Annotated in this window: 52 protein-coding genes, 1 tRNA gene and 4 pseudogenes; 28 read left to right on the top strand and 29 right to left on the bottom strand. The window is 67.0% G+C overall.

Annotated elements, in window-relative coordinates:
- Window positions 1-45 precede the first annotated feature (45 nt).
- From C5E41_RS26825 to C5E41_RS26810, 3 genes are all read right to left on the bottom strand, one after another.
- The gene (locus C5E41_RS26825) at window positions 46-1,443 is read right to left on the bottom strand and encodes an MFS transporter (RefSeq protein ID WP_181063446.1); all 1,398 of its coding nucleotides are present in this window, start codon (window positions 1,441-1,443) and stop codon (window positions 46-48) included.
- Between the two features lie 1,032 nt (window positions 1,444-2,475).
- Window positions 2,476-3,264 carry a transposase gene (locus tag C5E41_RS34150; protein WP_146099136.1) on the bottom strand — a complete coding sequence of 263 codons (789 nt, stop codon included), beginning with the start codon at window positions 3,262-3,264 and terminating at the stop codon, window positions 2,476-2,478.
- 402 nt (window positions 3,265-3,666) lie between these two features.
- On the bottom strand, window positions 3,667-4,236 hold the full coding sequence (locus C5E41_RS26810; RefSeq protein WP_258081276.1) for a TetR/AcrR family transcriptional regulator: 570 nt from the start codon (window positions 4,234-4,236) through the stop codon (window positions 3,667-3,669).
- 119 nt (window positions 4,237-4,355) lie between these two features.
- Between C5E41_RS26810 and C5E41_RS26805 the strand changes: the two genes are divergently transcribed.
- Window positions 4,356-5,516, top strand: coding sequence for an epoxide hydrolase family protein (locus C5E41_RS26805; protein ID WP_104378514.1), 1,161 nt, complete (start codon window positions 4,356-4,358; stop codon window positions 5,514-5,516).
- 241 nt (window positions 5,517-5,757) lie between these two features.
- On the opposite strand, the gene C5E41_RS26800 is transcribed toward C5E41_RS26805, so the two are convergent.
- Window positions 5,758-6,663, bottom strand: coding sequence for an alpha/beta hydrolase family protein (locus C5E41_RS26800; RefSeq protein ID WP_104378513.1), 906 nt, complete (start codon window positions 6,661-6,663; stop codon window positions 5,758-5,760).
- Window positions 6,664-6,803: 140 nt separating this feature from the next.
- On the opposite strand from C5E41_RS26800, the gene C5E41_RS26795 reads away from it, so the two are divergent.
- From C5E41_RS26795 to C5E41_RS26775, 5 genes are all read left to right on the top strand, one after another.
- Window positions 6,804-7,373 carry a TetR/AcrR family transcriptional regulator gene (locus tag C5E41_RS26795; protein ID WP_104378512.1) on the top strand — a complete coding sequence of 190 codons (570 nt, stop codon included), beginning with the start codon at window positions 6,804-6,806 and terminating at the stop codon, window positions 7,371-7,373.
- Window positions 7,374-7,640: 267 nt separating this feature from the next.
- Window positions 7,641-7,802 (top strand): TetR/AcrR family transcriptional regulator, encoded by a 162-nt coding sequence (locus C5E41_RS35380; protein ID WP_258081275.1) that lies wholly within the window; start codon window positions 7,641-7,643, stop codon window positions 7,800-7,802.
- 163 nt (window positions 7,803-7,965) lie between these two features.
- Complete coding sequence (locus tag C5E41_RS26785; protein WP_104378511.1) at window positions 7,966-8,823, top strand: SDR family oxidoreductase; 858 nt, start codon at window positions 7,966-7,968, stop codon at window positions 8,821-8,823.
- Window positions 8,824-9,074: 251 nt separating this feature from the next.
- Window positions 9,075-9,731, top strand: a complete 657-nt coding sequence (locus tag C5E41_RS26780; RefSeq protein WP_181063445.1) for a TetR/AcrR family transcriptional regulator — start codon at window positions 9,075-9,077, stop codon at window positions 9,729-9,731.
- Window positions 9,732-9,949: 218 nt separating this feature from the next.
- Complete coding sequence (locus C5E41_RS26775) at window positions 9,950-10,885, top strand: oxygenase MpaB family protein (RefSeq protein WP_181063444.1); 936 nt, start codon at window positions 9,950-9,952, stop codon at window positions 10,883-10,885.
- Between the two features lie 20 nt (window positions 10,886-10,905).
- On the opposite strand, the pseudogene C5E41_RS26770 reads toward C5E41_RS26775, so the two are convergent.
- Window positions 10,906-11,230 (bottom strand): annotated as a pseudogene (locus C5E41_RS26770) (IS481 family transposase); the annotation flags it as partial.
- 209 nt (window positions 11,231-11,439) lie between these two features.
- On the opposite strand from C5E41_RS26770, the gene C5E41_RS26765 reads away from it, so the two are divergent.
- Window positions 11,440-14,721, top strand: coding sequence for a protein kinase domain-containing protein (locus C5E41_RS26765; RefSeq protein WP_104378508.1), 3,282 nt, complete (start codon window positions 11,440-11,442; stop codon window positions 14,719-14,721).
- A gap of 125 nt (window positions 14,722-14,846) precedes the next feature.
- Window positions 14,847-15,086: a hypothetical protein gene (locus tag C5E41_RS26760; RefSeq protein WP_104378507.1), complete on the top strand. Its 240-nt coding sequence runs from the start codon at window positions 14,847-14,849 to the stop codon at window positions 15,084-15,086.
- 40 nt (window positions 15,087-15,126) lie between these two features.
- Here the strand turns inward: C5E41_RS26760 and C5E41_RS34145 are convergent, their stop codons facing one another.
- Window positions 15,127-15,393 (bottom strand): hypothetical protein, encoded by a 267-nt coding sequence (locus C5E41_RS34145; RefSeq protein WP_181063448.1) that lies wholly within the window; start codon window positions 15,391-15,393, stop codon window positions 15,127-15,129.
- Between C5E41_RS34145 and C5E41_RS36055 the strand changes: the two are divergent.
- A pseudogene (locus tag C5E41_RS36055) lies at window positions 15,277-15,516 on the top strand (MFS transporter); the annotation flags it as partial. The gene C5E41_RS34145 and the pseudogene C5E41_RS36055 sit on opposite strands and share 117 nt — an antisense overlap.
- Here the strand turns inward: C5E41_RS36055 and C5E41_RS34140 are convergent.
- Window positions 15,450-15,746 carry a hypothetical protein gene (locus tag C5E41_RS34140; RefSeq protein WP_104378506.1) on the bottom strand — a complete coding sequence of 99 codons (297 nt, stop codon included), beginning with the start codon at window positions 15,744-15,746 and terminating at the stop codon, window positions 15,450-15,452. The pseudogene C5E41_RS36055 and the gene C5E41_RS34140 overlap by 67 nt on opposite strands.
- A gap of 23 nt (window positions 15,747-15,769) precedes the next feature.
- Window positions 15,770-17,938: a putative bifunctional diguanylate cyclase/phosphodiesterase gene (locus C5E41_RS26750; RefSeq protein WP_104378505.1), complete on the bottom strand. Its 2,169-nt coding sequence runs from the start codon at window positions 17,936-17,938 to the stop codon at window positions 15,770-15,772.
- Between the two features lie 116 nt (window positions 17,939-18,054).
- On the opposite strand from C5E41_RS26750, the gene C5E41_RS26745 reads away from it, so the two are divergent.
- Both C5E41_RS26745 and C5E41_RS26740 read left to right on the top strand, forming a co-directional pair.
- Entirely contained in the window at window positions 18,055-18,861 is an 807-nt protein-coding gene (locus C5E41_RS26745) for an SAM-dependent methyltransferase (protein WP_104378504.1), read from the top strand.
- A gap of 47 nt (window positions 18,862-18,908) precedes the next feature.
- Window positions 18,909-19,343 (top strand): protease inhibitor I42 family protein, encoded by a 435-nt coding sequence (locus C5E41_RS26740; RefSeq protein WP_143860433.1) that lies wholly within the window; start codon window positions 18,909-18,911, stop codon window positions 19,341-19,343.
- A 24-nt stretch (window positions 19,344-19,367) separates the two neighbouring features.
- Here the strand turns inward: C5E41_RS26740 and abc-f are convergent, their stop codons facing one another.
- The 5 genes from abc-f to C5E41_RS26715 form a co-directional block, all read right to left on the bottom strand.
- Window positions 19,368-21,035: a ribosomal protection-like ABC-F family protein gene (gene abc-f / locus C5E41_RS26735; RefSeq protein WP_104378547.1), complete on the bottom strand. Its 1,668-nt coding sequence runs from the start codon at window positions 21,033-21,035 to the stop codon at window positions 19,368-19,370.
- 775 nt (window positions 21,036-21,810) lie between these two features.
- Window positions 21,811-23,013 (bottom strand): RNA polymerase sigma factor, encoded by a 1,203-nt coding sequence (locus C5E41_RS26730; protein WP_104378503.1) that lies wholly within the window; start codon window positions 23,011-23,013, stop codon window positions 21,811-21,813.
- 4 nt (window positions 23,014-23,017) lie between these two features.
- On the bottom strand, window positions 23,018-23,362 hold the full coding sequence (locus tag C5E41_RS26725; RefSeq protein WP_104378502.1) for a YciI family protein: 345 nt from the start codon (window positions 23,360-23,362) through the stop codon (window positions 23,018-23,020).
- A 10-nt stretch (window positions 23,363-23,372) separates the two neighbouring features.
- A complete protein-coding gene (locus C5E41_RS26720) occupies window positions 23,373-23,954 on the bottom strand; it encodes a dihydrofolate reductase family protein (RefSeq protein WP_104378501.1) in 582 nt (193 codons plus the stop codon).
- A gap of 133 nt (window positions 23,955-24,087) precedes the next feature.
- Window positions 24,088-25,455: a DUF2254 domain-containing protein gene (locus C5E41_RS26715; RefSeq protein ID WP_104378500.1), complete on the bottom strand. Its 1,368-nt coding sequence runs from the start codon at window positions 25,453-25,455 to the stop codon at window positions 24,088-24,090.
- 192 nt (window positions 25,456-25,647) lie between these two features.
- Between C5E41_RS26715 and C5E41_RS26710 the strand changes: the two genes are divergently transcribed.
- The 4 genes from C5E41_RS26710 to C5E41_RS26695 all read left to right on the top strand — a co-directional run bounded on the left by C5E41_RS26710 (window position 25,648) and on the right by C5E41_RS26695 (window position 29,535).
- Entirely contained in the window at window positions 25,648-26,892 is a 1,245-nt protein-coding gene (locus tag C5E41_RS26710) for an MFS transporter (RefSeq protein WP_104378499.1), read from the top strand.
- Between the two features lie 8 nt (window positions 26,893-26,900).
- Entirely contained in the window at window positions 26,901-27,272 is a 372-nt protein-coding gene (locus C5E41_RS26705; protein ID WP_104378498.1) for an ArsR/SmtB family transcription factor, read from the top strand.
- Between the two features lie 183 nt (window positions 27,273-27,455).
- The gene (locus C5E41_RS26700) at window positions 27,456-28,829 is read left to right on the top strand and encodes a hypothetical protein (RefSeq protein ID WP_104378497.1); all 1,374 of its coding nucleotides are present in this window, start codon (window positions 27,456-27,458) and stop codon (window positions 28,827-28,829) included.
- A gap of 283 nt (window positions 28,830-29,112) precedes the next feature.
- Complete coding sequence (locus C5E41_RS26695) at window positions 29,113-29,535, top strand: DUF7144 family membrane protein (protein WP_104378496.1); 423 nt, start codon at window positions 29,113-29,115, stop codon at window positions 29,533-29,535.
- Window positions 29,536-29,825: 290 nt separating this feature from the next.
- Here C5E41_RS26695 and C5E41_RS26690 read toward each other — a convergent pair whose 3' ends face one another.
- The 4 genes from C5E41_RS26690 to C5E41_RS26675 form a co-directional block, all read right to left on the bottom strand.
- A complete protein-coding gene (locus tag C5E41_RS26690) occupies window positions 29,826-31,445 on the bottom strand; it encodes a SulP family inorganic anion transporter (protein WP_258081274.1) in 1,620 nt (539 codons plus the stop codon).
- Window positions 31,442-33,277 carry a phosphoenolpyruvate carboxykinase (GTP) gene (locus C5E41_RS26685; RefSeq protein WP_104378495.1) on the bottom strand — a complete coding sequence of 612 codons (1,836 nt, stop codon included), beginning with the start codon at window positions 33,275-33,277 and terminating at the stop codon, window positions 31,442-31,444. Before C5E41_RS26685 ends, C5E41_RS26690 begins: the two co-directional genes overlap by 4 nt.
- A 110-nt stretch (window positions 33,278-33,387) precedes the next feature.
- Window positions 33,388-33,687 (bottom strand): ArsR/SmtB family transcription factor, encoded by a 300-nt coding sequence (locus tag C5E41_RS26680; protein ID WP_104378494.1) that lies wholly within the window; start codon window positions 33,685-33,687, stop codon window positions 33,388-33,390.
- A 129-nt stretch (window positions 33,688-33,816) separates the two neighbouring features.
- Window positions 33,817-34,194 (bottom strand): VOC family protein, encoded by a 378-nt coding sequence (locus tag C5E41_RS26675; RefSeq protein ID WP_104378545.1) that lies wholly within the window; start codon window positions 34,192-34,194, stop codon window positions 33,817-33,819.
- Between the two features lie 758 nt (window positions 34,195-34,952).
- Between C5E41_RS26675 and C5E41_RS26670 the strand changes: the two genes are divergently transcribed.
- Window positions 34,953-35,026 (top strand) — tRNA-Pro (locus C5E41_RS26670).
- A gap of 86 nt (window positions 35,027-35,112) precedes the next feature.
- Here C5E41_RS26670 and C5E41_RS26665 read toward each other — a convergent pair.
- The 3 genes from C5E41_RS26665 to C5E41_RS26655 form a co-directional block, all read right to left on the bottom strand.
- Window positions 35,113-36,282, bottom strand: a complete 1,170-nt coding sequence (locus tag C5E41_RS26665; protein ID WP_181063442.1) for a site-specific integrase — start codon at window positions 36,280-36,282, stop codon at window positions 35,113-35,115.
- A gap of 353 nt (window positions 36,283-36,635) precedes the next feature.
- The gene (locus C5E41_RS34560) at window positions 36,636-37,328 is read right to left on the bottom strand and encodes a transposase (protein WP_258081273.1); all 693 of its coding nucleotides are present in this window, start codon (window positions 37,326-37,328) and stop codon (window positions 36,636-36,638) included.
- Between the two features lie 484 nt (window positions 37,329-37,812).
- Window positions 37,813-38,535: a TetR/AcrR family transcriptional regulator gene (locus tag C5E41_RS26655; protein WP_258081272.1), complete on the bottom strand. Its 723-nt coding sequence runs from the start codon at window positions 38,533-38,535 to the stop codon at window positions 37,813-37,815.
- A gap of 151 nt (window positions 38,536-38,686) precedes the next feature.
- Here C5E41_RS26655 and C5E41_RS26650 point away from each other — a divergent pair, with 151 nt between their 5' ends.
- The 3 genes from C5E41_RS26650 to C5E41_RS26640 all read left to right on the top strand — a co-directional run bounded on the left by C5E41_RS26650 (window position 38,687) and on the right by C5E41_RS26640 (window position 41,254).
- On the top strand, window positions 38,687-39,262 hold the full coding sequence (locus C5E41_RS26650) for an NAD(P)-dependent oxidoreductase (protein WP_258081271.1): 576 nt from the start codon (window positions 38,687-38,689) through the stop codon (window positions 39,260-39,262).
- A 34-nt stretch (window positions 39,263-39,296) separates the two neighbouring features.
- Window positions 39,297-40,151 (top strand): SDR family oxidoreductase, encoded by an 855-nt coding sequence (locus C5E41_RS26645; RefSeq protein ID WP_104378490.1) that lies wholly within the window; start codon window positions 39,297-39,299, stop codon window positions 40,149-40,151.
- A 68-nt stretch (window positions 40,152-40,219) separates the two neighbouring features.
- Window positions 40,220-41,254 (top strand): LLM class flavin-dependent oxidoreductase, encoded by a 1,035-nt coding sequence (locus tag C5E41_RS26640; protein WP_104378489.1) that lies wholly within the window; start codon window positions 40,220-40,222, stop codon window positions 41,252-41,254.
- A gap of 91 nt (window positions 41,255-41,345) precedes the next feature.
- On the opposite strand, the pseudogene C5E41_RS26635 reads toward C5E41_RS26640, so the two are convergent.
- A pseudogene (locus tag C5E41_RS26635) lies at window positions 41,346-41,623 on the bottom strand (transposase); the annotation flags it as partial.
- Window positions 41,624-42,003: 380 nt separating this feature from the next.
- On the opposite strand from C5E41_RS26635, the gene C5E41_RS26630 reads away from it, so the two are divergent.
- The 7 genes and pseudogenes from C5E41_RS26630 to C5E41_RS26600 all read left to right on the top strand — a co-directional run bounded on the left by C5E41_RS26630 (window position 42,004) and on the right by C5E41_RS26600 (window position 47,344).
- On the top strand, window positions 42,004-42,477 hold the full coding sequence (locus C5E41_RS26630; protein WP_104378544.1) for a Zn-ribbon domain-containing OB-fold protein: 474 nt from the start codon (window positions 42,004-42,006) through the stop codon (window positions 42,475-42,477).
- Entirely contained in the window at window positions 42,470-43,663 is a 1,194-nt protein-coding gene (locus tag C5E41_RS26625) for a thiolase family protein (protein WP_104378488.1), read from the top strand. The genes C5E41_RS26630 and C5E41_RS26625 overlap by 8 nt, the downstream gene beginning before the upstream one ends.
- 125 nt (window positions 43,664-43,788) lie before the next feature.
- A pseudogene (locus C5E41_RS36050) lies at window positions 43,789-44,103 on the top strand (aldehyde dehydrogenase family protein); the annotation flags it as partial.
- Between the two features lie 295 nt (window positions 44,104-44,398).
- The gene (locus tag C5E41_RS26615; protein WP_104378487.1) at window positions 44,399-45,238 is read left to right on the top strand and encodes a mycofactocin-coupled SDR family oxidoreductase; all 840 of its coding nucleotides are present in this window, start codon (window positions 44,399-44,401) and stop codon (window positions 45,236-45,238) included.
- A gap of 66 nt (window positions 45,239-45,304) precedes the next feature.
- Window positions 45,305-46,168 (top strand): 3-carboxyethylcatechol 2,3-dioxygenase, encoded by an 864-nt coding sequence (locus C5E41_RS26610; protein WP_181063441.1) that lies wholly within the window; start codon window positions 45,305-45,307, stop codon window positions 46,166-46,168.
- A gap of 33 nt (window positions 46,169-46,201) precedes the next feature.
- Window positions 46,202-46,789, top strand: a complete 588-nt coding sequence (locus C5E41_RS26605) for a nuclear transport factor 2 family protein (RefSeq protein WP_104378486.1) — start codon at window positions 46,202-46,204, stop codon at window positions 46,787-46,789.
- Window positions 46,790-46,846: 57 nt separating this feature from the next.
- Window positions 46,847-47,344 (top strand): nuclear transport factor 2 family protein, encoded by a 498-nt coding sequence (locus C5E41_RS26600; RefSeq protein ID WP_104378485.1) that lies wholly within the window; start codon window positions 46,847-46,849, stop codon window positions 47,342-47,344.
- Between the two features lie 101 nt (window positions 47,345-47,445).
- Here C5E41_RS26600 and C5E41_RS26595 read toward each other — a convergent pair whose 3' ends face one another.
- Genes C5E41_RS26595 through C5E41_RS26580 form a run of 4 tightly spaced genes read right to left on the bottom strand, consistent with a single transcriptional unit; the run spans window position 47,446 to window position 51,224 of the window.
- Entirely contained in the window at window positions 47,446-48,258 is an 813-nt protein-coding gene (locus C5E41_RS26595) for a crotonase/enoyl-CoA hydratase family protein (RefSeq protein ID WP_104378484.1), read from the bottom strand.
- A 37-nt stretch (window positions 48,259-48,295) separates the two neighbouring features.
- Window positions 48,296-49,393, bottom strand: coding sequence for a CaiB/BaiF CoA transferase family protein (locus C5E41_RS26590; RefSeq protein ID WP_258081270.1), 1,098 nt, complete (start codon window positions 49,391-49,393; stop codon window positions 48,296-48,298).
- Complete coding sequence (locus C5E41_RS26585) at window positions 49,386-49,691, bottom strand: hypothetical protein (protein ID WP_104378483.1); 306 nt, start codon at window positions 49,689-49,691, stop codon at window positions 49,386-49,388. Before C5E41_RS26585 ends, C5E41_RS26590 begins: the two co-directional genes overlap by 8 nt.
- Window positions 49,692-49,715: 24 nt before the next feature.
- Window positions 49,716-51,224: a class I adenylate-forming enzyme family protein gene (locus C5E41_RS26580; protein ID WP_104378482.1), complete on the bottom strand. Its 1,509-nt coding sequence runs from the start codon at window positions 51,222-51,224 to the stop codon at window positions 49,716-49,718.
- A 306-nt stretch (window positions 51,225-51,530) separates the two neighbouring features.
- Between C5E41_RS26580 and C5E41_RS26575 the strand changes: the two genes are divergently transcribed.
- Window positions 51,531-52,715 (top strand): CaiB/BaiF CoA transferase family protein, encoded by a 1,185-nt coding sequence (locus tag C5E41_RS26575; RefSeq protein WP_104378541.1) that lies wholly within the window; start codon window positions 51,531-51,533, stop codon window positions 52,713-52,715.
- Between the two features lie 56 nt (window positions 52,716-52,771).
- On the opposite strand, the gene C5E41_RS26570 is transcribed toward C5E41_RS26575, so the two are convergent.
- The 4 genes from C5E41_RS26570 to C5E41_RS26555 are packed head-to-tail and all read right to left on the bottom strand — an operon-like array spanning window position 52,772 to window position 56,169.
- Window positions 52,772-54,157 (bottom strand): TetR/AcrR family transcriptional regulator, encoded by a 1,386-nt coding sequence (locus C5E41_RS26570; RefSeq protein WP_104378481.1) that lies wholly within the window; start codon window positions 54,155-54,157, stop codon window positions 52,772-52,774.
- A gap of 34 nt (window positions 54,158-54,191) precedes the next feature.
- On the bottom strand, window positions 54,192-54,638 hold the full coding sequence (locus tag C5E41_RS26565; RefSeq protein WP_104378480.1) for a MaoC/PaaZ C-terminal domain-containing protein: 447 nt from the start codon (window positions 54,636-54,638) through the stop codon (window positions 54,192-54,194).
- Window positions 54,635-55,072 (bottom strand): FAS1-like dehydratase domain-containing protein, encoded by a 438-nt coding sequence (locus tag C5E41_RS26560; RefSeq protein ID WP_104378479.1) that lies wholly within the window; start codon window positions 55,070-55,072, stop codon window positions 54,635-54,637. Before C5E41_RS26560 ends, C5E41_RS26565 begins: the two co-directional genes overlap by 4 nt.
- Entirely contained in the window at window positions 55,069-56,169 is a 1,101-nt protein-coding gene (locus C5E41_RS26555; RefSeq protein WP_104378478.1) for a phosphotransferase family protein, read from the bottom strand. The genes C5E41_RS26560 and C5E41_RS26555 overlap by 4 nt, the downstream gene beginning before the upstream one ends.
- 86 nt (window positions 56,170-56,255) lie before the next feature.
- Between C5E41_RS26555 and C5E41_RS26550 the strand changes: the two genes are divergently transcribed.
- Window positions 56,256-57,102: TIGR03857 family LLM class F420-dependent oxidoreductase (locus C5E41_RS26550; protein ID WP_104378540.1), on the top strand; the 847-nt coding region annotated here is incomplete at its 3' end.

Genomic DNA, 57,102 nt, shown 5'->3' with positions numbered 1-57,102 from the left:
GTTTCGTGGTTGCAGGTCAGGGTGAGACGGTTCCGGTCGATGACCTCAGGCGGGGTCCTGCTTCGTGGCGGAGGGCAAGGCGAGGCAGAGGATGGCGCTGAGGACGAGCGCTGCGACGATGGTCAGTCCGCTGGCGGTCAAGGCTTGCTGGTAGTCGCCGTTGGTGACGGCGGCGAAAAAGATGGCGCTGAGGGCGGCAACGCCGATCGCACCGCCGAATTGTTGTCCGGTGGTCCAGATTCCGGAGGCGGTTCCGGCGTATCGCGGCGGGACTGTGGCCAGGAACAGAGTGGTCAATGGTGGCTGAACGAGATTGATGCCGATTCCGATGATGAACAGGCCGGGAACCAGCAGCCACGCGTTGATGCCTGTGGTCGCAGAGGAGGCGGCCGCGAGAATCGCCAGGGTGCCGATCGCGCCGAGCAGGGCGCCGGTGAGCACGGTGATGCGTCCGAACCGAAGGGTGAGCCAGCCGATCGAGGGGCCGACCGCGAGACCGCCGAAGGAGAACGCGATGGTCACCATCCCGGTGCGCAGGGCGCTGTAGTGCTGGCCGTCCTGGAGCCAGAGCACGAAGATGAGCAGGAAACCGCTGAAGGCGGCGAAAGCGAGGAGCTGGATGAGCAGCGCGACACTGCTGGTGCGGCTGCGCAGTAGCTCGAGCGGGAGCAGTGCTCCGCTGCGTGCGGCGGCATTTCGGTGCTCGCCGACCGCGACTGAGGCGCCCGCGGCGATGCCGGCCAGTAGCAGTATCCACGTCCACGGGGCCCAGTGGTACGAGCGCCCTTCCAGCAGCGGGAACACGACGGCGACGAGTCCGGCGGTGAGGCCGATCGCGGCGAGCCAGCGTGGCCGCAAAGCTTGCTCGGACCGGTTTTCCGGGATCAGCCGCAGGCCGAAGCCGAGCAGAATCAGCGCGGCCGGGACGGTGACCCAGAAGATCGAACGCCAGCCGAGGCCGCCGATGTCGGCGGTGACGAGGACGCCGCCCACAAGCAGGCCCGCTGCTTGAGCGAGTCCTGCCGCCATGCCGAAAAAGCCGAGCACAGTGGCACGTTCGGGCCCGCGGAACAACACGAACAGGCTGGACAGGACCTGGGGTGCAAGGATCGCGGCGGCCGCGCCCTGAGCCGCACGCGCGGCGATCAATTCGCCGGCACCATCTGCCAGTGCCGCCCAGGTACTGGCGACGGCGAACGCGGCGAGACCGACGAGGAACATGCGCTTGCGTCCCCACAGATCACCTAATCGTGCTGCGGTGATCAGCGTGGCCGCGAATGCCAGAAGGTAGGCCGTGGCGATCCATCCGACTTGTGACGGCGTTGCACCGAGGTCGACCTGGATGGTGGGAAGTCCGACGTTGGCAATCGTGACGGCCAGCAGGTCGAGGGTGAACCCGAGCACCAGCACGACCATCGCCGCCCAGCGCCGCGGATGCAACACCTCAGCCGTGTCGGTGGTGGCGGCCGGTGGTGACGCAGCCGCCGCGTGGCTTTGCTCGGGGTGTGCGTGATGAGCGTTGATGACGGTCTCCTTCGCAGAAATCGGTGAAAACCTCAGGCGGATCGGGGAGTCCGACCAGCTGCAGAAACCACCGGTGGTGACGCTGTCCGGTGGCGTTCGTTGCGTGCGAGCCACGGAGCGGCCTGCTGAGATCGGCAGCTCACCGGAGAGCTCGTTTTGTACCCCGTGGTTCAATCTAATATCCCGATCGGGAAGTTTCAACAGGTCCCGGTGATGCTGGACGAGGCGGGCGCGGTGACCGACACGTTGCGGGCCGGGGTGTCCGGTGGATCGGGATAGACTGCGGCATCGAGGCTTCCGTGGTGTCCGTGCGACCATGACGATCACTGCCGCCGTCGGTGACCGGAGACGCCCTGCCTGTGAATGAACCGGCACCGGGTCGTTCCGGCGCGCCGAGGGCTCTGTTCGCAGGTGTGCGGCGCGGACCCTGGGTTTGTCGTCCAGCGCTGCACGTCACCGCCGGTGCCGGCGCATAGCACCGGGGCTGTCCATCGTCGCTGGAACATGTTTTGCATCGGCGCGGTGACCGCTCGGAACGTTGTCGCAGCTATGTTCGATTTTATTGCAGGGCAATAGGTTTTCGAGCCGCCAAACCAGACTCGGGCGATTGACCCCGATCGACTACGAGACAATCATGACCCCAGCGATCATTCAGGCCGCATAACCACTGACCTGCCCCACCTTTCGGGTTCCAGTCGCGGCGGCTAACTGGCAGCGGGTTCGAGTGTCTTGTCGGAGAGTAGTTCGTATTGGCTACCGAACCCCGCAGAGTGTGTTGCCTTGACCCCCTGAATCTAAGGAGGCTTCTTTTCAAGAACTGTATGTCCTTGTCCTGCTCGGCAACTCGCCTTCGTAATGCCTGCACCTCGGCTCGCTCCGCCGATAATGCTTCCTCACCGTGGGCAGCTGCCTGAGGTTCACCCCGAATGGTGGACAGGGGGCTTAAAGATTTCAGGCGGCAGCGGTTCGAAGTGAACGCTCGTAGTCGTCGGGGCTTTGGTTCCCGATCGCGGAATGCCGCCGGGTAGTGTTGTAGAAGTTCATCCACTTGTCAACCGAGGCAACGAGTTCGGTCTTCGTGGCGTAGGCGTGCTGGAAACCGGCACCAGCGGCACGCTCGATGACACGCTCGGCCCCGCGGTACGCACCGTTATTGCCACCGGCGATTACGACGGCCATGTCGGATTCATGCGGACCCACTGGCACACCGCCGACGAACTGCGCAGCGAAATGGAAGCTGCCGGTCTCGGCGATGTCCAGGTCTACGGCATCGAGGGGCCGGCGTGGCCAGCCCTCGATCGCATGGGCGATCGCAGTGGACAGCACCGGCATCCACAACACGATGCCTTCGAGGAGGCGGTGACGGGGGTCTACTCGGTATGGCAATAGTTCTGGAAGCCTTCGCCGAACAAGACCGTGGGCCCGCGGGCGGCGGGCCAGACCTGGACGCCGCGGGTGGCCTCCGGGTCGGCACATCTGGGTATGGCGGCGACAGAGCCGCACGCCGGTCACAACATATTCGCCGTTGAGACCGAAATCCGTTGCTAAGGAGGCAAGTTCATTGTCAATGGCCTGAAGCGAATCACCTCCGGCCTGGACGTCGTCGATCGCGTGTTGGTATTCGGTCGCGCCGACCGTCGCGATCCCGGCGCCGGCTACACGACGGTACTGCTCGACCCGAGAGCGCCCGGTGTGATGATGACCGAGATACCGATGCGGTTCCGAGAAGGTGTACGCCACTTCCAGCTCGAATTCGACACCACTGTCGAGTCAGGCCCGCGGCCCGGTGTCGAGTCGGAGCGCAAACCCCCGGTGAGCCAATCCCGAATGGGCGGCAGGAACCTCACGAGCCAGCCCGACCCAACGCCTCCGGCAGACTACGGCCGGTGATCACCCAGCCCGCCAACCGGTGACATTCATATAAGCCGGAACCTCAGGTCGACCTCGACGAGCAAGTCAGGCTCGCCTGCCCCACCGTTTCGCAGTTGGCCGGTGTCGATCAGCTCCTGCTTACGCAAACTCGGATGGTCTGGTCGCTGACGCCCAGATCGGCAACCACCTGCGCGACCGGACCCTCGCAGCAATCAGATCCAGCGCCTTGCGGCGGAACTTTTCGGGACCACACCGCTCGAGTGCCGCGGGTCAGGGTTGGTCGCCTACGAGAGCGATTGCGCGTGTTTCGGGGACTCCCAGCATTAGTAGGCTCGTGATCGTCGCTGCTCGGGGGCCGCGGGTTCCGTTCGACAGGTCGCTGTCCGCGATGGTGAACACGGCGCCGTAGGCAAGCTGGCTCAAAATGCCTGCGGGTAGGTGCTGTGCGAACACGTCGCTGTCCTGGCCCCGCTGCACGAGGTCGGCGAGGAGCTCATCGACAGGTCCGAGCAGGCCGTGGATCGCCTCGCTGTACTCGCCCCGGCGCAGCGTCAACAGCACTCGGTACCGGTGCGCCACCGGCCAGACGCGGGCGATGAATTCTACCCACGCCGCGTCCGCTGCCGAGTCGGCGGCGTCGACTTCGGTGAGGACGGCTGTCATCTCAGTGACGGCTCGTTCCGTGAGTGTCCGAATCAGGTCGAGGCGCGAGGGGAAATGGCCGTAGACGGTGCGGCGGACGACGCCGGCAGCGGAGGCGATGTCGCCCATTCCCGCGTCGGGGTTCTCTCCCAGCACGTCGAGGGCGACATCGAGGATGCGATCGCGGGTCTCGTTCATCGAACGAACACGGGAGGACTCGGTGGGCACGACACCAGTGTTGCACACTGGTGTGCAATGCCCTAGATTTCACACCAGTGTGCAATGAAAAGTTGCGCTTGGAAGCTCTGGAGAAGGCAATGACCGCATCGACGGCACCGGCCTCGGCTCTCGTCCGCCCGTTCACCGTCTCGATCTCGGATTCGGAGATCGACGAGCTGAAGCAACGGCTGGCGAGAACTCGGTGGCCGGATCCGGAAACGGTGGGCGACTGGTCGCAAGGGGTTCGCGTGGAGAACGCCAAATCGCTCGTCGCCTACTGGCAGCGAGAGTACGACTGGCGCCGATTCGAATCGGAGCTCAATCGATTCCCTCAGTTTCTGACCACGATCGACGGCCTGGATATCCACTTCATCCATGTGAGGTCCAAGAACCCGGACGCGATGCCCCTGATCTTGACCCACGGATGGCCGGGTTCGATCGCGGAGTTCCTGAAACTGATCGGCCCACTCACGGACCCGGTCGCGTTCGGGGGTGGGGTCGAAGATTCCTTCGACGTCGTCGTCCCGTCCCTGCCCGGGTTCGGGTTCTCTGAAAAGCCGACCGAGGCGGGCTGGACGGTTTCGCGTATCGCCGCCGCATGGGTGGAGCTGATGGACCGTCTCGGCTACGACAACTGGGCGGCTCAGGGTGGCGATTGGGGTTCGGTGGTGACCACCACTCTCGGGGCCATGCGACCCGAGGGGCTGCTTGGGATTCACTTGAATACGCCATACGCTTTCCCCGCCCGAATACCCGACACGCTGTCTCCCCAAGAGCGCTACGCCGTGGACGGCCTCGCCCGCTACACCGGCGACCTCGGTGGATCGAACCACCTTCAGGGCACCAAGCCGGAGACCGTAGGATTCGCTCTGGCGGACTCTCCGGCCGGTCAGGCAGCCTGGATCTACGAGAAGTTCCAGTCCAAGACCGACAACCACGGGCTCGCCGAGGACGCACTCAGCAGAGACGACATGCTCGATGTCATATCCCTCTACTGGTTCACCAACAGTGCAGCGTCGTCCGGCCGCATCTACTGGGAGAACCGATCGGCCAGCATGGCCGGCCCCAAGCTGACGCTGCCGGTCGCGGTCACCGTCTTCCCGAAAGACATCCCACGCCTGCCACGAAGCTGGATCGTAGACACCTACATCAACCTGATCCACTACGGCGAGGCCGCCAAGGGCGGACACTTCGCGGCTCTCGAGCAGCCCGAGGTCCTGATCAGTGAAATCCGCACCGGCCTGCGTAGCCTTCGTTGATCACGGTCGGCGCCGGGCAGGAACCGGCACCGCGATCACATGCCAACCGGGGTTTCGCCGACGCCTCGGTTGGGGCCGCGTTCGAAGTCTGGCTGAGTCGCACTGGCGCTGAACCCTCCCTGACCATCGTGAATGAATGAGGCAGCCTTTATTCCGCGACGCACGAACTCGGCGTGAATCCGCAGCCGTCGGGTAGTCGGTTTCCGTATTTGTGGCAGTGTTTGCACCGACCGCCTGGTCGTCACTTCGAAACGATGCTGGCCAGCGGATCGCTGGCGGCTTTCAGGGCCGCTCGGAATACGGGCCAGGCGTCATCGTCGAGGCCGAGCGCGGTCTGCAGATAGGCCAGTGTGGCCTGTTGGACGAGGGCGACACGCTCGGGACTCTCATCGGTCGTCCGAGTGTCGTAGGAGCCTTGGATGCCGCCGAGGCTGTGTTCGGCGCGGTGCAGGGTGACAAGGTCGGTGGCCCCTGGGCTGATCTGGAAGCCGTCGGTGAACCACTCGGGGCCGCGCAGCGTCAGGGGGGACTGGTCCTGGTCACCGGCGACGATCAGGCTCGGGGTCTTCATCGTTGTGAAATCGGGGTTCATGAATGGGAAGTGCTCGACGGCTATGGGGGACAGGTCGGGGCCGCCGGTGCCGGGGAGGCAGAGCAGGACCGCCGCTGCGCCCCTCGGGTCGGCCATGCTCTCGCCGGGCGCGCCGTTGGTACCGAGGACGCCGGCGCCGGCGAGGGTGCTCGCCGTCTGCGCGCCCCAGGAGTGTCCCGCGACTGCGATGCGATCGCGGGCGAGGCGACCGGTCAAGCCGGGCACCGCGGCCTCGATGTCGTCGAGCCGGTCGAGGGTCAGCGACAGGTCGTCGGTGCGAATGCGCCAGATGTGTGGGACCCGCGGGTCGCTCGGGGCGAGGCCGAGTGAGTCGAGGTGGGTGGGCTGGATGACGGTGAAGCCGTGGGCGGCCCAGTAGTCGACCAGCGGTCTGTAGTCGTCCATGCCCAGCGTCATGCCATGGGAGAACACGATGATCGGCAGCTCCCGCCCGGCTGTCGGTGCGGTCACTCGTACCTGCAGATCCTGGCCGCGCTCAGGGGCAGCCAGAGTGAGTGGTCGAACCGACACTATAGGGGTCGTGGTGGCGTTCATGTGCTGGAGACCTTCCTGATCGAGGCATGTCGAAGCCTCGGGGTAAACGTGCATCTGAGAGTATGTTTATCCGGATCAACGTTCCTTATGAGCTTATCGGAACATTGATCCGGATAGCAAGCGTGAAGGGAGACACTCGAATGACGGCCGACACCAAGCCGTCCGGCCGGCGCAAGCGTTCCGATGCGCGCCGCAATCAGCAGGCGCTGCTGGACGCCGCCGCTGGCGTGTTCGTCCGCGCGGGGATTGACGCTCCGGTGCGGGAGATCGCCGCCGAAGCGGGCGTCGGTATCGCTACCATCTACCGGCACTTCCCCACGCGCGCGGATCTTGTCATCGCGGTCTTCCGGCACCAGGTCGACGAACTCGCGGCCGACACCGCCGACACCGCCGCGACGCCTTACGAGCAGCTGCGGGACTGGGTGAACCGATTCGTAAGCTTCCTGGTGACCAAACACGGCTTGGCCGAGGCGATGTCCTCAGACCGAGCCGGGTTCGAGAGCCTCCATGCCGGCTTCGTGCAGCGTCTGGTGCCGGTGCTCGATCGGCTGCTGCGGGCAGCGGCCGCCGCTGGTCAGATCCGCGGGGATGTCGAGGCTCTCGATCTGATGATCGCGATCGGCAACTTGTGCGTCGGAGCCGAGACCTTTCCCGGCTATCGCGCCCGCCACATGATCGACGTGCTCCTCGCGGGTCTCGCGCGCGGATGACGATTTCCGGCGGCCCTTGCTGAGGCTCGCGCATTGACCGCGAGGTGCGCGGCCCCTTCAAGGCAGACCGCGTCGAACCCCATTCTGCGACAGCATTATCGGGATATCGACCACTCCGCACTCTGCCCAGACGCGATCTCGGTGCGATGGGGACTGTCTGAAACAGCACTCCCCGGACGGGACCGGCCAGCTGGCGTCGACTCCTGGTGTGATCGTCGCACGGCTCAATCATCCGCGCCGGGCCGGCCTCGTGACAGCAGCCGCGACGTGGCAATTCTCGACGCGACTCTGTCCCTGCTGACCGAGGTGGACTATGAGCACCTGTCCATGGAGTCGGTTGCGAATCGTTCCGGGGCGGCGAAGACCACGATCTACCGCCGCTATCCTGACAAGGCCGCGCTCGTTGCGGCCGCGGTCGAGCGCGGCTGAGATCCGGGGCCTCGGCACTGTTCGCCGAGGTCGCGCCGGCCGTGACGTCCATCGCGTCGTGATCGCGGGCGAGCCGTGCGATGACGCGTTCGTCCGGCACGTCGTCGACGACATTCTCCTGCCACTCCTGCGCGGCCACTGACACCCACCGGAAGGAACCCACATGATCGTCGTCACCGGAGCGACCGGGGCGCTCAACGGAGCCACCGTCGGGCATCTCCTCGAGCGCGTACCCGCCGAGCAGATCGGCGTCAGCGTCCGCGACATCACCAAGGCGCAGCACTTCGCCGAGCGGGGGATTCGGGTACGTCAGGGCTCCTATGCGGACTCGGCTGCTTTGCGGCATTCGTTCGAGGGCGCCGAGCAGGTGCTGCTCGTGTCCTCCAACGACCCCCACGCCGACGCCGTGAGCCTGCATCGCGCCGGCATCGCTGCCGCCGTCGACGCCGGAGCCCGGCGCATCCTCTACACCAGCCACCAGGGCGCCGGATCGGACAGTCCCTTCCCCCCGGCCCGCGTCCACGCCGCCACCGAACGACTCCTCGCCGAGTCGGGCGTCGCGTGGACCTCCCTGCGCAACGGCTTCTACGCCCACAGCCTCGCCTGGCTGCTGGGCCCGTGGCGCCAGACCTCCCTCATCACCGCCCCGGCCGACGGACCGGTCTCCTGGACAGACCGCGCCGACGTCGCCGAAGCCGCGGCGGTCATCCTCGCCGGCGACCACACCCTCGACGGGCCGGTCACGCTCACCGCTCGCGCGGCCGTCAGCTTCGACGACATCGCGGCCCTGGCATCGAAACTCAGCGGCCGCGAGATCGAGCGTGTCACGGTGGACGACGAGGCATGGATCGCGGACAAGATCGCAGCCGGCACCCCCGAGGCTATGGCGCGGATGACGCTCACCACCTTCCTGGCAGCCCGAGAAGGCCGCTTCGCCCAGGTCGACCCTCTCCTCACTCAACTACTCGGCCGGGAACCGCGCAGTGTCGCCGACCAGCTCGCGAACATGAACACCGCCTGAACACACGACCCGCCGGACATCTTCATCGCCCAGCACGAGGCCCGGGAGGAGAGTGTCTGTGGCGCTGGTATCCGACGCCGCTGGGGCGCTGAACGCACATTCGCCTGGATCAGCAATCACCGCCGCTGCGTCCGCGACTACGAAACCTGACCCGAGAACCACGTCGACGCTTCGAGTATCGAGACCAGACCTGCCCAAGTTCTCGGACGCTCACTGACGGTATGTCATGGCGTCGGTCTACCGTCGAACACATGACGGACAGCGCAACCCCGGACAAGGTGGAGGCGGCAAGACTGCGGGGTGAGCGGCGCCGGCAGCGGACCCGGGTCGCACTGCTCGACGCCGCAGAGCAGTTGCTGTCGGACAGGTCCGCCGATGCGGTCCGAATGGAGGACGTCGCAGCACTCGCAGGTATCTCACCTGCCTCGGTATATGTGCATTTCGGCACCAAGGACGCGCTGGTCGCCGCGGTCATAGAGCGGCTGCTGGACACATCGCTGGCGTCGCTGACGGCCGCCTACACGAGCGAGGGCAGCGCCTTCGAGCAGGTCCAGCGGGCGGGCGTTGCGTTCATGCAGCTGCTGCTGGATCATCCGGCGCTGATCCGGCATCTGTCGGCGACCGTCCCGAGTGAGTCGCACACCCTGATCGATGCCGCCGTGGTCGAGCGGATCGAACTGCTGCGCCACGCTTTCGAGAAGCGCATCCAGACCGCTGTCGACGCCGGCGAGATCGCACCATTGGACAGCCGGTTGCTCTCCTTCTTCCTGTTCGGTGCCTGGCAGGGTGTCGCGGCGCTCGCGTTGCGCCGCGACGCCCTTCGGTTGACGCCGGAGGAAGTCGAACGGTGCATCACGCAGGCCAGCCAGGTCCTGGTGTCCGGCGCGACCCTGCGCGCGAGGGACTGATCGGTCAACCGGTCCGTTCGACATCTTGCCTTCAGAGTGATCTAGAGTCATACTCTTAATTAGAGCCTGACTCTAGATGTAAATGTCTTTCGCAGCCGCCCCTCAGGAGATGCAGGTCGATGACGACTACCAAAGCCGCGAGCACAGTGCCGCCGACTCAGCAGTTCCGGCGGCCGCGTGCAGAATTTTGGGCAGACCGACGACTGACGGTCACCGCGGTGCGGAAGCTGATCGAGCAGCTCGACCCGGTCGAGGACGATGCCGAGATCACCCATCTGTCGCTCGAGGTGATCGTGCCGCCGATGTTCGGGCATGCGGCCTACGCGGCGGGAACCGCCCGGGGGATGACGCACCCCGCGGAGGCGGTCGTCGGCTACCGCGGTGGTCGCGGCGACCAAATAGTCCGGCCTGAGCATCGCGACCGCGATACGTTGACGTTCTTCGGCATGTTCATGCGGGAAGGTCACCGCAGCGCCCGCGCGCAGGAGATCTTCGACCGGGTACAACAGATCCACCACGATGTGCGCGGAGTCGGCAACGACCTCCAGCTTCATGTCCTCGGCTTGCTGATCTTCGAGCCGCAGCGCTGGGTCAGCGACCTCGGCATGCCCGGCTGGTTCTCGGAGAAGGAGAACCTCGCCCGCTTCCACTTCTGGCAAGGTGTGGGCCGCGGGATGGGGCTGCAGCAGATTCCTCAGGACTACGACGAGTTCCGGCAGTGGGTCGACGAGTTCGAGCAGGAACATTTCGCGCCAACCCCGGAGGCACGTGCGGTGTACCGCAAACAGGTCGAGGGTTTCGCTCGATGGTTCCCGGGGCCGACGAAGGTGCTGGCCCACCAGACGCTGTCGGCCGGCCTGAGCCGGATGACCCGCCGCGTGGTCGACTCCGGCCCGGTCAACCCGGCTTTCACACTGGCCTTGGCGGCGGGCCTGCGCGCTTACCGTGCGACCGAACCCGTCCGGCGGGTGAACCTCAGCCGCACCTGGGTCGGCGAATTCAGCCGCCTCGGCGCCGATCCCGACCTTGCCGACCTGGGCTATCAGCACGACGTCACCTCGGACCCGCGGTATCAGCGCGCGGGCGACCCCGCCAAGGGATACCGGTACTCGGTGGCCCGCGGGCTCGAATCGGGCGGTCGACCCGCGCGCTAGCTGTAGGAGGGCTGGACGTTGCGCGTAAGGAACGCGGCTGCGGTGGTTCCCTTCTCGTCTGACAGGGGTTCGGTGTAGGCGAGCCGGGAGACGCCGTCGACTATCGAGTGCGGGTAGACGTGGCCGTGTTCGGCGCCGGTCGATTTTGCTCGGCTTGCTGCCTTGGCTCGTTCGCTGTCGCGGCCGTGGATGCGCCATCCGCCACCGTTGGGGATGCGGCCGACCTTCTTGACGGCCAGGTGGGCCGTGGGGCCGGGCCAGCGGGCGATGATCTTGCCCGGTGTGCGGTTGTTCTCGCCGTTGGGGTCGATGACGGCGTTGCCCAAGTCCGAGCCTGGTGAGGTGTCCATGGCACGCATGAGCTGCCGGGCGTTATGGAAGGACAACAGACGAACCGAAACAGTGAGAAAGCCGCCGCCGAGCACCGCCCTGCGTCGCGCACCTTGGCCACAGGCCCGCAACCGGCGACCGCGAAAGCCCGCAGTCCATAGTCCGAACGGTCAGGCGGCGATATTCTGGCTGGTGTGCCGGTACAGGTGTATCGCAAGTAGCCGATGGCCGCGAGCGATCCTTTGAAAACTCAACGTGATGTTGGCGTCGGTGTCGTCACGGAGTTGAGCGCGGTCGGATTCGGGGACGCCGAAGAGATCGGGCGGGGTGGTTTCGGAGTCGTGTACCGCTGCACCCAACGGGCCCTGGATCGCACGGTGGCGGTGAAGATCCTGGCCAGCGAACTGGAGGAGAACCGCGAGCGGTTCATACGCGAGCAACGAGCGATGGGCCGGCTGACCGGGCACCCGAACATCGTCGGCGTGCTCGAGGTCGGCGAAACGAGCACCCGTCGACCGTACCTGGTGATGCCGTACTACGAGCGGGGGTCGCTCGACGCACGGATTCGCAGCAACGGTCCACTCTCGGTGGAGGACGTACTACGCCTCGGGGTTAAGCTGTCGGGCGCGCTGGAAGCAGCGCATTGCGCGGGAATTCTGCACCGGGACGTAAAACCCGCGAACATTCTGTTCACCGACTATGGCGAGCCCGCGCTGACCGACTTCGGCATTGCGCACCTCGCCGAAGGGTTCAAGACCGCGACCGGCATCGTCACCGGTTCACCGGCGTTTACCGCGCCCGAGGTGCTCGGTGGCGATACCCCCAGCCGCGTCTCGGATGTGTACGGGCTGGGAGCCACACTGTTTTCCGCACTGACCGGGCACGCGGCGTTCGAGCGCCGCAGCGGCGAGAAACTGGTGGCGCAATTCCTGCGAATCACAACCCAGCCTCTACCCGACCTGGGCAACAGGAGCGTACCCGACGACCTGAGTGCTGCGATCGAGACGGCAATGTCTCGCGACCCACGGCACAGGCCTACCGCGGCGGCATTCGGCCGGCAGTTGCAGGCGGTGCAGCGCGCGCACGGTTTCGCTGTCGACGAGATGGCGCTGCGTGCGGAACCCGGCGCCAAGCACGCATCGCCCGCGCCGGCGGCCGCCGTCAACCAGAGCAACGTTCCCGACCTATCCATCGCCAGGTCGCCGGGCCGCATGGGGACCCTGCCGCTGGAGTTGACCAGCTTTGTCGGTCGGCGCACTCAGATCGCCGAGGTGAAAACCCTGCTGACGGCATCGCGTCTGGTGACTTTGACCGGAATCGGAGGTGTCGGTAAATCCCGCCTCGCACTGCAGGTTGCAGCAAGACTACGTCGGGATTTCCCGGGCGGTACCTGGCTGGTCGAGTTGGGTGAGTTGCGCGATGCGGCGTCGTTGGTCGATGTCGTCGGCGCCAGTCTCGGTCTGCGCAACCGGGCCGGCAAGTCGATGGTCGAGGTACTCGTCGAATTCTCGTCCGCACGCGAGATGCTGCTGGTGCTCGACAACTGTGAACAGGTAGTCGAGGCGTCCGCAGAGCTGGCCGAGTCGCTGCTACGGGCGTGCCCGCAGCTACGGATTCTGGCGACCAGTCGGGAGGCTCTCGGTGTCGGTGGAGAGTTCGTGTTCGCGGTGACGCCGTTGAGTTTCCCCGATCCGGGAACCGCTCCCTCGATGCGCGACATGGCCCGCTACGATGCCGTGACGTTGTTCGCCGAGCGGGCCGCCGCCGCCGTACCAGGTTTCGGACTGACCGAGGACAACAGACTCACCGTGGCCCGGATCTGCGCCCGGCTGGACGGGTTGCCGTTGGCGATCGAGTTGGCGGCGGCTCGGCTGCGCACGATGTCAGCTCAGCAGATCCTGGCCCGGCTGGACGATCGGTACGCGCTTTTGACCCGCGGAAGTCGCGGTGCGCCCGCACGGCAGCAGACGCTGCGATGGTGCATCGGCTGGAGCTATGACCTGTGCACCCCAGCCGAACAACGGTTGTGGGAGCGGCTGACGGTATTCGCCGGGAGCTTCGAACTCGACGCCGCCGAATACGTGTGCGGCAGCCGAATTACCGAACAGGAATTGCTTGACGCGTTGTCGGCGCTTGTGGACAAGTCGATCCTGATCCGCGAGGAAGCCGACGGCGCTGTCCGCTTCCGGATGTTCGAGACCGTGCAGGAGTACGGCAGACGTAGGCTCGAGCAGGCCGGCGAGTATTCGGAACTGAGTCGGCTTCATCTGGATTGGTACGAGCGCTTGGCGCTCGCCGCAGAAGCGCAGTGGATCAGCCCGCGTCAGTTGGATTGGATCGCCCGGCTCGAACGCGAGTTGCCGAATCTGCGGAAGGCGCTGGAATCCAGCGGGAGTCACGGCAACGAGGGCGGGCTACGAATCGCCGCTGCTCTGCTTCCGTTCTGGCTGCTGCGTGGACGGCTCAGCGAAGGGCGTCGGTGGTGCGATCGCGCGCTCGGTCGTCCGCCGGATGGTTCGGGACTGGAACGAGCCAAAGCTCTCCTCGCCGTCGACCTGCTGGCCGCGACTCAGGGCGACCTTCCGGCCGCAACCCGCTGCGTGGTGCAACTTCGCGCGCTTGCCGAGCAGAGGGAGGACTTGATGAGCAGCGCCCTGCTCGCCAACGCCGACGGGTACAACGCTCTGGTAAGCGGCGATTTGGCTCATGCGAACAGCCGACTGAGCGATGCAGCCGATGCATTCGGCGCCTGCGGCGAGGTCACAGCACAGTTGAGGGCGTTGATCTCGCTCGGATTGACCTACGACATGCAGGAGAAGATTCCGGAGGCCCTCGACTGCCTCGAGCGGGTGCTTGTCGTCGCTGAATCTCACGGTGAGACGGTGTATCGGTCGTATACGTTGGGCGTCATGGGGCTTGCCCTCTGGCTCCAAGGCGAACGCGATCGCGCGATGCACATGTTGGTGGAGGCTGTTCGGCTCACCAGGCTGGTGGTCGATCCGATGATCGCCGCGATCTGTTCAGAGATTCTGGCCTGGATCGCGGTCGAGAAGCACGAGGCTCGGCGCGCGGCCGTCCTGTTGGGCGCGGCCGAGACGCTGGGCAGAATCGGCGGCAGTTCCAGCTTCATCTTTGCCAGTTTGCTCGCGCACCATAATGAATCCGAACGTCTTGCGCGCGAGGCGCTCGGCAAGCGAACGTACCAAACGGCCCGCCGAGAGGGAGCCAGAATGAGTTTCGATGCTGCCGTTGCCTTCGCGCTGGGCGAGCGACCTCAACCTGTGACACCGTCTGACCGCGGGGCGGCGGCATTGACCAAGCGTGAGCGTCAGGTCGTCGACCTCGTTGCCGAAGGCATGACCAATAAGGCCATCGCCGACCAGCTGGTGATCTCGCTGCGCACGGCGGAGGGACACGTGGAACACGTCCTTGCCAAACTAGGGTTCACCTCGCGGGCGCAGATCGCAGTGTGGGCCACGCGGCAGGCACGCGAAGAAGCCGAATGACACCATGCGAACGCGGCCCCCGATGCCGGCGAAGTTACGTAAACCCGTTCTCCTCCGCGTGATCCCGATCGAAAGAGAAGGACATTCGTACTGTCTCACTGCGGAGGTTACGTCGCGATACGCCTTTGGAGTTGCTGCGGTACGGCAACTTCAGAGACACTGCGGCCACGCACATCATGGGCAAGACCCGCGACCGCACAAGGGGCGGCGCCCAATTGGGCCATGCGGAACAATCGACGGTGGCGACTGTGCACTACATCGACTGCAACGGCCACATCCAAGACGCTGTGGACAACGCGGATGTCATGGAGAGCCTCAAACCGGCGAAAGTTGGCGCAAAACTGGAATCCGGGCGTGTGGCGTAAGAGGCGGAACCGTGTGACCTGCACAGTCTTCCAAGCCGCGTCACACTCCGAAAATGTGGCTCAGTCGCTCTCCTTCGACCAGGAGAAGGAACAAGCCGTAGTACAAATCGAGCATCCCAGCATTGTGCCCCGCCGCGGTGCCGTGCGGCATGCAGATGCGCGAGTTCGGTCCCACTGAGCGGGGTTCGGGATGATCGCCGGACTGATCGGCGGCTTCTGGATTCGCCGCTCCGGTGCCCGGCTGCCGCTGATGTCGGGGCTGGTGGTGATGGTGCTCAGCGGGCTGGCCTATGCGGTGTTCGGCCACGGCTGGAGTGTGATCGCGCTGATCAGCGCCGTGTACGGCCTCGCCTTCGGCCTGTGCTACGCCTCGACGCCGAACCTCATCGTGGAGGGCGTCCCGGCCGAACAGCAGGGCATCAGCGCGGGCATGCTCGGGGTCATGCAGTCGATGGGCGCCGCGATCGGCATCGCGGTGGCGACCGCGTTCCTCAATGCCAATCCGGTGCGCGCCGATCTCTCGGTGGCGGGAAAGCAGGTGGCCACCAAGGATATTCCGCTGTTGTTCGCCGACCGCGGATATGAGCTCGGCTTCTCCGACTGGGGCAATTCGATCACCGTCGACAAGACGCCGGCGTCGCGGTGGCCGATGCCGGTCACCGCACCACCCCCGTCCGTAGAGCTCAGCGGCCGTGCGGATTCGGCGGCGTGCCGGGCAGCTCGAGCGGCGGCGACCCCGGCTCGTCGAGTTCGCGTTCGAGCAGATCCGCGATCACGTCGGCATGCACCGGGTGGTGGAAGTACCAGCCCTGGGCGGTATCGCACTGCAGTCCGAGCAGCCGGTCGGCCTGATGCCGGGTCTCCACACATTCCGCGGTCACGCTCAGGCCCAGATCGTGGCTCAGATCGATGATCGTCTCCAGGATGAGCAGATCGCTGCGGCCGACCGTGCCGGCATTACGGATGCGATGAATGAACGGCCCGGCCAGTTTCACCACGTGCAGCGGAAGCTGGCCCAGATAGGCGAGATTGGAATAGCCGGTGCCGAAATCGTCGATGGCGATGCGGATCCCGGATTCGGCGAGGGTGTGCAGCGCCTGCAGCGGCCGCCCGATGGCGTGCATGAAGGTGCGCTCGGTGAGTTCCAATTGCAGACGGTCCGGCGGGATTCCGGTATCGGCGACGATCTTCTGCACCCGCTCGAGCCAGGCCGGATCGGCGACCTCCTCCGCCGAGACGTTCACACTCACGACCGGCGCCTTGTCGCCGAAACGGTCGCACCAGCGCCGGCCCTCCCGGCACGCCTGCTCCAGCACCACCGTGCCGAGCGCGATGATGTGGCCGCCGCCCTCGGCCAGGTCGATGAATCGAGCCGGGCTCAGGATTCCCAGCTGCGGGTGGTGCCAGCGCACCAGAGCCTCCACCGCGACCGGCCGGTGGTCGCCGAGATCCACGATCGGCTGGTAGTCGAGGAAGAATTCGCCGCGGGCCAGCGCGCCCGGGAGATCGGCGAGTAATTCGGCGCGGGTGTGCTCGCGGCGGCGCCGGCTGGGGTCGAAGACCGCGTAGCGGCCACGGCCGTCGGTCTTGGCCCAGTACATGGTGGAATCGGCGGCCTGCAGCAGTTCCTCGGTGGTGGTCTCGGCGGCCTGTTCGGAGATGACGCCGATGCTGACCCCGATCCGCAACCGGTGCCCGTCGATGTCGAACGGCACGGTGAACGCGTCGAGCACCGTGCGGGCCAGATCGATCAGTTCGCGCCGGCGGCGGGTGCGGGGCACCAGGATGACGAATTCGTCGCCGCCCATGCGGGCCACGAGATTGTTCTCCCCGACCGCGCACGCGCACAGCCGGGCCGCCGCGCGGGTGAGCAGTTCGTCGCCGATGGAGTGACCGAAGGTGTCGTTGACGGCCTTGAAATGGTCGAGGTCCACGTAGCACAGGCCGACTCGCGCATCCGGATCGGCGAAGGCTTCGGTGAGCGCGTCGAAGAACCGGGACCGGTTGGCCAGGCCGGTGAGCGGATCGTGATGGGCCCGGTAACTGAGCCGCTCGCGCAGCTCGCGCTGTTCGGAGATGTCTTCGACCAGCACCAGCGTGTACTGCGGCCGGCCGTGGTCGTCACGGATGAGCGAGACGTTGATATTGGTCCACACGGTGTGCCCGTCGCGATGGCGATAGGCCTTCTCCATCTGCGCGTGGTCGTGGTCCCCGCGCAGTACGCCCGCGTACAGCTCCCACATGCCCGGCGGATCGTCGGGGTGGGTGAGGTCGGTGACCTCGAGTTCGTACATCTGCTTCGGTTCATAGCCGAGCATGGCGGCGAACGCGTTGTTGACCTCGATGATCCGGCCGGTCATATCCGACAGCCCCGTGCCGATTCCGGCCTGGGAGAACACGGCCCGCAATCGGGCCTCACTGGCGCGCAACTGTTCCTCCACCACACTGCGCGCCGCGATATCGGCGGTGCGCACACTTTCCTGTTCGCTGAGCAGCCAGGCCCGGAAGGCGCGCACGTAACCGCTGGCGAAGGCGCCGATCAATTCCGCGGTCCGGCCGGAGGCGATGTCGAGCTCGGCGAAGTAGGTGGCCAGCACCGTCATGGTGCGACCGAGGACCTCGTCGCCGACGAAGTGAGCGCGGGCCAGATCGCCGCCCAGTTCGGCGACCCGCGCGGTACCGCCGGAGTCGGCGGCGTCGATCAACCCCCGGGCGAGGGTGAGCAGCAACTGATGGGCCTCGGAAACGCTCATGGGTACGACGTGATCGCGGACCCCGCCGCCGAGCGCCGCTGCCCATCGGTGCGCCAGGTCGGCGTGCGGACCGTCGTGTTCGGACCCATCCCACGCCATGTCGATGATGGTAGCCGGGGCGTGGACTTCGTGTGAACCGCGGGAGTTTCGCACGTGTGTCGAATACGATTGCGTGGCTTCGCCTTCCGGCGGGGCTGTATTCCAGAGAGGTTGCGATGACCAGACCTAGTTGGGCGCCGGAAGGGATCGACCTGGATCGGCCCAGCGCATCGCGGGTGTACGACTATTTCGTCGGCGGGATGCACAATTTCGAGATCGATCGCACGCTGGCACGCCAGATCGAATCGTTCACCCCGAATGTCGCCGAAACCATGCGCGCCAACCGAGATCTGTTGCGCCGCTGCGTGCGTCAACTGGTGGACGCCGGCATCACCCAATTCCTGGATCTGGGCTCGGGCATTCCGACCGTCGGCAATGTGCACGAGGTGGCGCAGGCGCGCAATCCGCAGGCCCGTGTCGTCTACGTCGATATCGATCCGGTGGCGGTGGCGCACAGCCGGGCGATCCTGGAAGGCAACCCGCATGCGGCGGTCGTGCAGGCCGATGTCGCCGAGCCCGACACGATTCTGAACGATCCAGTGGTGCGGGAGGTGCTGGACTTCGACCGGCCGATCGCCGTATTGCTTTTGGGAGTCCTGCATTTCGTCCCGGACGAGGCCGATCCGGCCGGATGTGTGGCACGACTGCAGCAAGCCGTCGCCCCGGGCAGCTATCTGGCGATCACCCATGCCACCGCCGACGGGCAGCCGATCGAGGTGCTGGAGGCGCAGAAGCTCTCGGGACGCACCTCGACCGAAATCGTGCTGCGCGACAAGGACCATATCGCGGGATTCTTCCACGACTGGCCGCTGCTGGAACCCGGACTGGTGCATCTGCCGCTGTGGCGGCCCGACAGTCCGGCGGATGTGGGGGAGCATCCCGAATTCTCCGGTGCCTATGGCGGTTTGGCGTTGCTGAACTGAGCACGACTGTAGGGTGTGGACGCCCGTTTGAATATGGAAGGAATGCGGTGCGTACACCTTTGCTGATGGTTGTGTTCGGTTTGGCGCTGACGGCCGGTGGGGCGAATGCGGTTGCCGGGGCCGACCCGATTCCCGCGGTGCCCGGTGCCGTGCAGGCGGTATCGGAGCCGATCATCGTCGGTACCGACGGCGACGGCGGAACCACGACCCTCGACGTCGGTCAGGAACTGGCGGTGGCCCTGCCCGACAACCCGACGTCCGGTTACGTCTGGCAGATCGGTGAAGTCGACCGCGGGGTGCTCGCTCAGGAGGGTGACCCGGTGTTCCGGCCGGGCAGCTCGATGCCGGGTGCGCCCGGTACCAGCGTGTGGACCTTCACCGCTGCCCGCGCCGGCAGCACCCGCCTGAGTCTGGTGTCGGTGCGGCCGTGGGATCAGGCCAACCCGGGCCAGCGATTCTCGATGACCGTCACCGTGCGGTAGCGCTTTCGACATCGATACGGCCCGTTACCGGAAGGGACGGGCCGTTCGCGTATCCGCGGGCGCGGCCGGGACGTTGTCGTCGGCCAGCCGGCCGTCCGCGAGTCGCAACCGCCGGCTCACCCGCATCTCGGCCAGGAACTGTTCGTCGTGACTGACGACCACGATCGCGCCCCGATAGGACTCCAGGGCGCCGACCAGCTGTCCGACACTCACCAGATCGAGGTTGTTGGTGGGTTCGTCGAGCAGCAGCAGTTGGGGCGCGGGTTCGGCGAACAGCACGCAGGCCAGTGTGGCCCGCAGTCGCTCCCCGCCGGAGAGGACGCCGACCGGCAGATGGGCGCGCGAGCCGCGGAACAGGAAGCGCGCCAACAGATTCATCCGCTGCGCGGTGGGCAGGTGCGGGGCGGCGGCGGCCAGATTCTGCGCCACGGTCCGGCCGGCATCGAGCAGGTCCAGCCGCTGGGACAGGTACGCGATCCGGCCGTCGGCGCGGGTGACGGTGCCACTGTCGGGGGTGAGGTCACCGTGCACGATGCGCAGCAGCGTGGACTTGCCCGCGCCGTTGGGTCCGGTCAAGGCGATGCGCTCGGGTCCGCGGACGGTGAGATCGGCGCCCTCGCCGGCGAACAACTCGCGCTCGCCGAAGCGGAACCGGATGTGCTCGGCGGCGAACAGGGTACGACCGGCCGGGACCTCGGTATCGGGCAGGTTCAGCACGATGCGCTGTTCTTCGCGCAGCGCCCGCCCGGCCTCGTCGAGGCGGTTCTTCGCGGCGTCGAGACGGGCGCCGTGGGTTTCGTTCGCGCGGCCCGCCGACTGCTGGGCATTGCGTTTCATGGTGCCGGCGAAGATCTTCGGCAGTCCGGCGTTGCCAAGATTGCGTTGTGCGTTGCTCGCCCGGCGCGCGGCGCGTTCGCGAGCCTGCTGCAATTCCCGCTTCTCGCGCTTGACCTCCTGTTCGGCGGTGCGAATGTTCTTCTCCGCCACCGTCTGCTCGGCCTGTACCGCTTGCTCGTAGTCGGTGAAACCGCCGCCGTAGTAACGGATTTCGCCGTCGTAGAGCTCGGCGATGCGATCGGTGCGGTCGAGCAGGGCTCGGTCGTGGCTGACCAGCAGCAGGCAGCCGTTCCAGTCGGTGAGCACGTCGTAGAGCCGGTGGCGGGCCTCGAGGTCGAGGTTGTTGGTCGGTTCGTCGAGCAACAGCACATCCGGTCGCCGCAGTAGCTGGGCGGCCAGTCCGAGCGAGACGATCTGCCCGCCGCTGAGGGTGTGCAGCCGCCGGTCGAACGGCAATGCGCCCAGCCCGAGCCGGTCCAATTGGGCGCGGGTGCGTTCCTCGATGTCCCAGTCGGTGCCGATGGTGGTGAAGTGCCGCTCGTCGGTGTCGCCGGATTCGACGGCCGCCAGGGCGGCGAGCACCGGCGCGACGCCGAGGACTTCGGCGACGGTCAGCTCCGCGGTCAGGGGCAGATTCTGCGGCAGATAACCGAGGGTGCCGGCGACGGTGACGCTGCCCGCCGAGGGCATCAGCTCGCCGGCGATCAGCCGCAGCAAGGTGGTCTTCCCGGCGCCGTTGGGGGCGACCAGGCCGGTCCGCCCGCCCGGCACGCTGAAGGACAGATCCCGGAACACCGGGGTGTCGTCGGGCCAGGTGAACGACAGGTTCGAACAGACGATGAAGGCATCGGACATGGTGAGACCTCGAAAGTCGTTGCGGCACAGTGCGACCGCGCCGCAGGGTGATCGGGTGAACGACGACATGGCCACGTCGGCGGCGCCGCGTGCGCCTACCGGTGGCCGTGACTTCCGGGTCTATCCGGAGATGTCGAGTTCACCAACCATGTCTGGTCTCCTTGATCTACCGACTTCGCCCGACGATAACAGCCGGACCGCATCTCACGGAAAAGGTGAGGTCCGGTTGCCGCTCGCGCGTTGACAGGCCGTCCCGGCGGCTTTAATCGTGACAGTGACAAGATTTGCCGATTCGGAGGGTTGGGCCCGCACAGGAGTGCTCACGGATGTCGCTGGTCGGACGGGAAGCAGAACTCACGTGCAGCAGCGCGGTTTTACCGATCCCGCTTCGCCCGCGATGACGACGACACCGCCGCGCTCCGCGATGCCGGCGATCGATTCGTCCAGGTATTTGCGCGGCCCTGGGGTGATCGCGCACGGCGCGAACTCCGGGGCGCGGGGGAGCGCCCGCAGCCTTCGCGCAGGCCGTGATCGACGCCGATAATCTCTGAAACCCGCTGGGAGACAGCGCAACACCCGCGCCCGCGATGATGCGGAGCGGGTGTTTTCAGCGTTGTCTCGGGGCAGTGGTCTCAGGGCATCGGTGGCACCGCCCGATACCTGGCGGACCGATTCGGCTGCCGGTCACCGGAGTCGATCTGGTCGAGGAGTATCGCGAGATCGCCCGACAGGCGGCTGCGCGCGATTCGCGCGGTGGCCCGGGCGCGGTGACCGGTCAGCGGGGTGTGAGCGCGGCGCTTCGGGTGGCCAGGTAGTCGCGTTCGCGTTGATTTCCGGTGAGGCGGGCCGCGGTATCGAAACTGCGTCTCGCCTCGTCCGTCCTGCCCAGGCGGGCGAGCAAGTCCGCGCGAACGGCATGGAACAGGTGGTGCTCGGTCAGCTCAAGGACGTCGACGAGACCCAGTGCCGCGGCGGGGCCGTCGACCTCGGCCACCGCCACTGCTCGATGCAGTGCGACAACGGGATTCGGGTCCAGTCGCGCCAACAGGTCGTACAGCGCGAGGATCTGCGTCCAGTCGGTGACCGGATCGGTGTGCGCGGCATTGATCGCGGCGAGCAGCTGGTACCGGCCGGGACGGTTGCGGCGCAGGCAGGTGCGGACGATGGCCCGGCCCTCCGCGACCAGTGCGGCGTCCCAGCGCCCGCGGTGCTGGTCGGCGAGCCGGACGAAGGCGCCGGTCGAATCGGTGCGGGCGTCGCGGCGAGCGTGGGTGAGCAGCATGAGGGCGAGCAGGCCCGTTGCCTCCGGCTCGTCGGGCATCGACTCGACCAGTGCGCGAGTGAGCCGCACGGCTTCCTCGCACACGTCCGCGCGCAGCAGTTGCGTGCCCGACGAGGCGACATATCCCTCGTTGAAGATGAGGAACAGGGTGGCGAGCACGGAATCGAGCCGTTCGGGCAGTTCGGCCTCGCCGGGCACCCGGTACGGGATACGGGCGTCGCGAATCTTGGCCTTCGCGCGGGCCAGTCGCTGCGCCATCGTCGTCTCCCGGACCAGGAACGCACGGGCGATTTCGGGCGTTGTCAGCCCGCCCAGCAGCCGCAGGGTCAGCGCGACCTGCGCGGGCCGGTTCAGTGCCGGATGGCAGCAGGTGAAGATCAGCCGGAGTCGCTCGTCGGGCACGGCGGTCTCCTCGGCGTCGTCGGGCGGTGCGTGCACGATCGCCGCCTCGGCGTACTTGCCGGCCCGGGCGGATTCGCGGCGCAGCTGGTCGATGGCCCGGCGCCGGGCGGTGGTGATGATCCACCCGGCCGGCCTCGGCGGCGGCCCGTCCTGTGGCCAGCGGCGCAGCGCGGTGGCGAAGGCGTCGGCGACCGCGTCCTCGGCCAGGTCGATATCGCCGAGCATGCGAATCAGCACGGCGACGGCCCGGCCGTATTCGGCGCGGAAGACGGCGGCGATCTGTTCCGGTGTCATCGTGTCAGAACGGCGGAACGTCCTGGAACGGGCGGATTTCGATCGGCAACGTGGTGGCCGCCGCGGCCTTGCGTCCCCACGCCAGCGCCGCGTCCAGATCGGCCGCGGTGATCACCCAGATGCCACCGATATGTTCCTTGCCCTCTAGATAGGGCCCGTCGGTGATCAGCCCGTCGGCTCGCACCACGGTCGCACTGTCCGCCGCATGCAGGCCGCCGGTGAACACCCACGACCCGCTGTCGCGCAATTCCTCGTTGAGACGGTGCAATTCGGCGGCGATCCGGTCCATGGTCGCGGCATCGGGCGCACCACTGTCGGGTTGATAGATCGAGAGCAGATACTGGGGCACGGCCCTCTCCTCAGCGCCGGGCGTAGCGGGCGATGAGCACACCCGCGGTGGTCGCGACGCTACCGAGAAGGCGAAATTCGGTCAACGGCGCCGCGCCCTCGAACAACCTGGCCCCCGCACCGAGGGTGAGTGGGTGAATCACCAGCGTGTACCGATCGATCAACCCGGCGGCGTGCAGGCCGCGCACCAGGGCCGCACTGCCGATGATCGACAGATCCTTCCCCGGACGTGACTTCAATTCGCGCACGGTCCGAGTCGCGTCGCCGCGCAACAGAATCGAGTTCTGCCACGCGTCGACATCGTCGAGGCCGGACGACGCGACGTACTTCGTCGCCGCGTTCATATGTTTGCTGTAGGGATTGTCGTCCGCCTGTCCCCATACCGCGGTGAAGTCCTCCCAGGTGCGCCGCCCGAACAACATGTCGCCGGGCTGTGCCATATCCCTGCCCATGTCCCGGGCGAGCACGTCGTCCTGAAATCGCTGCCCCCAGCCGCCGAACGGAAAACCACCCCGGGTGTCCTCGTCCGCACGTCCCAGCCCCTGAACGACACCGTCGAGCGTGACATTCATGGTCACCGTGATCGTTCGCATCGCCCTGCTCCTCTCGACTCCGGGAACGCGCACGATCGCGCCCCTCACCTCCTATACGAACGGCGGCCGCCGAGATCGACATCGCGCGAAGAACCCGGTGGTGGCCCGGCCGATCTGAGCGCCGCCGGCGCGGCTACGGCTTCGGATTCGGAGCGGGCGTGGCCTTGCGTGATCGCGTGGCGAGCGCTGAGCGCTCGGCCGCGATCTGGCCGCGCAGGGCGTGGCAGCGGCGCAGGACGTCGGCGCGGTCGGGTTCTTCCGGGATGAGCGGGACGGCGTGCTCGATCATCGTCGCTTGTTCGAGGATCACCCGGAGCCGGTCCGGGTCGGTGACGCGGTCGGCGATCTGCGCCAGCGCGTCGAGCTGGCGGATCATCACGGCCGGCTGTCCGGCCCCCGCCTGGCGGATCTTCTCGAATGCGCGCTGCACCAGCCGCTCGTAGCTGACCTGCGCGGCGAGCACCCGGATATGACCGTCCTTGTCGCGGCGCACCGGATTCGGATCCCAGGTGACCGCGATCCGCGACAGGCAGTCGCCGAGCCAATCGATGCACGTCAGCACCGTGAACGTGTCGTTGGTCGCGGCGGCGAGCGCGCGCAGTGCGACCTCGACGATCTGATCGACGCCGAAGGACACATCCTGCACCAGGCTGCGCATCGAGCCGGTGACGTGGCCGCGGGAGAATTTCTTCTCGATCCCCTTCGCGGCCTGCGCCGGCCACACGCGCGCGATCACCTGCCCCTCGGTCACGAAATGTCCTGGGCGATAAGGTAAATGGATGACCGCATCCGCTTCGGCGGCCAGCCGGACCAGCCGCTCGTAGCGGATGTACTGAAGATATCCGCTGCTGGATGTGCGCACCTCGCCACCGGAGCGGGCCAGCAGATCGCGGAGTTCGCGCGCCGACGGACCGTGTTTCGCCCCGCTCGCGGTGGTGTCGGCGTTGGCGTCGACCGCGGTGCGTACTTCGCGGGCGATGTCGGCGACCACATTCGGCAGTTGGATCTGCCCGCCGATGTGATTGATGAAATAGATGAGCACCGCCAGATCCACCACCAGCGAGCCGATCGACACCGTCGCGCTGATGTGCGGGACGAAATTCTCGCCGACCGACACCAGTGCCGCGATGGCGTAGACGAAGGTCGCGACGAAGGTGCCGAGCGTCAGCTGGGTGCCGCGGTCGCGGATGAAATTGCGCAACATGCGCGGCCCGAACTGGGTGGAGGCCAGCGTCAGCGCCAGGATCGTGATCGAGAAGACGACACCGACCACGGTGATGATCGCGGCCGCGATGGCGGTGAGAACCTGGCGTGCCGCATCGGGCGTGCCGCCCAGCACCCAGGTGGGCAGGTTCGTGCCGCTGTGATAGGCCGCGCGGTCGAGGCTGAAGGTCAGCGCGAACAGCGCCACCGCGGCCAGGACTTCCAGCGTCGGGACGAACCACAGATTGGTGCGCAGCCGTTCCTGCCATCGATCCGCCTCGAGCGAGATCCCGTGCACGCTGGACCTCCTTGCTCTCGCCGGCGGCGAATCTCCGGCCTGTCGACCCGAACCTACCTCCACTTCTCGGCAGAGATCGAATCATGGTGCGGCGCGACCGGAGCCGTTGAAGCGGCAATAAGTTCGCAATTGCGCACCTATTGTCTTAAACTGGCCGTGTTCGATGGATCCTGCGCATTCTGGAGGTTCGACGTGCTGGAGGTGTTGCGGCACGACCGTTTCCGGCGCTTGTTCACCGCGCAGGTGGTGGCCCTCGTCGGAACCGGTCTGCTGACGGTCGCGCTGGGTTTGGCGGCCTACGATCTGGCCGGATCCGATGCCGGTGCGGTGCTGGGCACGGCGCTCGCGATCAAGATGGTCGCCTACGTCGGCGTGGCGCCGGTGGTATCGGCGCTGACCGATCGGGTGCCGCGGCGGATGTTGTTGGTCTCGGCCGATGTGGTCCGGCTGGTCATCGCCTTGCTGTTGCCGCTGGTCACGCACGTCTGGCAGATCTATGTCCTGATCTTCGTGCTGCAGGCGGCCTCGGCGACGTTCACCCCGGCATTCCAGGCGGTCATCCCGTCGATCCTGCCCGACGAGGAGGACTACACCCGTGGGCTGTCGCTCTCGCGGCTGGCCTACGACCTGGAATCGCTGCTCAGTCCCGTACTGGCGGCGGCTTTGCTGACCGTGGTCGGCTACCATCTGCTGTTCGTCGGCACCGCGGCAGGTTTCGCGACCTCGGCGATCATGGTCGTGCGCACCTCGCTACCTCGATCGGTGCCCGCCGACCGCTCCAGCTCGCTTCCGGCACGGATCACTTGGGGCGCACGGCTCATGGCGGCCAGTCCGGTGCTGCGCGGGTTGCTGGCGATGAACGTTGCTGTCGCCGCGGCGACCTCGCTGGTCGTGGTCAATACCGTGGTCTATGTGCGCGGCCTGCTGCACGGTCCGGCGCCCGCGGTCGCGGTGGCGCTGGGCTGTTTCGGCGGCGGTTCGATGATCGTCGCGCTGGCGATCCCGCGACTGCTCACCGGCATTCCCGATCGCCGCCTCATGCTGATCGGCTGCGCGACCCTGCCCGTCGGCCTCGCCGGCGCCGCGACGCTCGCCGTGCTAGAGCCCGGACCACGGGTGGGCTGGGTGTTGCTCGGGGTCGCCTGGTCGATCATGGGGATGGGCACCTCGCTGATCAACACGCCCTCGGCGCGGCTGCTGCGCGCCCAATCCGACGGCAGCACTCGCACGGCCGTGTTCACCGCGCAGTTCTCGCTCTCGCACGCCTGTTTCCTGGTGACCTATCCGATCGCCGGCTGGCTGGGCGCCGCCGCCGGACAAGCCGGCGCCGCGCTGACCCTGATGGTCCTGGCGGCCGTGGCCGCCGTGGTTGCCACGCGAATGTGGCCGGTCCACGTATCGTCGGGTGCGCAGATGGCCACAGCAGGAAGTCGGTGAACCAGCCCATGACCGGTGAGGAAACCCCCGCAATCGGCGCTCTGCCGCCCAGCCTGGTGCACATCGTCGAACCCGACCCGGCCCGCCTCGAGGCGGCTACCTCGGTGTTCCGGATGCTCGCCGACTCGACCCGGCTGCACATTCTGTGGGTTCTCGCCGACGGCGAGGCCGACGTCACGGCGCTCACCGAGGCCTGCGGCGGCTCCCGCACCGCGGTCAGCCAGCACCTGGCGAAACTGCGCTTCACCGGTATGGTCGAAACTCGCCGCGAAGGCCGCCGCATCATCTACCGCATCCGCGACGGCCACCTCGCCCGCCTCGTCCGGGAAGGACTCAACCTCGCCGACCACATCGTCACCGGCGAGCTGCCCCACGAATAGGGCACGGTTCGAGCGGCCCGTTCATCGCCCGCGAGCGACGATCCGGCCGGTGTCGCCGCGGGAAACGACCGGTCACGGTGTGGGATCGATCCAGGGTCGGCGGCGAACGCGTTGTTCTTCGAAGGCGGTGGCGCCGAATCAATTCTGGGCCGTGTCGATCGGCCCGGAAGGGTGTGAGCCGTCATGTCCGCCGATGATCGAGATGCCCGCCCACCGGAGTCGAGTGCGGCACTGTCCGCCGACGATCGCGCCGAACTCGAGCGGTTGCGCGCCTATGCCGCGACGCATCCACCGCACCCATCTCATCGGCACGCGTGGCGCTGGACCGGCGTCGTCCTGCTGCTGGTCCTGACCGCGGTACTGATCATGGGATCGGTGACGACGCGGTTCGTGCGCAGCCAGATCTTCGATACCGACCGCTACGTCACGACCGTCGCACCGCTGGCGACCGATCCGGCGATCCAGAAGGAATTGGCCGACAAGATCACCGATGCGATCGTCACTCGCGTCGACATCAAGGCGTATACGGCGGATGCGGTCAACGCGCTCACGCAGAACGTCGGGCAATTGTCGGATCGTCCCCGTGCCGTCGCGGCGCTGAACAGTCTGCCCGCGCTGGTGGCCGATCAGGCCGAGAACTACATTCACCAGGCTGCGACGGCCGTGGTGACCAGCGATCAGTTCGTCGAGGCGTGGGATACCGCCAACCGCCGCGCGCACGACGCACTGGTCCACGTGGTCAAGGGCGAGACCAGACCAGGGATCGAGGTCAGCGACAACGGCACCGTGAGCATTTCGCTGAAGCCGATCCTCGCGACCGTGCGCGAACGGCTCGACGCACGCGGCGTCAGCTTCGCCGACAAGATTCCCGATGTCGACGCGCAATTCGTCATCTTCCATGCCACCGAGCTGCCCAAGTACCAGAAATGGCTGCGAGCGCTCGACCGCACGGCGAACATCCTGCCGTGGGTGGCGCTGGCCACCGCGGTGGGTGCGGTGTGGCTGGCTCCCCGCGGGCGGCGGCTGCGGACCCTCGCCCTGGTCGGCGTCGCCGGCGCGGTCGCGATGGTGCTGCTGGCCGTCGGGGTGGTGATCGCTCGCGGCATCTACCTCGATTCCGTTCCGCCCGACGCGCTGTCGCCACCGGCCGCCACGGCGCTGTTCGATACCGTGATCCACCCGCTGCGAGTGTCGCTGCGCGCGGTCGCGGTCGTCAGCCTGGTCGTGGCCGCGGTGGGATATCTGGCCGGGCCGTCCCATTCGGCGCAGTCCGTGCGTTCCGGCTTCGGGCGGCTCATGGTCGCAGTCCGCGGTCGGCGTGGGCGCCCGCCCAACGTGGTCGAGTCGTTCGTCGCGCATTACCGCACACCGCTGCGCCTCGCCGTGCTCGCCGGCGCGGTGCTGGTGCTGGTGCTGTGGCCCTACGCGACCGGCTTGGTCGTGGTGGGGATCGTGCTTGTCGCGGGGGCGCTGCTGCTGATCGTCGAGATCCTCGCGCGGCCCGCGTCGGCGCCCGACACCACGGCGCAGACCGAGCCCACCGCGACCACCGGGTGACGCGGAATCCGGCGATTCGGTTACGTTTCGGGGTCGATCGCCCCGTCCGCCGGTTCCTGATTATCCGCGACGTTTTCCGCGACGAATCGTTAGATGCCCGGTTGGCTCGCCGAATTCGTCCATCGAGCGATGTACCAGGTCGATGAGCGAACCGGGACCATCATCCGCCGCGGCGGCTGGTCAGGAGGCAGCGCAGGGCCGCATGTCACAACCCACCGGAACCGACGCATGTCGGTACCGCCGGCGAATCCGCCGGCGAGGTCACGAAAAGGGGTGAGCCGTCGTGACGGCTACGGAACACGGACCACGGAATGGGCGATCCGACACCCGGTATGCGGTTGCGGCCGGTACATCGCTGGCCGCGGCGGCCCTACTGGCCGTCACCGGGATCGTCTCCATCCTGCAGGGCATTTCGGCTATCGCGAAGGACGACGTCTATATCTCCGGGCCGCAGTACATCTACAAGTTCGACATCAGCGGTTGGGGATGGATCCACCTGATCCTCGGCATCCTGATGGTGGCGGCCGCCGCCGGGTTGTTCACCCGTTCGACCTGGGGGCAGATGTTGGCGATCGCGCTACTGGGTTTGTCGATCATCGCCAATTTCCTGTGGCTGCCGCACTATCCGTGGTGGTCGATCCTGGTCATCGCCCTCGACATCGTGGTGATCTGGGCGATCGCCACCTGGGATCCGCACAGAGTCTGAGATCTCGCGCAGGCCGGACCGGGTCTCGGGGACGCGGTCCGGTCGCCGCGCGCTCACCCGCAGCCACCGCATCGGCGCGTTGAACTCGTCCGTTCCGTACCATTCGCGCAGCGCCTCGGCCGACAGCAACGTGTCGTAGATCTGCGGGGATCGATCCGGTGAAGGACGTGTCCCCGCCGTCGGCCGGTGAGCCGGGCCCCGGATCACCACTCACAGCAGGCGATGCTACGCGCGCCCGGCCGCTGCCGAACGAGATCGCCGCGGCGCCGGTGGGTTTCGCCTCGCGGCGATCACATGGCGCGCGCGTATGCGAGGGCGTCGGGCGTCTGCTCGAAGATCTGTGTCTCGCCGCCCGCGGGCAGGGCTCCGAGCGCCGCGAGCCGGCGGCGATGCTCGTCGCGCAGGCCCGACATCAGGACCGTGATATCGCGGTGCTGCAGTTTCGCGATGGCGTCCTTGAGGACCAGTGCGCCGGTGGTGTCGAGGGCGGTGACACGTGACATCCGCAGCACCACCACATGGACGTCGGCGACCTCGGTCAGCTCCAGCAGGAAGCGGTGCGCGGCGGCGAAGAACAGCGGCCCGTCGATGCGGTAAGCGACGATGCGGTCGTGCAACAGGCGGTGTTCCTCGCCGAGGTGGTCGCTCTCGTCGAGCGGAACCTGGTGCAGCCGAGCCTCTTTCGCCACCGAACGCAGGGCCAGGACGACGGCGATCGCGACGCCTACACCGACGGCGGTCACCAGGTCCATAGCGACCGTGACCAGGAACGTCGCCGCCATGATGAGCGCGTCGCCGCGCGAGGCGCGCGCGATCGCGGTCAGCGACGCGGTTTCCACCATACGGACCGTCGTGGCCAGCAGCACCCCGGCCAGCGCCGCGACCGGGATATCGGCGACGAGTGGTGCGGCCGGATAGATGATCGCGGCCAGGACCACCGCGTGCGCCAGCGCGGCCAGCCGGGTGCGCGCCCCGGAGCGGACATTGACAGCGGTGCGGGCGATCGCACCGGTTGCCGGCACCCCGCCGAACAGCGGTGCGGCGATGTTGGCCAAACCCTGTCCCAACAGTTCGCGGTCGGGATCGTGGCGCGTGCCGACGGCCATGGCGTCCGCGGCGGTCGCCGACAGCAGTGATTCGAGTGCACCCAGCGCGGCGACCGCCAGCGCGGGCGCCACCAGTGATCCGAGGCTGCCCCAGTCGAGGAAGTCCAGGGTGGGGGCACTGAGTCCCGACGGGAGAGCGCCGATGGCCGCGGTGTGGATATCGAAGAACGCGACCACGACGGTCGCGCCGGCGACGGCCAGCAACGCGAAGGGCAGCTTCGGCAGGAAGCGCCCGCCGACGAGCATCACCGCGGCCACCGCGACAGCGATCGCGACCGGCGCGAGATGCGGTTGCGAAATATATTGGCGCACCGCGTCATAGGCCGACTGCCAGACTTTGTCCCCGTGCGCGTGCGCGATGCCGAGGGCGTTGGGGAACTGCTGCAAGGCGATCACCACGGCGATGCCGGCGGTGAAGCCCTCGATCACCGGGGCCGGCATGTATCGCACCGCACGCCCGGCCCCAGCGACCGCGAGCGCCACCAGCACGATGCCGGCCATCAGGCCCACGGCCAGCACCCCGCCCCCGCCGTGCTGATGGACGATCGGAACCAGTACGACGGTCATCGCGCCGGTCGGCCCCGACACCTGGAAACGGGAGCCGCCGAATATCGCGGCCACGACGCCCGCGACGACCGCGGTGGTCAGTCCGGCCGCGGCGCCGAGTCCGGAGCTGATGCCGAATCCCAGTGCCAGCGGCAACGCCACCAGGGCGACGATCAGACCCGACAGCAGATCCGGGCCCGGGGTGCGGACGGCCGGACGCCAGTCCGACCAGCGGGGGAGCAGTGAGGTGATGTTCACAATCGTGCGGCCAGACGTAGTTTCAGCGCGGCGAGCTGTTCCCGCAACGGTTCGGGCAGGCGATTGCCGCCGATGGTGGCGTACCAGTGGTCGATGTCGGCCACCTCGGCCACCCACTCGTCGATGTCGACCGCGAGCGATGCTGCCGTCCGGGCGCGCTGCCGGTCGTCGAGACCGGTGAGATCGAGTGCCTCGACCGCCGGTACGTAGCCGATCGGGGTCTCGACCGCCTCGGCGGTGCCGTCGAGACGCTCCAGCGCCCACTGCAACACGCGCACGTTGTCGCCGAAGCCGGGCCACAGGAATTCGCCTTCGGGACCGCGGCGAAACCAGTTGACCTGGAAGATCTTCGGCAGTTTCGCCGGGTCGGCGCCGGCGCCGAGCCGGAGCCAGTGGGCGAAGTAGTCACCGACGTGATAGCCGAGGAACGGCAGCATCGCCATCGGATCGCGCCGTACGACGCCGACCCTCCCGGCCGCGGCGGCGGTGGTTTCCGACGACAGCACCGAGGCGGTGAACACCCCGTGGGCCCAGTCGAAGGACTCGGCGACCAGCGGCACGGTGGTGGCGCGACGGCCGCCGAAGAAGATCGCCGAAATCGGCACGCCGGCCGGATCGTTCCATTCCGGAGCCACCGACGGACACTGGCGAATCGGTGTGCAGTACCGCGAATTCGGATGCGCGGCAGGTGTTCCCGAGGCGGGCGTCCAGTCCTCGCCGTGCCAGTCGACGAGATGGGCGGGTCGCTCGGTGGTCAATCCCTCCCACCACACGTCCCCGTCGTCGGTGCGGGCGGTATTGGTGAAGATCGAATTGCCCTTCGCGATGGTGGCGATCGCGTTGGGGTTGGTGGTGGCGCCGGTGCCGGGGGCGACACCGAAGAATCCGGCCTCGGGATTGACCGCGTAGAGCCGGCCGTCGGGGCCGAAGCGCAGCCACGCGATATCGTCGCCGACGGTCTCGGCGGTCCAGCCGTCGAGCGCGGGTTCGAGCATGGCCAGGTTCGTCTTGCCGCACGATGAGGGAAACGCCGCGGCGACGTAGTGCGTCTTCCCTTGCGGGGAGGTCAGTTTCAGGATCAGCATGTGCTCGGCCAGCCACCCTTCGTCACGGCCGAGTACCGAGGCGATGCGCAGTGCGAAACACTTCTTGCCCAGCAGGGCGTTGCCGCCGTAGCCGGATCCGTAGCTCCAGATCTCGCGGCGCTCGGGAAAGTGTGAGATGTATTTGGTGGTATCGCACGGCCACGCCGCATCCGGCTCACCGGCGCCCAGCGGTGCGCCGACCGAATGCAGGCATTTGACGAATTCCGTTCCGGTCGTGAGCTTTTCCCACACGGCCTCGCCGGACCGCGTCATGATCTGCATCGACACCGCGACATATTCCGAATCGGTGATCTGCACACCGAATTTCGGGTCATCCGCATCCAGCGGCCCCATACAGAACGCGATGACATACATCGTCCGGCCGGCCATCGCGCCGCGATAGTGCTCGGTCATCAGCGTGCGCATATCTACCGGGTCGACCCAGTTGTTGGTCGGACCGGCATCGGTCTCGCGTTCGGAGCAGATGAACGTGCGATCCTCCACCCGCGCGACGTCGTCGGGATCGGAGGCACACCAGAACGAGTTCGGCTTGCCGGTCAGCGGAACGAACGTCCCCTTGTCGACCAATCGCGCGGTCAGCCGATCCCACTCCGCCCGGGAGCCGTCGCACAGGACGATGTGCTGGGGTGCCGTCAGCTCGGCCACCTCGGCGATCCACGCCAGAACACTTTCGTGAGCCACCGGAACCTCGTCGAGCCCTGCGATGACACGTGAACTGTTGGACACGAGACCTGCCTCCTTGATAAAGCTGCAATGTAGTTAGTTTAGAAAAGCTGCAAACAGTGGGTGCATCCGGGCCCCGGCTCCGCTGGGTTCCTGTCCCTACGCGGGGATCGTCAGGCGAGCTCTTCCAGTGCCTCCACTTGGCCCGCGACCACGCCGGTCAAGATCGCCCGTGCCACCACCAGCAATTCGGCGACCTGCGGGGAGGTGAGCTCGTAGGTGACCGACAGTCCCTCCCGCCGGGCCACGACCAGCCCGGCTCGGCGCAGAATCGCGAGCTGCTGCGACAGATTCGCCGGCTCGATACCGATCTCGGCCAGCATCTCGGAGACCGCGTGTTCGCGCTCGCTGAGCAGTTCGAGCACGCGAATCCGGATCGGATGTCCCAGCGTTTTGAAGAAATCCGCTTTCATCTGATAGAGGGGCCTGCTCAGTCCGGGCACGCAATCACTCCCTTTGGTCCGCGGCCCCACGGCCTGCCCGTCGCTATTGATTGCAGAGTTTAGCAAGCAAGGAAGTGTCGAGTTCTTCGCGCCCGCCTATCAGTCGGCCAGCCGCCACGGCGGATTGCGCCTGTTACCGGCGGCGTCGAAAAGGCACAGCCGGTGGCCGTCGGGATCACGTAACCGGGCTTCGCGCCACAGCCACGGCATATCGGCGGGGGGCCGCTCGAACGCGATGCCGGCGGCGGACAGGCGCCGGTATTCGCCGTCCAGGTCGTCGGTCTCGAAATAGACGGTGACTTCTTCACCGCCGGGCACGGCGTCGACGCGGTCGACCGAGAAGGTGCTCTCACCCGCGGGACATTCGAACCGCAGATAGTGCTCGGTCTTGACGATCAGGCGCAGCCCGAGCAGCCGATAGAAGTGCTCGGATCGATCGAGATCCGTGCTGCCGACCGTGACTTGGTTCAGACGCATGCCGTCCAGTGTCACCGTCGCGGCGCCGGATCGGCGGGCCGCCCTCGGGCGGGGGTGTGGCGCCGAGATGTTAATCCCCGGACCTCCTGGGTATGACGAAAAGCGCAGTCCGCAACTGTTACCGAAAGGAGGAACCCGATGATTATCGGTGATGTGTCTCAGATCGTGAACATGGTCGTGGGCTGGTTCGGGCAGATGCGCGGCGTGATCGGCATCTGACCTCGGTCCTTTCCGCACCAGTCGAACCGCACGAGATGCGGTTCGTCGGATGCGGGTCTGTCTGTCCCCCGGTCAGTTCGCCGGCTCCCTCTGTCCAGATCGTTGAGCCGGTCGACGAGCTGGATGGCGCGCAGTCCGGTGGCCCCACCATGATCGGGCGGGCGAACCTCGGCTTCTCCTGCTGTGCCTGCGATCCAATCGTGGGAAGGCGTAGCGCCACGGAATCCGGCCACACTTGGCTCGTGGAAGTCTCCGGTTTCGAACGACGCGTCGCCGACGAACGTTCCGCCTCGCATACGGCCACTTCGGAAGGGCGGCAGATTGATTCGGCTCGTCCTCGTGCCGACGCATCGGCGACGGCGCTCCCGCCGCCGCCGGCCTCGAGTCAACGCCCGCTCCAGGCACCGTTGACCAGACGACCCGCCTCAGGGACACCCACCCTGCCCGCGCCGCCCGCTCGGGATCGCCCACAAGCAGCGGATTTGGTCCAACAAGGGGGTAGTGAGGTAATCTCTTCGAGCACCCGCAAGCGGGAGCCACGGGCTGTGGCGCAGCTTGGTAGCGCACTTGACTGGGGGTCAAGTGGTCGCAGGTTCAAATCCTGTCAGCCCGACAACGAAAATCCCCTCCGACCAGCGTCGGAGGGGATTTTTCATCGACCGGGATACGCCCGGGATTCGATCCGATCTCACAGAAATCTCATGTTTTCGGACCTGCACCGCGGGCCCACTGCTCGAGGACCTCCCGATTGTCGGGCGCGGTCTCGGGAACGTCGATGTAGTGGGCCTTGGCCACGGCCTCGGTGTTGCCGAGCTGTCGCGCGGCCCGCCACAGTCGTCCGAAGTTGTTCGGATTGCGCAGCGAGCCGTTGCGGGCTGGAAACAGCACACCGTGCGGGTTGGGCTGGCCGGTCACCTCGAGGTCCTTCATCGCCTCACGGCATGCCTGTACCGCATGCTCCGGCAGTAACATCCTGCGCCAGCCGTGCTCCGACTTGGGGAAAGGCTGGCGGACCCACCCTCCCGTGCCCGCTCCTTTCACTTCGATCAGTGTTCCGGTGACGTCGAGGTAGGGGATGGGCGCGTCGAGATCGATGTCGTCGAGGCGGACTGCGAAAACCTCGTGCGGACGCAGGCCGGTGCCGCAGATCAGGTCCACCACCCACACCACCGACCAGTCGCGCGGCGGGCCGCAGGTGTATGAGGGGGTGCCGGGAATCTCCTCGCCGCGGGCCCATGCCCGCACCTGTTCCCGGAAGGCGGGTAACGCGTCGGGGTCGGCGACCTTTCCGCGGGCGCGAGTGCCGCGCCGTGTGAACGCGCTCACGCCGTCGACCGGGTTGGTGTCGATGGCGCCGGGACGTACTGCGATCTGCATCATCGCACGGAGAATGATCTTGTGCTGCTTGGCTTTGCGCCGCTTGCCCAATCCGACCAGGTGCTTGAGATGGCGATCCAGCTCGCCGGTCGTGGCCTGCCATACCTGCAGATTTCCCACGGAATTCTCGATCTTGACCGTCCTGGGGTCCGCGCGTTTGTCGGTCGACACATAGATCTCGCGCCGATAGTCCTCCACGTTGCCCTCGGTATAGGCCTCATCGGCCTCGAGGTCCGAAAGAAGTTCGGCGGCAAGCTCGATCAGCTTGGTACTGCGAGTGATGCGCCGGTAACCCAGCTGCTCCCGATAGTCACGCATCGCCTCCGCGAGCCGGTTGCTCGCGTCGTCGGAGCTGCGCCCGATCCGCTCGATCTGAGTCGGGCCGCTGGCGCCGTAGGAGCGAACCGTCGTGCGCCACCGACCGTTCTTCTGCTTCTTCGGTTTCGTCGGAACACCGAAAGTGCCCACCGGTCTCGGTAGCCGGCCTCCCATATCGCCTCCCTTGAACATTGAGCGCTGCCAACAGCTCGCCGATGAGACCGTGGACTCTCTCGTCCCGCCGGCCCGAACGCCCGCGCGAGTCGTCCTGAGCGCTACTGGTCGATGGCGTGGCGTTGCTGCCGAATTCACCAGCCGAAGCCTGGCCATCGCACCGCCGCCCTACAAGGCGTGAATAGTCGCTGCGAATTAGCTAGCGGTCCGTCGTGCGGACAGGACGAGAAAGATGCCGTTGCTTCCGGTTGGACGGTGCATGCACGGTGCCGCGTCGCTTCTTGCCGACAAGCAACAGCCGCAACGTATTTCATTGAGACGAATCGGATGCACAGGCAAATTGAGATCGGGATTCAGTCAGGAGACGCACTGTGCGTACTAGCTTGAGTTTTAACCCGTGCGGCGTGGTCGTGGTCCGGCGGGTTTCGATGCTTTCTGGTTGTTGGTGGTCTTGATGTGCACGTCGTAGCGGGGTGCCGGGCGCTGGTTGCGGTGACCGGGCGGTCTACCCGGTCCTGGTCGGGAGGGTTTCGGTGCCCCGGCGGGACAGGCGATGTTCCGGCGTAGGTGCCGAAACCCCCTTCGGCCCCCGCTGGCGTAAGTCGTTGCGGGGCAGTAGGTTTCTCCCACGGACGCCGCAGGTCGGCGGCCAGACCACGGGCCAGCCGTAGTTGGGTGTAGGCGGCCAGCAGTAGCCAGGTCCACCGGTCCGCTGCGGTCGGGTCGCGGGGTTTGGGGCAGGTCCAGCCGAGGGTCTGTTTCAGCATGCGGAAGGTGTGCTCGATAACAGTGTCGGGCTCGCCCCAGGTGGCCGGGTCACCGAAGACGAACTCGCCGCCGTGCCGGGGCGGTGTGCCGTTGGCACCGGGCTGCCGTGGTGGCGTCGCGTGGCGCAGCACCCGGTCCGACCGCATCCGGCCCAGCACGGCCACCGGGAGGTCGGCCAGCAGGAACGCCAGGCGCGCGGCTCGCGGCAGCGGCACCGCCGTCAGCGCCCGCCGCAGCCGAGCAATCTCGACCCGGCCCCGATCCAGCGCGGCATACACAGTGGCCCCGCCGATACTCGCCGACCAGCGACAACTCCGGCAGCGACCGCACCGGCTCGTCCGCGCACAACACCGCATCCACCAGCTCGAACACCGCATCCGACCGAGCGGTCACACACCGATAGAACTCCTGCCGGAACGCCGACAGATCCCCGAACACACCGGCGCAGCCGGTGTCGTGCACACTATTCACCGAAGCCCTTGGACTTGACCGTGGATCCGGCTTACGCCCACACCGCCTATGTGTTCGGTGAGCGCGCGGGGCAGTGAGCGGGCGGGATCTGGTATTCCAACCGCTCGTTCCTGCCGCCCGAGCAACGGTGGCGGGCCCGCCACCGAACGGTGTGCGGGTGCTGCCTGGATCGCGATCTCGAACGCACCAGCCGCGACTGCGGCACCTGCGGCTGGTGCTTCGGCTGCCAATCCAACCGGGCGGAATGGTGCCAGATGCAACATCCGGTGCATTCCGAACCTGCCGCTCGACTCAGGACTCGGTTCGATTCGAACCTCGCTCGGCAGCACTGGATATAGGGCGGGTAAGGCGGACCATGGCGCGGTAGAGGGCGCGTTGGCTGGGAGCCGGTGGTAGCGCGGGTGGTTCGGTGCCGGGAGTGGCGAAGGCGCGCAGCATGTAGCCGACGAGGCGCTGCCAGGTTTCGGGAGCGGCGTCAGCGGTGGCGGCGATGACGCCGGCGTTGGCCATGAGCAGCATGGGCATGTCCTGGTCGGTGAAGTCAGGACTGAGGTGGCCGCTGGCCTTGGCGCGGGTGATGAGTTCGACGAAGCCGTGATAGGCCTGCGCGCGGCGGGCTTCGAGGGATTTGGCGGCGGGGAAGGTCATGGTGAGCACGTCGGCGAAGCCGCGGTCGGCGGCCTGCATAGCGCAGATGGCGTGGACGTAGCCGGTGAACCCACGCCACGGGTCGGGATCGCCGAGGGCGGTCTCGACGGCGGCGGCGTAGCCGTCCATCCGGTCGGCGAATACCGCGGCGATGAGGTCTTCGCGGGTGGCGAAGCGCCGCGACAGGGTCGCTTTGCCGACACCGGCCTCGCGGGCGACCGCGGCCATCGACACCCCGAGGCCCTCCCGGGCGTACAGGCGCCGGGCCGCGGCGAGGATGCGTTCGCGGTTGCGTTCGGCATCGATGCGCAGCTCCGGCTCGGGCGGTTCGGCAGTGGTCGGACGAGGGATGTTCGGCGACGTCACACTCACCATCCTACCCAAATGGAACAACCTACCCACTTGTGTGGTTACACTCGCCGAGAGAATCGGGAAGCCCGTTCCAATTGTGGTTGTGTCCGCGTTCACCTGCACCGATAGTCGTTCGATGAGGAGTTCAACTGATGAATGTTGCCCTGTGGGTCACACCGTCACCGCCTATGCCCGCAACCCCGCGAAAATTCCCGAACACTGGGGTGACCGGGTGCGCCTGGTGATCGGCGAGATCTTGGACACCGCGGCGATCGACCGCCCGGTCGAAGGCGCCGACGCCGTCGTCAGCGCGTTGGGTCCGAGCATGGACCGCAAGGCCACCGGCACACCGCTGATCGGAGGAACAGCCAACATCCTCGAGGCGATGAAACGACACGGTGTGCGCCGTTTCGTCGGGCACGCGTCCCCGGCGGTCCTGGACCCGCGGGAGAAACCGACTCCGGTGACCCGCTTCACCAGCTTCATGCCGCGCACGTTCATGCCCCGCGCTTATGAAGAGATCACCGGCATGTGCGAGTTGATCATGAATTCCGGCCTGGATTGGACCATCGTGCGGTTCGTCGCCCCCAAGGACGGTGCTCCCAAGGGCAGTGTCCGATCGGGGTTCTTCGGCACCGACAAGCTCGGGTTCGCCATCACCCGCGCCGATATCGCCGCGTTCACCGCAGACCAGGTCGGCGATACCCGCTACCTGCACCGCGCCCCCGCCCTCAGCAACTGACCACCCGCTCAACGAAATTCGATACGGAGCCCGCATGTCCATCGTCATCACCGCCGCCTCCGGCCGGCTCGGCCGCCTCGCTGTCCTCGCCGTGCTCGACCGCGATGTCGACCCCGCCGACGTCGTTGCCGGTGCCCGCGACCTGGCTAAGGTCGCTGACCTCGCTGAGCGCGGGGTTCGCACCGCGGTCATCGACTACGACGAACCCGCCACCGTCGAGAAGGCCGTCTCCCAGGGCGACACTCTGGCGTTGGTGTCCGGCACCGACCTGACCAATCGGGACCGCCAGCACGCGGAGGTGATCGCCGCCGCGACCAAGGCCGGCGCTGCGCGCATCGTCTACACCAGTGGTCTGAAGGCCGACGACACCCCGCTGCCGATCGCGGCCATGCATCTACCGACCGAGCAAGTAGTGCGCGCGAGCGGTGTGCCGTTCACGATCCTGCGCAACGGCTGGTACAGCGAGAACTATGCACGCGATATCCCCACCGCCCGCGAGACGGGGGTACTGCTGTCGAGCACCGGCGAGGGCGTCGTCGCCTCGGCTTCCCGTCAAGACCTGGCCGAGGCCATCGCCGTGGTCGCCACCTCCGACGGTCACGAGGGCAAGACCTACGAACTGTCCGGCGACACCGCCTGGAACTACGACGAACTCGCCGCCGCGCTGTCCGAGGTTCTCGGCCGCGAGGTGATCCATCGCAATGTCTCTACCGAGGAGCACCGCGCGATCCTGGCCGGCGCCGGGGTGCCCGAGCAGTTCGTGGAGATGGGAGTCGCTGTGGACGCAGGCCTGGGCGCCGGAGCCATGGGTTTTCGCAACGGCGACCTGTCCCGGCTCATCGGCCGCCGCACCACGCCGCTGGTCGAGACCCTGCGCACCCTCGTCTGATCTATCCCGTCCCGGGTTGCCCGCACCGCGGTGCGGGCAACCCGAAACCCTCACCCCTGGAGATTGCGATGCCGTTCGAGTTAGGCGTCTACAGTTTCGGCAACACCCCCCGTACCCCCTCCGGCGGCTACGGCCCCACCGCCCAGGCCGTCCGCGACGCGCTCGAAGCCGTCCGGCTCGCCGATGAGGCCGGCCTGGATTTCTTCGGCTTCGGTGAGCATCACACCGCCTCGATGCCGCTGTCCTCACCGACCGCTATGGTCACCGCCGCCGCGGCCACCACGAAACGCATCAAGATCGGCACTGCGGTGACGGTGCTGTCCACCGACGACCCGATCCGGGTTTTCGAACAACTCGCTGTCGCCGACGCGATCGCGCCCGGACGCATCGAGGCCGTCGCCGGACGCGGCTCTTCCACCATCACCTTCGACCTGTTCGACTTCGACGAAGCCGACTACGACATGCTCTACGCTTCCAAACTCGACCTCCTGCTGGCCGTGAACGCGGGCGAGAACGTGTCCTTCACCGGCCCTCACCGCCGCAAGCCGCTGCGCGATACCACCGTCTATCCACGCCCCGACCGGCCGCTGCCGATCTGGCTCGGCACGGGCGGCAGCCCCAACTCGGTGTTTCGCGCGGCCGAACTCGGTGTGCCGATGTTCATCGGCGTCCTGGGCGGCACGCCCGAGCACTGGGCTCGATACGGGCACGCCTACCGGCAGGCCTGGGCCGAAACCGGCCGCCCCACCGAACACGCCCGTATCGCCGTGGCCGTCCACGGCTTCGTCGGCCCCGACAACACCGGCGCCAAAACCACCTACCTCCAGCATGAACTGGAGATGTTCCGCACCGCCGCCGCCGAGGCCGGTCGCCCCGCCCTGGATCCTGCCGTACGCGAACAGGACTTCGCACCAGGTGGCATGGTCTTTGCCGGCGGTCCCGAGGAGATCGCCGAACGCATCGTCCACCTGCACCAACTCCTGGGCCACGATCGCCAGATCCTGCAGATGGACGTCGGTGGCATGCCCCAGGCAGCCCTGCTTCGCAGCATCGAACTGTTGGGCAGTGAGGTCCTGCCCCGCGTGCGCAAGGCCCTGGACTAACCACTGCCGGAATCCCCAGATGTGTCGCCTCAAGGAGGCGCCGAAGTCGTCCTGTCCCACGTCATCGCCGCCATGGTGAGATTTTGCGGAGCCCCGCCAGACGCTGTTGGACATACTCCCGGAGTTGTTGATTATCAGCGAGTTTCGCTGTCTTCGGACGTCTGGCGAACAGCTCAGCCTTCCACTGGGCAACCGATGCGCGGTAGTCGAGCTTGCCCCCGCGGGTCGCTGCGTTCTCCGCAACTCCCGCGAGATCGTCGACGGGCTGCGGCCCAGCAGCTGCGCAATCTGCCGTACTCCCTTGCCCTGCACTTTGAGTAGCGCGATCTCCTCGCGCTCGGCGAACGATAGGTAGCGGCCGCCGGGCCGGCTCCAGGAATACGGTGACATCCTGCTCGTCGAACTGTGCCCGGTCATCCCTGCTCGCCGCGCACAGTACGGAGCAGGTCGGCGATCCAGGTCGCCGCGCCCGCGCCGAGGCCGCCGATCACCGCGGCCTGTAGCCATGGGATCGGCAGGTCCACCGGCAACCGGTCTGCCTGAAACTGCGGGCAATTTGCTGCGACATTATAGAGACGTAGTGTCAGACTGCGCTCTATAATCCTGGCGATAACTGAGCCGTTAGCAGTATAGATCTTGGCCCGAAAGATTGACGCTAATGTCAGATGGACTTTAGAGTGAAGAGGATCAAGTGGCTGCGGCCGATCGCGAAGACGTGCCGCACTGACACGGGATGTGACTCGATTTTGATGGAGAAGGCCGAGGGTGGCTCGCACGGCAGTGCGGTTACGGTCGAAGAGGTGCGGCCGGAGGTGCGGCTGCTGCCGGCGCCTACAGCGGCATCGGAGGCATTCTGGACCGGTGGCCGCGACGGGCGGCTGCTGATCTACCGGTGTCGTAGTTGTGAGCGGTGGTTTCACCCCGGATCGGCGGCGTGTTTCCGCTGCCGTAGCACCGATGTGAGCCCCGAACCGGTTTCCGGCCGCGGCCGGGTAGCCGCGTTCACCGTGAATCGCCAGCCCTGGATTCCGGGATTCCCGCCGCCCTATGTGGTGGCGATGATCGAACTGGCCGAAGAGCCCGATGTTCGAGTGGTGAGCAATGTGGTCGGGGTGGCGCCGGAGGCGGTGTCGGTCGGCCTCGAGGTCGAGGTGTTCTTCGAGCAGTGGGACGACATCTGGCTCCCCCTGTTCCGTCCTGCGGCGGGAGTGAGCGATGAGTGAGCCGAGCGGTCTGTTCGGACGCAAGGCCGTGGTGACCGGCGCCGGAAAGTCGCAGGTCGGCCGGCGTCTCGGGCGTGGCGGCCTGGAGTTGACGGTCGAGGCCGCGCTGCGCGCGATCGCGGACGCCGGCCTGGACCCCGACGATATCGACGGTGTGGCCAGCTATCCCGGTCCGGGTGTTCCCGATCCCGGCTTCTCCGGCGCCACGGTGCACGAACTGCGCAACGCGCTCGGACTGCGCAGCCGGTGGTTCACCAGCAGTATGGAGACCGCCGGGCAGATCGGCCCGGCGATCGATGCCTGTATGGCCGTGGCTACCGGCCTGGCCGACCACGTGCTGGTGTATCGGTCGGTGTGGGAGTCGACCGCGCAAACAGCCGGGCGCGCGTCGGTGTTGTTCGGAAGCGGCCGGCTGCCCGGCCATCTGGAGTATTTCGGTCCCTTCGGCGCGGTCTCGGCGGCGAACTGGCTGGCCATGGCCGCCCAGCGTTATATGCACGATTTCGGGCTCACCCGCGAGCAACTCGGCGCCATCGCGGTGAACGCCCGGACCAACGCCGGGCTCAACCCCGACGCCGTGTATCGCACGCCGATGTCTCTCGAGGACTACCTCGATGCGCGGATGATCTCCGATCCGTTCTGCCTCTACGACTGCGATGTGCCCTGTGACGGGGCCAGCGCGGTGATCATCTCCCGGCGTGAGGCCGCGGCCGGCCTGCCGAAGCCGCCGCTGACGGTCGAATCCGTCGGCACCGGCATGTTCGAACGCGCTACCTGGGATCAGCGCGCCGACATCACGACGATGGCCGCGCACGATGCCGCGACGACGCTGTGGGAGCGCACCACGCTGCGCCCGGCCGATGTCGACATGGCCCAGCTCTACGACGGCTTCAGTTTCCTGACCGTGCAGTGGCTCGAAGCGCTGGGATTCTGCGAGCACGGCCGCGTCGGTGAATTCGTTGAGGGCGGGCACCGCATCGCCCTCGATGGTGAGCTGCCGCTCAACACCAGCGGCGGCCAGCTGTCCGGTGGCCGCCTGCACGGTATGGGATTTCTGCACGAGGCCTGCGTGCAGCTCTGGGGTGAAGGTGGCGCACGACAGGTGCCCAAGACTCCGGAGCTCGTGGCGGTGGCGGTCGGCGGAGGTCCGGTCGCCGGGGCCATGCTCCTGAGCCGGCGTGATTGAGAGTGTAGCGCCGCAAATAGAACATTAATTGTAATTGTCTGACTATATATGGTCGGGTTGTGATACGCCTCACTCCGGGGTCGCAATCCTGCGCTTTCGTCCGACACGAAGGAGTCTCGGCGACAATGACAGCCCCCACGACCTCCGATATCGCCCGCGGAGAAGCGCGGATGCTGATCGACGGCGTCCTGACCGACGCGGCCTCGGGTGCGCGTTACGACAATGTCGGTCCGGCCACCGAGCAGGTCATCGGCGATACCGCCGACGCCGGGGCGGCGGATGTCGATCGTGCGATCGCCGCGGCGCGGACAGCATTCGACGGGGGTATCTGGGCGACCGACCGCGAATTCCACAAGTACTGCCTGCGACAGCTGCGCGAAGCTCTGCAGGAAGAGAAGGAAGCCTTCCGGGCAGAGTGGGTCGCTGAGGCGGGATCGCCGGTCTCGATCACCTATATGGCCCAGCTCGATTGGCAAAGGAGCCGATCGGTGTGGTCGCGGGCATCGTGCCGTGGAACTTTCCGATCGAAGTGGCCCTCAACAAGATCGGACCGGGCCCTGGCCGCCGGCAATACAGTCGTTCTCAAGTCCGCCCCGGACACGCCGTGGGGCGCGACACGCGTCGGCCGGCTCGTCGCGGAGCCTGGGACCGCATCATCGCCCTGAAGGAGTCAGGCCGTCATCTGATCGCGCCGGGCACCGAACCGCTACCCCGACAACAGCAAAGGACAAGGCAGTGGGCAAGTTGGAGGATAGGGTCGTCTTCATCACCGGAGCTGCGCGCGGTCAGGGCCGGTCGCACGCGATTCGGTGCGCAGAAGAAGGCGCCGACATCGTCGGCATCGACATCTGCGCCGATATCGACCTCGTACCGTACAAACTCGGCACCGCCGAAGACCTCGACGAAACCGTGCGACTGGTCGAGAAGACCGGCCGGTCGATGCTGGCCCGCAAGGCCGACATCCGGGATCTGGTCTCATTGCAGTCGGCGTTCGACGCTGGTGTCGAACGATTCGGTCATATCGACACCGTCTTGGCCAACGCCGGTGTGCTGCTGAGCAATACCGGCGAGGACGATGCCGCCGAGGCGTTTCGCACCGGCATCGATCTGCTGCTGATCGGGCCCTGGAATACGATTCGTGTCGCCTTGCCGCATCTGATCGAGCGGGGCGAACAGGGCCACAAGGACGGCAATATCGTGGTGACCAGTTCGATGGCGGCGATGCTGGGACTCGGCAACGGAACGGGCGGTGACGACGCCTACGGTATGGCGAAGCTCGCGCTGACCGGAATGGTACGCCAGTATGCGAATTACCTTGCCCAGTACCACATTCGAGTGAACGGTGTCGCGCCGACTAATTGCGCGACACCGATGGTGACCGAGAACCCGGAGCTGTTCAATGTAATTGGCGCCTATCCGAACCTGGCCAATGCCATGCAGACCCTGTTGCCGGACCTGCCGATGATCGAGCCGCGCGATGTCAGTGAGGCCATTGTCTTCCTCATTACGGAGTCGGGGCGCTCGTTCACCGGGAGCACTCTCAACGTCGATGCGGGAATGGCGACTCGCCGCTAGAACCACCACCGCGCCCGGGCAGCTACCGCTGCCCGAACGTGCGGACGAACAGAGTAAGGAGCGCACATGTCGGGGCCAGATAGGCTGATCGTCTGCGCGAGCCACAGTCCGGGAATGATGCGCGACGTGGAACACGTCTACGGCCTGGAATTCCGGAGTGGTCTGGCCCGGGTCCGCACCCTGGTCGAGGAATTCGCACCGGATGTGGTGGTGCTCTTCGGCGGTGACCACCGGCGTGCCTTCCGTAAGGTCGTGCCGTCGTTCGCGGTGGCGCTCAGTGCCGCGATCATGGCCGAGGCGGGCCAGTCGGCCGGATCGTTGCGGGTGCCGCCGGAGCTGGCGCGGGGGCTCGCCGACCATCTACTCGACGCCGGATTCGATATCACGGTATGCCGCGAGATCGAATTGGATCACGCGTTCGCGCAGCCGCTGCGCGATCTGACCGAGGGCCTGGCCGCCTATCCGGTGATTCCGGTGCCGATCAACTGCGCCACGGCACCACTGCCGACGCCCGGGCGCGTGCTCGAATTCGGCGCCGCTGTCGGGAACTTCCTCGACGGTCTCGACGAGCGGGTGCTGGTGATCGGCACCGGCGGGCTCTCGCACGCCCCGCCGAGCCTGGAAGTCGATACCCACGATATGAGCGATGAGGAACGGGCGCGGATCATCGCCGCGGGCTACGCCGCGGCCGAAAAGAAGATCCGCCCCGAGTGGGACCGCGCCTTCCTCGACGCGCTGACCACATGGGACGCCTCCCGGCTGGCCGAACTCGCCGCGGTTGCCACCGAACAGGCCGGTGTCGGTGCCAATGAGGTCCGGACCTGGCTGGCCGCGGGTGCGGCCGGTGGCGGGAAGCCGTTCGAATGCGTTTCCTACGAACCGGTGGAGAAATGGATCACCGGGATGGGGCTCGCGATCTCGCGGCGATGAATCCGGCATCCGCCGGAACGAAGGAGGGTAACGATGGCTGAATTCGACCGGGATGAAGTCGAGGCCGCGTTTCGCAAGTATGTGATGACCGGATTGGTCTACGAGGATTGGCAGGCGTGGGCGAATCTGTTCACCGACGACGCCGTCTACACCGATCACTATTACGGCCGTTTCACCGGCCCCGGCGAAATCGTCCGATTCCTGGAAGGGACGATGGGTGCCGCACCGCAGGTGTACAGCCCGCTGAAGTGGTATCTGATCGACGGCGGCCGGGTAGTGTACGAGGTCGTCAATCGCGCCGACAATCCGGAACCGGGTGCGGCGCCGATCGACTTCCCGTCGCTGCAGATCATCGAGTACGCCGGCGGTGGTCGGTGGCGCTCGGAGGAAGATATCTGGGTTACCGCCGAAATGGCCGATTTCGCCGCGCGATATCAGCGCGCACTCGACGCGCATCCGCAAACCCCGCAGCAGCGTTTGAGCCGGCGGGACTGGGGACCGTGGGTGTCGTGGGCGCGTCCGGAACCCGGTCACGTCGCCCAACCGTCGTGGGTGACCCGTGAGGGTTTCGTTCCCTTCTCCGGCCTCGCCGATTTCGATTTCGGCGTGCGGAGCCATTGATATGCGGTGCCATTGATATGCGGCGCCGGCCCATCGACCCTGTGGAGGAACTGACCGATGACACAGCTGGGCAGTGAAATCGACACCGCCTTCCGGCATTTCTACTCGACCGGCCCGATACACGGGGATTGGGCACGCTGGGCCGGCGCGTTCACCGAGGCTGCGAAATACCACGATCCGCACCGGGGCTCCGCCGTGGGCCCCGAGGCGATCCGAGAATTGGTCGAGGCGAGTCTGGCCGGCTCGATTCCGGTCTATTCACCGCTGGTCTGGTACGCCGCCGACGGGGACCGCGTCGCCTTCCGCAGCGTGCATCGCGCGGACCGCCCCGATGGGGGCCGTATCGCCGCGGAATTCACCTCGACGACAATCCTCACCTACGCCGGGGACGGCCGCTGGTCCGGGATGAACTGCTGGTGGCTGGAGCCGGAGCGAAAGAAGTTCGTCCGCGAATACCTGCGGGCCCGCGAGCAGCCGGCATCGGAACCGGCCGCGCCGCGCGATTGGGGTCCGTGGGTCGACTGGGCCCGGCCCGGCCCCGACACCCATGGCTGAGATTTCGCGGCAGACAGAAAACGCTGGGTGCCTGGACGAAATGTCCGGGCACCCAGCGTTTTTCGTGTCGGGGAGAGGTCTGGGCCGACGGGTCAGCGGGGTCAGCGGCCCTTCCACACCGGCTTGCGCTTCTCGGCGAAGGCCCGCGGGCCCTCCTGCGCGTCCTCGGAGAAGGCGACCACGGACAACTCCGCGGTGGTGGCGGCCCAGCCGCGCTCCTCATCGGGACGCTCGCCGCCGCTGCTCTGCCCGAGGGCGATGCGTTTGGTGGCCTGCACCGCCAGCGGTGCGTTGTCCGCGATCCGCTGGGCCAGATCCAGGGCCTGTTCGAGCACCTGCGCAGCGGGGACCACCCGGTTGACCAGATGCAATTCCAGGGCCCGCTCAGCACTGATCGCATCGCCGGTGAGTAGCAGCTCCAACGCCACCACCTGCGGTAGCCGAGTGGGCAGCCGGAACGCGCCACCGGCACCGGCGATCAGTCCGCGGGTCACCTCGGGCAGGCCGAAGGTCGCGGTGTCGGCGGCGATTGCCAGATCACTGGCGAGCACCAATTCGGTGCCGCCTCCGAGGGCGGGCCCGTTGACCGCGGCGATGGTCGGCTTGCTGATCGGATGCGAGACGTAACCTGCCAGTCCCCAGTGCTCGCGACCCTTCGGAATCACCGCCTCCCCACGCGAGATCGCCTTCAGGTCGGCTCCCGCGCAGAACGCCTTATCGCCAGCGCCGGTGAGCACAACCGCGCGGATCTCCGGATCGCTGTCGGCCGTTTCCAGCGCGTCGCCGACCTGAACGCACATGTCGGCATTGACCGCGTTGCGTGCCTGCGGGCGGTTCAGAGTGATGAGCAGGACGTGGCCGCGGCGTTCGACGAGAACGGCCGGCGCTGCGACCTCGGTCTGGCTATTGGTCACCTGGGGCCCTATCCTTCCGGTCCGCCCTGCGGCGGATTCATTTCCATACTGTTGCGATATCCACCGGCCGCCGCGGTGGCGGTGCGGGGACGGCCGGGGGAGTGCGGGAGAACACCGGCGCGGGTCCGGGCTGCACGACGCCGTCGATATCGGCGAAAACGCCCCGGGCGCGCATATGCTCGTCCTCCTCGGCTTCGGTCATCGTCAGCACCGGTGTCACACAGGCATCGGTGCCGGCGAACAACCTCGCCCAGTCGTCGCGCGAGCGGGTCGCGAACTTCTCGGCGAAGACCTTCCGCATATTCGCCCAGCCGCCCGGATCTCGTTGCGGGCCGAGCGTTGCCGGTTCCAGACCGAGAATTCGCAGCAGTTCGGCATAGAATTTCGGCTCCAGCGCCGCCACCGCCACAAAGCGTCCGTCGCTGCATTCGTAGGTGTCGTAGAACGGCGCGGAACCGTCGAAGATATTGGTGCCGCGCTCATCGGACCAGCGTCCGGATGCGCGCATCGACCACAGCAGATGCCCCAGCGCCGGGGCCCCGTTGACCATCGCGGCGTCGATGACCTGGCCCCGGCCGGAGCGCTGCCGCTCCACCAGCGCCGCCAGCACACCGACGACCAGCGACATCGAGCCGCCGCCGAAATCGCCGAAAAGGTTCAGCGGCGGAACCGGGCGCTGATCGGCACGGCCTACGGCATGCAGCAGGCCGGTGATCGAGATGTAGTTCAGATCGTGACCGGCTTGCTGGGCGCGCGGACCGGTTTGCCCCCAGCCCGTGACGCGGCCGTAGATCAGCCGCGGGTTGCGCTCGAGCGCCACCCGCGGCCCGATGCCGAGGCGCTCGGTGACTCCGGGCCGCAAACCCTCGAGCAGCACGTCAGCGCGTTCGAGCAGGGACAGGACCTGCTCACGGTCCGCCTGGTCCTTCAGGTCGGCCTCGACCAGGGTACGCCCGCGCTGCTGGGCGGGCCGGCGGCCGGTCGCGTCAGGATTTCTGCGGTCGATCAGCACCACGTCCGCGCCCAGATCGGCCAGTGTCATCGCGGCATGCGGTGCGGGACCGATGGCGGCGAGTTCGACGACCCGCACCCCCGCCAGGGGCCCCGCGCCGCATGCCTGCACGGCGTCAGTCACTGGCGGGCAGGGGTTTCGCGGCCTTGACCGACAGGGCGGTGTCGCCGAGCCCCAGCGAACCCTCGCCCGGCTTGGTCACCAGCACCTCGATGGTGCCCTCGGCGTCGACGTAGCGCTTGCCGATGAGAGTGCCGCCGGAGAACTCCGAGGCCGGTCTCGCCCCCGATTCCCGCGGCTGATCCAGATCAACCATCGGCACTCCGCCGCAACGTAATTCCGCCGCGCCGTCACCGGCCCGCACCACGATCACCTCCGTGTTGCAGACCTGACTTCGTAACCGGGTTCCGGATTTCACCATTGCTATTCCTTTCCGGGGTGCGGATCAGCGGACCGAATCGGCGGCCGCGTCCGCGAGATAATCGGCGGCGATGTCCTTGCGCAGGATCTTGCCGGTCGGTGTGGCCGGTAGTTCGCTGCGGAAGACGAGGTGGTCGGGCGTGCGCGAGGAACGCAGCCGCGAGCGCACGAACTCGAACAGCTGCTCGGGATCGGGAAGCTCATCGCCTTCGGGGATCACGGCGGCGAGAATCGCCTGGCCCCAGTGTTCGTCGGGAATTCCGACCACCGCGACCGACCGCACGGCAGGATGGTCGATCAGCACGTCCTCGATTTCGGCCGGGGCGATGTTCTCGCCGCCGCGAATGATCGTGTCGTCGTTGCGGCCGATGATGAACAGGAAACCCTCGTCGTCCTGATAGGCCAGGTCGTGGGTGGGGAACCAGCCCTCGGCGTCGAGCACTGAGCCCGAGCCCATGTACTCGCCGGAGACCTGCGGCCCGCGAACCCACAGTTCGCCCTGTTGGCCGGGAGCGACCGGGTTGCCGCCGGCGTCACGGATGAGAATCTCGATGTCGGGCACCGGGCGGCCGATCGAGCCGAGCCGGGCCCGCACGGCCGGATCGTCGCTGTCCATCGCGGACCGGTGGTCCTCGGGGCCGAGCAGTGCGATGGTCGAGCTGGTCTCGGTGAGACCGTAGGCGTTGACGAATCCGGTGCCCGGGAACGCCCGCAGCGCCGCCTCCAGCGTCGGGCGCGGCATGCGCGCGCCGCCGTAGGACAGCGATCGCAGCGCCGGGGCGTCGGCGACCGCCCCGCCCACCGCGGACACGATTCGATCGAGCATGGTGGGCACCACCATGGCCGAGGTGACGGACTCCTCGCGGACCAGGCGCAACCATTCCCGCGCGTCGAAATCGGGCAGGTACACGATCCGGCGGCCCGCGTAGAAGTTCGTCAGGATCGTGCCGATCCCCGCGATGTGGTACGGCGGCACACTCACCAGCGTGGCGTCCGCCGGATCCGCCGAATCGAATTCGACGGTGCCCATGACATAGCTCAGCAGATTGCTGTGGCGCAGCACGACCGCCTTGGGCTCCGAGGTGGTTCCGCTGGTGAACAGGATGACCGCCGGACTCTCGGAATCGACGTCGGCGATAGGCTCCGCCCCGGCCGCCGCGCGCGCGAAGAAAGCGTCCGTGGTCTCGACGGTGGCACCGGCGTGGGCCACCGATTCGGCGTAACGCGGGGCGGCGACGACGAGCGCGTTGCCGACCCGCTCGATGAGCCGGACCAGCCGGCCGGCCTCGAGCCGGTAGTTCACCGGGACGAACGGGATTCCCGCGTGCGCTGCACCCCACAGTAGAACGGGTAGCTCGATACCCGATCCGCCCAGATAGACGAGGTGCTCGGCGCCGGATCGGCGCAACGCCGAGCCGACGCCCTGGACCAGATCGCTGAACTGCTGATAGGTCAGCGACCGGTCACCCGCGGTGAGGGCGACGCGGTCCGGATTCGCGGCAACCGCCATGTCGAGGAGGAGGGAGATTGTCATCGTGTGTTCCGATCGGCATAGTTCGGTGCGGCCTCGTCGGTGCGTCCGGCACTACCACGTGATGTGTTCATGGGGTCTGTGTCGCACCACAGTAAGCGATGATCTGACACATTGTCTATATTTGAGTCTGGCTGGAAGGCTGTCCCGAAATTCACGTGATACTGCAGATGTAACACCGTCAGCCGGTCCTTCTTGCCAGTCTGATACGGCCCTCTATAGTGTCGATCTGACAACTTAGGTCAGATTCGAGTGTCGTTCGGCGGCCTCGGCCACCATGCGCTCGCGCGAATGAGCAGGGAGAATCCGATGGGTGAATTGCCGCTGGACGGCCTGGTCGTCGTCAGCCTCGAACAGGCGGTGGCGGCCCCCTACGCCACCCGGCAACTGGCCGACCTCGGGGCCCGGGTGATCAAGGTCGAACGTCCCGGCACCGGGGACTTCGCCCGTGGCTACGACACCACCGTGCACGGTCAATCCAGCTATTTCGTCTGGCTCAACAGATCCAAGGAATCGATCACCCTCGACCTCAAATCCGAGGACGGCATCCGGGTGTTGCACCGGCTGCTCGCCGGTGCCGACGTATTCGTGCAGAATCTCGGGCCGGGCGCGGTGGCCCGGATGGGACTGGGCACCGACCGGCTCGGCGAGCTGTATCCCGCTCTCATCCCCTGCGGCATCTCCGGATACGGCAGCGACGGACCGTGGCGCTCGCGCAAAGCCTACGATCTGCTGGTCCAGGCGGAGGCAGGTCTGCTCTCGGTCACCGGATCGGGTGCCGACCTCGCGAAGGCGGGCATCTCGGTCGCCGATATCGCCGCCGGAACCTTCGCGTTCTCCGGCATCATGACCGCTCTGTACAGCCGGGCGACGACCGGGCGGGCCCGGCCGGTATCGGTGTCGCTGTTCGAGGCGCTGGTCGAATGGATGGGCTCGCCGCTGTATTACGCCCGCTACGGTGGCGCGGCCCCGGTACGTACCGGGGCTCGGCACGCGACCATCGCCCCGTATGGTCCCTTCACCGCAGGGGACGGCGGTACGGTGCTGCTGGCGGTGCAGAACGAACGGGAATGGCAGCGGCTGTGCGCCGAGGTCCTGGAACGGCCCGAGTTGGCCACCGATCAGCGATTCGCGACCAACCCGGGCCGGGTGGCCGATCGCGAGACACTCGAAGCGATCATCGGCGCTGTCACGAGCACGTTGACCACCGACGCACTGCTGCAGCGACTGCATGCGGCGGGAATCGCGACGGCCCGGATCAACGATATGGACCAGGTGTGGGAGCATCCCGCGTTGGCCGAGCGAGGGCGCTGGCGTCACGTGGACACTCCCGCCGGCGTGATCGGCGCGCTACTGCCGCCGGCGACGCTGGCCGGCGTCGAACCCCGGATGGATCCGGTCCCGGCGGTCGGCGCGCACACCGGTGAGATCCTGGCTGAACTGGGGTTTTCCGCAGAGGAGATCGAGCGGTTCCGTTCCGGCGGCGTCATCTGATCCCCGCCCGCCACAGGGGTCGAACGGCGATATCCGCCAGTCGTAACCGATCTTCGTCAAATATCCACGCTGTTCGACGCCCTCGACGGCTGAGGTTCGGTGTGCCGCTGGCGAAAGAACCCGCGTTCGATGACCGCGGCCATCAGATCCACGATCTGATCGGGGTTGAGCGGAGTCTCGATCTCCTGCGACGCGCGGGCCAGCCGCTCCATGATGGCTCTGAAGATCAACACCGAAGCGATGGGATCGAACGGCACATCCGGGCGATCGACGGTGCTGAGGAAGTCGAGAATTGCGGAGTCGGTCATTGCTTCGCCATAGGCGCCCAGATCGGCGACCAGCGACTGTTCGGTACCGCGCTCGGTACTGCGCTGTATCCAGACATCGATGACCCCGCCGAACTCCGCCTCGAACTCCACAAATCTCGACAGCCATCCGCGGAAGGCGGCGGGATCGACATCGGGCGGCCGCAGGTGACGCAGTTCGTCACCGAGAGCGATGGCGGTGGCCTCCGCCTCGGCGCTGACCGTGAGCAACAGGTCCTGCTTTTCGTTGAAGTACTTGTAGAACGTGCCGCGGGCATAGCCGGCTGCGGCGACGATGTCGTCCACATTGGCGCGGTGGTATCCACGCGCGGCGAACTGGGCGGCGCCTGCGGCTACGAGCCGCTCAACGGTGTGGCGGGCGCGCGTACTGAGATCGCGCGTGCCTTCCTCGATTGTTATCCCGCGCGCGGCCGGTATCGGCGGGATGGTAATGACCTGCGCCGAGTCGACGCGCAGCGGCAAGGTATCGAAGACGCTGGCGGGTGTATCCGGGAAAAAGACCAGCTGCAAGAACATCGAGAGGGCGTCGACCACCGATTCGACGCTGCGGCCGTGGGCGCGATCGGTGTGCAGATAGAGATTCACCCGGTGCACGACCGCCATCATCGCCATCGCGGCGAATGCCGGGTCGAGACCGTCGAGTTCCGCATCGGCCAGGCGATTCGCCAGCTGATGCTGGTACTTGCCGACGAACCGGTCGATCTCGGGCTGCACCACGCTTTCGGTGGCGGCCACATTGGCCCACTGGACGAACATGGTCGAATACCGCTCGAAGACCCAGCTCCACTCGCCGAGCCACCAGTTCAAATTGTCGAAGCCCGTGGGCGTGGGGCCGAGTGGGCCGATACGGCGAGTCACGCGCAGCAGGGCGCTGCCGCATTCGTCCATCAGCTCCAGGAAGATCTCGTCCTTGCCCGGGAAATATTGATACAGAGTGGCGCGTGAGACCCCGGCCGCCTTGGCGATCGCCTCGACGGAGGTATTGAAGAAGCCGAGTTCACCGAACAGCACGAGCGAGACGTCGACGATCTTTCGCCGCGTGGTGGTTCCCCGGGCGCCTATCTCGGGGCTCGACGGGCCGTAGCTCGCTCGGCGTAGGCTTCGGTTCTCTGACATCAATGGCTACTTTAGTCGATCTCGGGTATGCGCTTCATGTTCGTGTCACCACTATGTCGTCGTCGGTGCCGAGCATGAACTCCGCGCTGCCGGTGAGGGCGGCGCCGCCCGTCTGACGTTGACATGCAAGTTCGACGGTGATTCTCCGGCCGCCGTCGACCGGCTCGATCGCGGTCACCGTGCCGGTGCAAGTGAGGACGTCACCGGGCCAGACCTGCTCCCGGAATCGCACGCCGAATCGCCGCAGGTTGCGCGCACCCAGCCAATCGGTGGCGAATGTCGCCAGCAGCGCCGCCTGATGCATGCCCTGAGAGAAGACCGAGGGGTATCCGGCCGCGGTCGCCGCGGTGTCGTCGTAGTGCATGGGATTCAGGTCGCCGGACGCACCGGCGTAGCGCACGAACATCTGCCGAGTCAGTGGGCCGAATGTGCGCGGCAGGGCCGTGGTGCCGATCTCGAATACGGCGGCCGGGGTGCTCATGCGGACTTCTCCTTGGGTGCGGTTTCGATGAAGGTGGCTCTCGCCTCGGCCACCAATTCCCCTGCGCCGGTGCGGAATTCGGTGGCTACCACGGCGAATCGCATGACACCGCCGCGTGTTCCGGGCTTCTCGAATCGATCGACCACCTTTTCGCGTGCGGTCAGATGATCGCCGGCTCTGGGGAGCGGGCCGTGAAAGATGTATTCCTGTTCGCCGTGCAGCAGGCGGGCACGGTCGAATCCGACATCGACGCGGGCGCCGGGCGGTGCCCACTGACCGGCGGTGATCAGGAAGGTGGGCGGCACGATCGCGTCCGGGCCCTCGTAGGTGGGATTCTCCGACTGCATCGCCCTGGCGAACTCGCGGATCTTTCCGCGCTCCACGATCACTTCCCACGGCGTGCCTACGGTGCCGACGGGGGCCGGTTCGTTCATAGGGTGATACTCCTTCGTTCGATTCGCTCGCCGAGATAGCGCCGCACCAGCTCCAGCGCGGCGGCGGGATAGGACCGCGCGGTTTTCGGGTCGAGTCCGTCCCGGACCAACAGGGCCGCGAGCCGGTTGGTGATCAGCGTCAGAACGACCGCGGCCAGCAGCGTGTAATAGCCGATATCGCCGGTGCGGCGGCCGCCGAGCTGTTCGTAGCGGAGCACGATATCCGGATCGTCGGGCACGCCTTCGGGGCGTTGCAGGCCGATGCTCTCGCACAGGAACCGCTCGAACATCAGCCACCAGCCCAGGTCGATATCGGGCGGTCCGGTGGTGGCGCCCTCCCAGTCGAACAGGGCGGCGACCGACAGATCCGCCGCGAAGGCCATATTCCCCACCCGCGCATCGCCCCAGACGATGCCCTCCGCCTCGGTATCGGGGATGTCGGCGGTCAACTCGGCGACCGCCGCGGCCAGCACCTCGGGGTCGACCACCAGCTGGTCGCGGGCGCTGAGATACCAGCGGTGCACCTGGTCGACGTAGCGAGCCAGGGCAGTACCGGACCCGGGGGTGGCCAGCGCGTCGATCGCGGCCCGGTCGGTAATCCTGTGTAGTGCGACCAATGCACGTAAGCCGTTGTCGTACAGAAGTGTTCGGTGATCGGGGGTCAGTTCGGCAGTCCATCCCGCCTTATGCCAGCTCGGCACGTCCGACGGGACGCGCCCGTCGATGCGGTTCATGACGTAGAAAGGTGTGCCGAGTACACCGGGGTCGGACTCCTGGGCGGCGATGGCCGGCACCGGTGCGTGCCGGGCGAGCACGCGCATGACCTCGGCTTGCCGGATAGCATCGGGGGCCATGAACAGCTGATGATCGGGTGCCTGCATACGCAGTACCAGCGCGCGGCGTGTGTGCCGGCCGTCGGCATCGGTCCAGGCGGCGGTGAAGAAGACGGTCTTGCCGGAGTAGCCGGCGCTCGGGGCGGAGAACTCCGACAGTTCCAAGTCGGTGTGGCCGGGCGGCGCCAGACGGGTGCGCGCCCACGCTGTCAGGGCGCTGCGGGACCGGTCGTCGAGGTGTCCTCGCTCGGCGGTGTAGCTCACTGAAACCCACTCTCTGTCACATGGCCCGGGCCGCCTCCGATCACGTCGTCGGGCCCAAAACTGACCACTACTGTCAGAATATGGGTATGAGTGAACAAAAATCCAGTGCTGCCGAGCGGGCAGGCAGGCTTGGCGCCTATGTCGTTCCCGGCCGCGTCACCGATCCCCGGCCCGCGCTGACCCAGGCGGCCGAGGCCGAACGCCTCGGGCTTGGCACGGTCTGGCTCAGCGAACGCTGGGGCGCCAAGGACTTCGGCGTGCTGTTCGGTGCGATCAGTCAGGTCACCAGCGATATCGACATCGCTGCCGGCGTGACGCATCTCAACTCGCGGCATCCGGCGTTGCTGGCCTCGATGGCGATGACCGCGCAGGCGCTGTCGGACGGTCGCCTGGTGCTGGGTGTCGGGCGCTCGGTGGCCGCGATGTGGCGGTCGGTGGGACTGCCGGTGCCGACCAATCGCTCACTGACCGACTCGGCCGACATCTTCCGGCGGCTGTGTCGCGGCGAAAAGGTTCGCTACCAGGGGCCGGCCGGTAATTTCCCGGCGCTGCGCCTGACCGACGTGCCGGACCAGCCGGTGCCCCCGCTGCTGCTCGCCGCCATCGGGCCGCGCGGGCTCGAGCTGGCCGGCCGCCATTTCGACGGGGTCATCTTGCATCCGTTTCTGACCCCCGAGGCGGTGGCGCGGTCCGCGCAACTGGTGCGCGCCGCCGCGGCGGCCGCGGGCCGCCCGGCCGATGCCGTGCGGATCTGCGCCACCGTCGTCACCGCCTCGGGACTGGCCCCGGCCGAGGAGGCCGCTGTCGTCGCCGGCCGGGCGGTGAGTTACTACCAGATTCCGGGATTCGGCGAGCAGCTCGCTCAGGTCAATGATTGGGACCCGGACCAGCTCGCGGTGCTGCGCGCACATCCGCAATTGGCCGGCATACGCG

The organism is Nocardia nova (assembly GCF_002933465.1).
In the GTDB taxonomy this organism is placed as follows: domain Bacteria; phylum Actinomycetota; class Actinomycetes; order Mycobacteriales; family Mycobacteriaceae; genus Nocardia; species Nocardia nova_B.
This window is presented reverse-complemented; position numbering and strand designations above follow the sequence as displayed.

Bases quoted from the DNA above. Each gene is read 5' to 3' on its own strand.
- C5E41_RS26640 (WP_104378489.1), top strand. From the start codon at position 40,220: ATGCCGTTCGAGTTAGGCGTCTACAGTTTCGGCAACACCCCCCGTACC.
- C5E41_RS26705 (WP_104378498.1), top strand. From the start codon at position 26,901: ATGACCGGTGAGGAAACCCCCGCAATCGGCGCTCTGCCGCCCAGCCTG.
- C5E41_RS26625 (WP_104378488.1), top strand. From the start codon at position 42,470: ATGAGTGAGCCGAGCGGTCTGTTCGGACGCAAGGCCGTGGTGACCGGC.
- C5E41_RS26745 (WP_104378504.1), top strand. From the start codon at position 18,055: ATGACCAGACCTAGTTGGGCGCCGGAAGGGATCGACCTGGATCGGCCC.
- C5E41_RS26575 (WP_104378541.1), top strand. From the start codon at position 51,531: ATGGGTGAATTGCCGCTGGACGGCCTGGTCGTCGTCAGCCTCGAACAG.
- C5E41_RS26730 (WP_104378503.1), bottom strand. From the start codon at position 23,013: ATGACACCGGAACAGATCGCCGCCGTCTTCCGCGCCGAATACGGCCGG.
- abc-f (WP_104378547.1), bottom strand. From the start codon at position 21,035: ATGTCCGATGCCTTCATCGTCTGTTCGAACCTGTCGTTCACCTGGCCC.
- C5E41_RS26565 (WP_104378480.1), bottom strand. From the start codon at position 54,638: ATGAGCACCCCGGCCGCCGTATTCGAGATCGGCACCACGGCCCTGCCG.
- C5E41_RS26800 (WP_104378513.1), bottom strand. From the start codon at position 6,663: ATGAACGCCACCACGACCCCTATAGTGTCGGTTCGACCACTCACTCTG.
- C5E41_RS26630 (WP_104378544.1), top strand. From the start codon at position 42,004: ATGGAGAAGGCCGAGGGTGGCTCGCACGGCAGTGCGGTTACGGTCGAA.
- C5E41_RS26560 (WP_104378479.1), bottom strand. From the start codon at position 55,072: ATGAACGAACCGGCCCCCGTCGGCACCGTAGGCACGCCGTGGGAAGTG.
- C5E41_RS26795 (WP_104378512.1), top strand. From the start codon at position 6,804: ATGACGGCCGACACCAAGCCGTCCGGCCGGCGCAAGCGTTCCGATGCG.
- C5E41_RS26750 (WP_104378505.1), bottom strand. From the start codon at position 17,938: ATGGCGTGGGATGGGTCCGAACACGACGGTCCGCACGCCGACCTGGCG.
- C5E41_RS26645 (WP_104378490.1), top strand. From the start codon at position 39,297: ATGTCCATCGTCATCACCGCCGCCTCCGGCCGGCTCGGCCGCCTCGCT.
- C5E41_RS26675 (WP_104378545.1), bottom strand. From the start codon at position 34,194: ATGCGTCTGAACCAAGTCACGGTCGGCAGCACGGATCTCGATCGATCC.
- C5E41_RS26600 (WP_104378485.1), top strand. From the start codon at position 46,847: ATGACACAGCTGGGCAGTGAAATCGACACCGCCTTCCGGCATTTCTAC.
- C5E41_RS26605 (WP_104378486.1), top strand. From the start codon at position 46,202: ATGGCTGAATTCGACCGGGATGAAGTCGAGGCCGCGTTTCGCAAGTAT.
- C5E41_RS26780 (WP_181063445.1), top strand. From the start codon at position 9,075: ATGACGGACAGCGCAACCCCGGACAAGGTGGAGGCGGCAAGACTGCGG.
- C5E41_RS26805 (WP_104378514.1), top strand. From the start codon at position 4,356: ATGACCGCATCGACGGCACCGGCCTCGGCTCTCGTCCGCCCGTTCACC.
- C5E41_RS26610 (WP_181063441.1), top strand. From the start codon at position 45,305: ATGTCGGGGCCAGATAGGCTGATCGTCTGCGCGAGCCACAGTCCGGGA.
- C5E41_RS26785 (WP_104378511.1), top strand. From the start codon at position 7,966: ATGATCGTCGTCACCGGAGCGACCGGGGCGCTCAACGGAGCCACCGTC.
- C5E41_RS26585 (WP_104378483.1), bottom strand. From the start codon at position 49,691: ATGGTGAAATCCGGAACCCGGTTACGAAGTCAGGTCTGCAACACGGAG.
- C5E41_RS26700 (WP_104378497.1), top strand. From the start codon at position 27,456: ATGTCCGCCGATGATCGAGATGCCCGCCCACCGGAGTCGAGTGCGGCA.
- C5E41_RS26810 (WP_258081276.1), bottom strand. From the start codon at position 4,236: ATGAACGAGACCCGCGATCGCATCCTCGATGTCGCCCTCGACGTGCTG.
- C5E41_RS26720 (WP_104378501.1), bottom strand. From the start codon at position 23,954: ATGCGAACGATCACGGTGACCATGAATGTCACGCTCGACGGTGTCGTT.
- C5E41_RS26680 (WP_104378494.1), bottom strand. From the start codon at position 33,687: ATGAAAGCGGATTTCTTCAAAACGCTGGGACATCCGATCCGGATTCGC.
- C5E41_RS26665 (WP_181063442.1), bottom strand. From the start codon at position 36,282: ATGGGAGGCCGGCTACCGAGACCGGTGGGCACTTTCGGTGTTCCGACG.
- C5E41_RS26580 (WP_104378482.1), bottom strand. From the start codon at position 51,224: ATGACAATCTCCCTCCTCCTCGACATGGCGGTTGCCGCGAATCCGGAC.
- C5E41_RS26765 (WP_104378508.1), top strand. From the start codon at position 11,440: ATGGCCGCGAGCGATCCTTTGAAAACTCAACGTGATGTTGGCGTCGGT.
- C5E41_RS26570 (WP_104378481.1), bottom strand. From the start codon at position 54,157: ATGTCAGAGAACCGAAGCCTACGCCGAGCGAGCTACGGCCCGTCGAGC.